The 57,671-nt window shown below is 41.7% G+C and carries 57 protein-coding genes, 1 tRNA gene and 2 pseudogenes (1 of these 60 only partly in view); 32 read left to right on the top strand and 28 right to left on the bottom strand.

The genetic code is table 11. The features are described 5' to 3' along the window. The 3 genes from EO132_RS15240 to rlmB form a co-directional block, all read left to right on the top strand. Positions 1-62, top strand: partial view of a SusD/RagB family nutrient-binding outer membrane lipoprotein gene (locus tag EO132_RS15240; protein ID WP_205780375.1) — the final stretch only. Its footprint begins 1,384 nt before the window's first position; 62 of the gene's 1,446 nt are visible here — the last part of the coding sequence; its start codon lies off the left edge, out of view; the stop codon is at positions 60-62. A 93-nt stretch (positions 63-155) separates the two neighbouring features. Then, positions 156-878, top strand: a complete 723-nt coding sequence (locus EO132_RS15235; protein WP_127138682.1) for a hypothetical protein — start codon at positions 156-158, stop codon at positions 876-878. 24 nt (positions 879-902) lie between these two features. Beyond that, on the top strand, positions 903-1,640 hold the full coding sequence (rlmB, locus tag EO132_RS15230; RefSeq protein WP_127138681.1) for a 23S rRNA (guanosine(2251)-2'-O)-methyltransferase RlmB: 738 nt from the start codon (positions 903-905) through the stop codon (positions 1,638-1,640). A gap of 3 nt (positions 1,641-1,643) precedes the next feature. Here the strand turns inward: rlmB and EO132_RS15225 are convergent, their stop codons facing one another. Continuing rightward, positions 1,644-2,366, bottom strand: a complete 723-nt coding sequence (locus EO132_RS15225; RefSeq protein WP_127138680.1) for a rhomboid family intramembrane serine protease — start codon at positions 2,364-2,366, stop codon at positions 1,644-1,646. 119 nt (positions 2,367-2,485) lie between these two features. Between EO132_RS15225 and EO132_RS15220 the strand changes: the two genes are divergently transcribed. Further along, positions 2,486-3,763 carry a replication-associated recombination protein A gene (locus tag EO132_RS15220; RefSeq protein WP_127138679.1) on the top strand — a complete coding sequence of 426 codons (1,278 nt, stop codon included), beginning with the start codon at positions 2,486-2,488 and terminating at the stop codon, positions 3,761-3,763. Here EO132_RS15220 and EO132_RS15215 read toward each other — a convergent pair. Genes EO132_RS15215 through radC form a run of 6 tightly spaced genes read right to left on the bottom strand, consistent with a single transcriptional unit; the run spans position 3,760 to position 9,363 of the window. Continuing rightward, positions 3,760-4,608: a hypothetical protein gene (locus EO132_RS15215; protein ID WP_127138678.1), complete on the bottom strand. Its 849-nt coding sequence runs from the start codon at positions 4,606-4,608 to the stop codon at positions 3,760-3,762. The genes EO132_RS15220 and EO132_RS15215 overlap by 4 nt on opposite strands. A gap of 12 nt (positions 4,609-4,620) precedes the next feature. Further along, positions 4,621-6,075, bottom strand: a complete 1,455-nt coding sequence (locus EO132_RS15210) for a DUF5723 family protein (RefSeq protein ID WP_313781235.1) — start codon at positions 6,073-6,075, stop codon at positions 4,621-4,623. A 2-nt stretch (positions 6,076-6,077) separates the two neighbouring features. Continuing rightward, on the bottom strand, positions 6,078-6,629 hold the full coding sequence (locus EO132_RS15205; protein WP_127138676.1) for a hypothetical protein: 552 nt from the start codon (positions 6,627-6,629) through the stop codon (positions 6,078-6,080). Positions 6,630-6,683: 54 nt separating this feature from the next. Continuing rightward, positions 6,684-7,373 carry a YjjG family noncanonical pyrimidine nucleotidase gene (locus tag EO132_RS15200; RefSeq protein ID WP_127138675.1) on the bottom strand — a complete coding sequence of 230 codons (690 nt, stop codon included), beginning with the start codon at positions 7,371-7,373 and terminating at the stop codon, positions 6,684-6,686. Beyond that, complete coding sequence (locus EO132_RS15195) at positions 7,366-8,661, bottom strand: polysaccharide deacetylase family protein (RefSeq protein ID WP_127138674.1); 1,296 nt, start codon at positions 8,659-8,661, stop codon at positions 7,366-7,368. The genes EO132_RS15200 and EO132_RS15195 overlap by 8 nt, the downstream gene beginning before the upstream one ends. A 3-nt stretch (positions 8,662-8,664) precedes the next feature. Further along, a complete protein-coding gene (gene radC / locus EO132_RS15190) occupies positions 8,665-9,363 on the bottom strand; it encodes a RadC family protein (protein WP_127138673.1) in 699 nt (232 codons plus the stop codon). A 53-nt stretch (positions 9,364-9,416) separates the two neighbouring features. Here radC and EO132_RS15185 point away from each other — a divergent pair, with 53 nt between their 5' ends. After that, on the top strand, positions 9,417-9,866 hold the full coding sequence (locus EO132_RS15185; protein ID WP_127138672.1) for a DUF1569 domain-containing protein: 450 nt from the start codon (positions 9,417-9,419) through the stop codon (positions 9,864-9,866). Positions 9,867-10,138: 272 nt separating this feature from the next. Here the strand turns inward: EO132_RS15185 and EO132_RS15180 are convergent, their stop codons facing one another. After that, the gene (locus EO132_RS15180; protein WP_127138671.1) at positions 10,139-11,032 is read right to left on the bottom strand and encodes a Mur ligase domain-containing protein; all 894 of its coding nucleotides are present in this window, start codon (positions 11,030-11,032) and stop codon (positions 10,139-10,141) included. Between the two features lie 96 nt (positions 11,033-11,128). Here EO132_RS15180 and EO132_RS15175 point away from each other — a divergent pair, with 96 nt between their 5' ends. After that, the gene (locus EO132_RS15175; RefSeq protein ID WP_127138670.1) at positions 11,129-11,440 is read left to right on the top strand and encodes a cupin domain-containing protein; all 312 of its coding nucleotides are present in this window, start codon (positions 11,129-11,131) and stop codon (positions 11,438-11,440) included. A 2-nt stretch (positions 11,441-11,442) separates the two neighbouring features. Next, the gene (locus EO132_RS15170; protein WP_127138669.1) at positions 11,443-12,228 is read left to right on the top strand and encodes an SDR family oxidoreductase; all 786 of its coding nucleotides are present in this window, start codon (positions 11,443-11,445) and stop codon (positions 12,226-12,228) included. A 1-nt stretch (position 12,229) separates the two neighbouring features. Here the strand turns inward: EO132_RS15170 and EO132_RS15165 are convergent, their stop codons facing one another. The 6 genes from EO132_RS15165 to EO132_RS15140 form a co-directional block, all read right to left on the bottom strand. Further along, entirely contained in the window at positions 12,230-12,955 is a 726-nt protein-coding gene (locus EO132_RS15165) for a LytR/AlgR family response regulator transcription factor (RefSeq protein WP_127138668.1), read from the bottom strand. Further along, positions 12,952-13,899 carry a sensor histidine kinase gene (locus tag EO132_RS15160; RefSeq protein WP_235856483.1) on the bottom strand — a complete coding sequence of 316 codons (948 nt, stop codon included), beginning with the start codon at positions 13,897-13,899 and terminating at the stop codon, positions 12,952-12,954. The genes EO132_RS15165 and EO132_RS15160 overlap by 4 nt, the downstream gene beginning before the upstream one ends. Positions 13,900-14,065: 166 nt before the next feature. Then, entirely contained in the window at positions 14,066-14,275 is a 210-nt protein-coding gene (locus EO132_RS15155; RefSeq protein ID WP_127138667.1) for a hypothetical protein, read from the bottom strand. Positions 14,276-14,513: 238 nt separating this feature from the next. Further along, entirely contained in the window at positions 14,514-15,038 is a 525-nt protein-coding gene (locus EO132_RS15150) for a DUF4136 domain-containing protein (protein ID WP_127138666.1), read from the bottom strand. A gap of 64 nt (positions 15,039-15,102) precedes the next feature. Next, positions 15,103-16,104, bottom strand: coding sequence for a GTPase ObgE (gene obgE / locus EO132_RS15145; RefSeq protein WP_127138665.1), 1,002 nt, complete (start codon positions 16,102-16,104; stop codon positions 15,103-15,105). A gap of 33 nt (positions 16,105-16,137) precedes the next feature. Beyond that, the gene (locus EO132_RS15140) at positions 16,138-17,244 is read right to left on the bottom strand and encodes an adenylate kinase (protein WP_127138664.1); all 1,107 of its coding nucleotides are present in this window, start codon (positions 17,242-17,244) and stop codon (positions 16,138-16,140) included. Between the two features lie 118 nt (positions 17,245-17,362). Here EO132_RS15140 and EO132_RS15135 point away from each other — a divergent pair, with 118 nt between their 5' ends. The 8 genes from EO132_RS15135 (at position 17,363) to EO132_RS15100 (ending at position 24,847) form a co-directional block, all read left to right on the top strand. After that, positions 17,363-18,517, top strand: a complete 1,155-nt coding sequence (locus EO132_RS15135) for a 5-(carboxyamino)imidazole ribonucleotide synthase (RefSeq protein ID WP_127138663.1) — start codon at positions 17,363-17,365, stop codon at positions 18,515-18,517. Positions 18,518-18,520: 3 nt separating this feature from the next. Further along, positions 18,521-19,012, top strand: a complete 492-nt coding sequence (gene purE, locus EO132_RS15130; protein WP_127138662.1) for a 5-(carboxyamino)imidazole ribonucleotide mutase — start codon at positions 18,521-18,523, stop codon at positions 19,010-19,012. Between the two features lie 17 nt (positions 19,013-19,029). Then, the gene (locus tag EO132_RS15125) at positions 19,030-19,431 is read left to right on the top strand and encodes a hypothetical protein (RefSeq protein ID WP_127138661.1); all 402 of its coding nucleotides are present in this window, start codon (positions 19,030-19,032) and stop codon (positions 19,429-19,431) included. Further along, the gene (locus tag EO132_RS15120) at positions 19,428-21,443 is read left to right on the top strand and encodes a M3 family metallopeptidase (protein WP_127138660.1); all 2,016 of its coding nucleotides are present in this window, start codon (positions 19,428-19,430) and stop codon (positions 21,441-21,443) included. The genes EO132_RS15125 and EO132_RS15120 overlap by 4 nt, the downstream gene beginning before the upstream one ends. Before the next feature lie 140 nt (positions 21,444-21,583). Next, a complete protein-coding gene (locus EO132_RS15115; RefSeq protein ID WP_127138659.1) occupies positions 21,584-23,443 on the top strand; it encodes a PAS domain-containing sensor histidine kinase in 1,860 nt (619 codons plus the stop codon). A gap of 12 nt (positions 23,444-23,455) precedes the next feature. Next, on the top strand, positions 23,456-23,851 hold the full coding sequence (locus EO132_RS15110) for a response regulator (protein ID WP_127138658.1): 396 nt from the start codon (positions 23,456-23,458) through the stop codon (positions 23,849-23,851). A gap of 209 nt (positions 23,852-24,060) precedes the next feature. After that, positions 24,061-24,615: a sigma-70 family RNA polymerase sigma factor gene (locus EO132_RS15105; protein ID WP_127138657.1), complete on the top strand. Its 555-nt coding sequence runs from the start codon at positions 24,061-24,063 to the stop codon at positions 24,613-24,615. Position 24,616: 1 nt separating this feature from the next. Beyond that, the gene (locus tag EO132_RS15100; protein ID WP_127138656.1) at positions 24,617-24,847 is read left to right on the top strand and encodes a hypothetical protein; all 231 of its coding nucleotides are present in this window, start codon (positions 24,617-24,619) and stop codon (positions 24,845-24,847) included. Here the strand turns inward: EO132_RS15100 and EO132_RS15095 are convergent. Next, complete coding sequence (locus tag EO132_RS15095) at positions 24,844-25,668, bottom strand: UbiA prenyltransferase family protein (RefSeq protein WP_127138655.1); 825 nt, start codon at positions 25,666-25,668, stop codon at positions 24,844-24,846. The two genes, EO132_RS15100 and EO132_RS15095, sit on opposite strands and share 4 nt — an antisense overlap. 125 nt (positions 25,669-25,793) lie before the next feature. On the opposite strand from EO132_RS15095, the gene gcvP reads away from it, so the two are divergent. The 9 genes and pseudogenes from gcvP to EO132_RS19785 all read left to right on the top strand — a co-directional run bounded on the left by gcvP (position 25,794) and on the right by EO132_RS19785 (position 33,679). After that, complete coding sequence (gene gcvP / locus EO132_RS15090) at positions 25,794-28,646, top strand: aminomethyl-transferring glycine dehydrogenase (RefSeq protein ID WP_127138654.1); 2,853 nt, start codon at positions 25,794-25,796, stop codon at positions 28,644-28,646. Positions 28,647-28,815: 169 nt separating this feature from the next. Continuing rightward, positions 28,816-29,874 (top strand): 3-oxoacyl-ACP synthase III family protein, encoded by a 1,059-nt coding sequence (locus EO132_RS15085; protein WP_127138653.1) that lies wholly within the window; start codon positions 28,816-28,818, stop codon positions 29,872-29,874. Between the two features lie 366 nt (positions 29,875-30,240). Continuing rightward, a complete protein-coding gene (locus EO132_RS15080) occupies positions 30,241-30,765 on the top strand; it encodes a class I SAM-dependent methyltransferase (RefSeq protein ID WP_127138652.1) in 525 nt (174 codons plus the stop codon). A gap of 326 nt (positions 30,766-31,091) precedes the next feature. Further along, positions 31,092-31,934 carry a glycosyltransferase family 2 protein gene (locus EO132_RS15075; RefSeq protein WP_127138651.1) on the top strand — a complete coding sequence of 281 codons (843 nt, stop codon included), beginning with the start codon at positions 31,092-31,094 and terminating at the stop codon, positions 31,932-31,934. Between the two features lie 260 nt (positions 31,935-32,194). Then, a complete protein-coding gene (locus EO132_RS15070) occupies positions 32,195-32,410 on the top strand; it encodes a hypothetical protein (protein WP_127138650.1) in 216 nt (71 codons plus the stop codon). Between the two features lie 234 nt (positions 32,411-32,644). Next, positions 32,645-32,968, top strand: a complete 324-nt coding sequence (locus tag EO132_RS15065; protein WP_127138649.1) for a hypothetical protein — start codon at positions 32,645-32,647, stop codon at positions 32,966-32,968. 51 nt (positions 32,969-33,019) lie between these two features. After that, complete coding sequence (locus EO132_RS15060) at positions 33,020-33,223, top strand: MopE-related protein (protein WP_127138648.1); 204 nt, start codon at positions 33,020-33,022, stop codon at positions 33,221-33,223. A gap of 51 nt (positions 33,224-33,274) precedes the next feature. Then, positions 33,275-33,337: pseudogene (locus tag EO132_RS19790) on the top strand (hypothetical protein); the annotation flags it as partial. Next, positions 33,323-33,679, top strand: a complete 357-nt coding sequence (locus EO132_RS19785; RefSeq protein ID WP_205780374.1) for a T9SS type A sorting domain-containing protein — start codon at positions 33,323-33,325, stop codon at positions 33,677-33,679. The pseudogene EO132_RS19790 and the gene EO132_RS19785, both read left to right, overlap by 15 nt. Positions 33,680-33,683: 4 nt before the next feature. Here EO132_RS19785 and pafA read toward each other — a convergent pair whose 3' ends face one another. Further along, entirely contained in the window at positions 33,684-35,360 is a 1,677-nt protein-coding gene (pafA, locus tag EO132_RS15050; protein ID WP_127138647.1) for an alkaline phosphatase PafA, read from the bottom strand. A gap of 116 nt (positions 35,361-35,476) precedes the next feature. Between pafA and EO132_RS15045 the strand changes: the two genes are divergently transcribed. The 3 genes from EO132_RS15045 to EO132_RS15035 all read left to right on the top strand — a co-directional run bounded on the left by EO132_RS15045 (position 35,477) and on the right by EO132_RS15035 (position 38,908). Beyond that, positions 35,477-36,214, top strand: a complete 738-nt coding sequence (locus EO132_RS15045; RefSeq protein WP_127138646.1) for an MlaE family ABC transporter permease — start codon at positions 35,477-35,479, stop codon at positions 36,212-36,214. Continuing rightward, positions 36,214-36,981: an ABC transporter ATP-binding protein gene (locus EO132_RS15040; protein WP_127138645.1), complete on the top strand. Its 768-nt coding sequence runs from the start codon at positions 36,214-36,216 to the stop codon at positions 36,979-36,981. The genes EO132_RS15045 and EO132_RS15040 overlap by 1 nt, the downstream gene beginning before the upstream one ends. A gap of 97 nt (positions 36,982-37,078) precedes the next feature. After that, the gene (locus EO132_RS15035) at positions 37,079-38,908 is read left to right on the top strand and encodes a sugar-binding protein (RefSeq protein WP_127138644.1); all 1,830 of its coding nucleotides are present in this window, start codon (positions 37,079-37,081) and stop codon (positions 38,906-38,908) included. Between the two features lie 9 nt (positions 38,909-38,917). Here EO132_RS15035 and EO132_RS15030 read toward each other — a convergent pair whose 3' ends face one another. The 9 genes from EO132_RS15030 to porV all read right to left on the bottom strand — a co-directional run bounded on the left by EO132_RS15030 (position 38,918) and on the right by porV (position 48,490). Beyond that, on the bottom strand, positions 38,918-40,378 hold the full coding sequence (locus tag EO132_RS15030) for a DUF389 domain-containing protein (RefSeq protein ID WP_127138643.1): 1,461 nt from the start codon (positions 40,376-40,378) through the stop codon (positions 38,918-38,920). A gap of 3 nt (positions 40,379-40,381) precedes the next feature. Then, positions 40,382-41,461, bottom strand: a complete 1,080-nt coding sequence (locus tag EO132_RS15025) for a mannose-1-phosphate guanylyltransferase (protein WP_127138642.1) — start codon at positions 41,459-41,461, stop codon at positions 40,382-40,384. Between the two features lie 93 nt (positions 41,462-41,554). Beyond that, a complete protein-coding gene (locus EO132_RS15020; RefSeq protein WP_127138641.1) occupies positions 41,555-42,154 on the bottom strand; it encodes a SprT-like domain-containing protein in 600 nt (199 codons plus the stop codon). A 46-nt stretch (positions 42,155-42,200) separates the two neighbouring features. Then, the gene (locus EO132_RS15015; protein WP_127138640.1) at positions 42,201-42,878 is read right to left on the bottom strand and encodes an SDR family NAD(P)-dependent oxidoreductase; all 678 of its coding nucleotides are present in this window, start codon (positions 42,876-42,878) and stop codon (positions 42,201-42,203) included. A gap of 86 nt (positions 42,879-42,964) precedes the next feature. Next, a complete protein-coding gene (locus EO132_RS15010) occupies positions 42,965-43,951 on the bottom strand; it encodes a M28 family metallopeptidase (RefSeq protein WP_127138639.1) in 987 nt (328 codons plus the stop codon). Between the two features lie 95 nt (positions 43,952-44,046). After that, positions 44,047-45,687, bottom strand: a complete 1,641-nt coding sequence (locus EO132_RS15005) for a pyruvate dehydrogenase complex dihydrolipoamide acetyltransferase (RefSeq protein ID WP_127138638.1) — start codon at positions 45,685-45,687, stop codon at positions 44,047-44,049. 4 nt (positions 45,688-45,691) lie between these two features. Beyond that, the gene (pdhA, locus tag EO132_RS15000) at positions 45,692-46,690 is read right to left on the bottom strand and encodes a pyruvate dehydrogenase (acetyl-transferring) E1 component subunit alpha (RefSeq protein WP_127138637.1); all 999 of its coding nucleotides are present in this window, start codon (positions 46,688-46,690) and stop codon (positions 45,692-45,694) included. Positions 46,691-46,770: 80 nt separating this feature from the next. Further along, positions 46,771-47,262, bottom strand: a complete 492-nt coding sequence (cdd, locus tag EO132_RS14995; RefSeq protein WP_127138636.1) for a cytidine deaminase — start codon at positions 47,260-47,262, stop codon at positions 46,771-46,773. Between the two features lie 79 nt (positions 47,263-47,341). After that, a complete protein-coding gene (porV, locus tag EO132_RS14990) occupies positions 47,342-48,490 on the bottom strand; it encodes a type IX secretion system outer membrane channel protein PorV (protein ID WP_127138635.1) in 1,149 nt (382 codons plus the stop codon). A 399-nt stretch (positions 48,491-48,889) separates the two neighbouring features. Here porV and gldJ point away from each other — a divergent pair, with 399 nt between their 5' ends. Both gldJ and EO132_RS14980 read left to right on the top strand, forming a co-directional pair. After that, positions 48,890-50,539, top strand: a complete 1,650-nt coding sequence (gene gldJ, locus EO132_RS14985; protein WP_127138634.1) for a gliding motility lipoprotein GldJ — start codon at positions 48,890-48,892, stop codon at positions 50,537-50,539. A 66-nt stretch (positions 50,540-50,605) separates the two neighbouring features. Then, complete coding sequence (locus tag EO132_RS14980; RefSeq protein ID WP_164732359.1) at positions 50,606-51,880, top strand: UDP-N-acetylmuramoyl-tripeptide--D-alanyl-D-alanine ligase; 1,275 nt, start codon at positions 50,606-50,608, stop codon at positions 51,878-51,880. Between the two features lie 15 nt (positions 51,881-51,895). Here the strand turns inward: EO132_RS14980 and EO132_RS14975 are convergent. After that, positions 51,896-51,970: transfer RNA gene (locus tag EO132_RS14975), tRNA-Val, on the bottom strand. A gap of 28 nt (positions 51,971-51,998) precedes the next feature. Beyond that, the gene (locus tag EO132_RS14970) at positions 51,999-52,412 is read right to left on the bottom strand and encodes a 6-carboxytetrahydropterin synthase (protein ID WP_127138632.1); all 414 of its coding nucleotides are present in this window, start codon (positions 52,410-52,412) and stop codon (positions 51,999-52,001) included. Between the two features lie 204 nt (positions 52,413-52,616). Between EO132_RS14970 and EO132_RS14965 the strand changes: the two genes are divergently transcribed. From EO132_RS14965 to EO132_RS14955, 3 genes are all read left to right on the top strand, one after another. Beyond that, positions 52,617-53,300, top strand: coding sequence for a metal-dependent hydrolase (locus EO132_RS14965; RefSeq protein WP_127138631.1), 684 nt, complete (start codon positions 52,617-52,619; stop codon positions 53,298-53,300). Positions 53,301-54,369: 1,069 nt separating this feature from the next. Continuing rightward, entirely contained in the window at positions 54,370-54,780 is a 411-nt protein-coding gene (locus EO132_RS14960) for a hypothetical protein (RefSeq protein ID WP_067034506.1), read from the top strand. A 54-nt stretch (positions 54,781-54,834) separates the two neighbouring features. Further along, the gene (locus EO132_RS14955; protein WP_127138630.1) at positions 54,835-56,364 is read left to right on the top strand and encodes a trypsin-like serine protease; all 1,530 of its coding nucleotides are present in this window, start codon (positions 54,835-54,837) and stop codon (positions 56,362-56,364) included. Positions 56,365-56,939: 575 nt separating this feature from the next. On the opposite strand, the pseudogene mobB reads toward EO132_RS14955, so the two are convergent. After that, positions 56,940-57,662: pseudogene (gene mobB / locus EO132_RS14950) on the bottom strand (MobB family relaxase). Between the last annotated feature and the right edge of the window lie 9 nt (positions 57,663-57,671).

The raw sequence follows: 57,671 nt of genomic DNA, 5'->3' as shown, positions 1-57,671 counted from the left end.
ATGCCGCTGTATCCCAGCAAGGACCGGATAATTTAGACACTGTACTTTGGTGGGCTCAATAGGAACCCATTCAATACAAAAAATTAAATTCAAAAGGGAGGGCAATTGTCCTCCCTTTTTTCTTATCTTTTAATAAACCCAATATTAAATTGATTATGAATTCCAAATATCTGTTATTGTTCATTTCCATTCTTGTGAGCCAAGCTTGTATTGGACAAATTATAAACATCGATGGAGGGCACCAAGGCAAGTATGGCTTCATGGGCACAGATAATTCCATTCGAGGGACAAAGTTTTATTTTGATAACTGGGGATTGGGAAAAATCACCTTCTCTGACAAGAACATATCCAACCCTATGCTTTTACAAGTAGATCTGGAATCAAACACCTTACTCGTAAAAGATAAAAATGATGATACCAAGGGTATAACTATAAAAATCGACGAAGTCGAGAAGTTTACCATCGCAAAAATCGATGACAAGGAAAAAGGGGTTGCTTACGACACCTTTTTGAAAAAAACACCTGCCGACTTTGAATCTTCAATGAGCAATCCAAAATATTACAAACAGCATACAAAAGAGTCCGATTATGTCATTGAGGAAATTACCAAAAGTATTTTTGACAATTCCTCTGACAATACCAACAACTTCAATACAAAATCATATAAAGAATACAGGACAAAAAACACATTCTATATTAAAAATGGCAATGGCTCATACATTAAGTCTAGTAAATTAAACGAACGAGCATTCATAAAGGCGTTCCCGGGTCTCAAAAAAGAGATAAAAAATTATTCAAAAACACAGAATTTGAATTTCGACAATCCAATACAACTTGATGCACTCATCTCCTTCTGTCTTTCCCATACTAAAGAATAAGTAATTTTACATACTTTTGCGGCCATGGAGAACGAGCAAAAAATCTATGGAATACGGGCAGTGATGGAAGCCATCAATGCTGAACAACCCATCAATAAAATATTTGTCCAAAAAGGGCTTAAAGGAGAGCTTTTCAAGGAACTGGAATCCACGGTTAGAAAAAGTGGAATCAGCTTGTCCTATGTTCCCGTAGAAAAACTGAACCGCCTTACGCGAAACAACCATCAAGGTGTGGTTGCCCAAATATCCCCAGTACAGTTCCATAATTTTGAAGAATTGGTTGAGCAAGTCCTGGCTAAAGAGGAAGTCCCCTTTTTCTTGATGCTCGATGGGGTTTCCGACGTTCGAAACTTTGGCGCCATTATCCGAACTGCGGAATGTTGCGGAGTGCATGGAATCATAATACCAAAAAACGGAGCTGCTCCCATTACGGATGATACTGTCAAAACTTCTGCAGGCGCAGCTTTTAACGTGCCTATTGCCAAGGTAGACCATTTGAAAGATGCCATTTTTTATCTGCAATCATCTGGGATCGTAGTTACCGGAGCTACCGAAAAAGCTGAAAATGATATTTACGGGATTGATTTTAATCAGCCTACGGCCATCATCATGGGGTCGGAGGAAAAAGGTATCTCCCCCTCTACCCTGAACATCATTGACCATCAAGCAAAACTGCCCCTGATGGGAAAAATCGGTTCGTTGAATGTTTCCGTGGCCTGTGGCGTTTTCCTTTACGAAGTGGTCCGGCAAAGAAATAAATAACCCTCAATCCTCCTCGGATTTTTTGTAGTGGTATTTGATTTCAATTTTTTCTTCGATTTCCTCAGTGGAAGTTTCAATAAAATTACCGTCCTCATCGAAATGTTGTAAAAAAGGGTCATCCGCCTCATTATAATCATCATGCTCCCAGTCATACTTTCGCACCTCGGGAACTTTTACCTTGGTAACCAATGACATGATGAGTCCCGTGGCGAAGCCTGCTAGATGCCCTTCCCATGAAATACCATCTTTTACGGGGAAAATGTACCAAATCATACTGCCGTAAATAAAAACAACAATCAGTGAGAGGGCTACGAGTCTGTAATGTTTAGCTAAAATGCCTTTGAAGAATATAAAACTGGCCAACAAATAAATCACTCCACTGGCACCGATATGATACGATGGCCGGGCAATAGCCCAGGTGAGTAGACCAGAGGCAAGTGTTCCCAAAAGCAACACCCGAAGTGCCGCACCCCGATAAAAATAAAACAGAAAGGCGGTCAATACTGCCAAAGGAATGGTATTGTTGTACAAATGCTCAATAGAACCGTGAATGAATGGACTGAAAAACACTCCTTGCAAACCGGACAACCTTCTTGGGTACACTCCGTATTCATTCAGGTTGATGCTTAGCTGCACCTCGACCCAGAACACAATCCAAATGGACAATATCGCCAGCAAGGGCGCTATGACCACAGCATTCGAAAATTTAAATGAATCCGAATTCATACGTAAACAAAATCAAACATCCCGCCACAACCCTGATTTGACACAAATTGTCAGGTTGGTCGTAAAATCCTTTCCAAAACAAGAACAATAGACCATCAAATTTATTTTATTTTTGACGCATGAACGAACCCTTGGCAGAACGCATACGTCCAAAAACTTTAGAGGATTACATCAGTCAACAACATTTGGTGGGAAAGCAGGGTGCCTTGACCAATCAGATTAAAAGCGGTGTTATTCCTTCCTTGATTTTTTGGGGACCTCCCGGAACCGGGAAAACCACCTTGGCGAATATCATTGCCACGGAAAGCCAGCGACCTTTTTACACCTTAAGCGCTATCAGTAGTGGCGTAAAGGATGTGCGTGAGGTAATCGACAAGGCCAAGCAAAGCGGAGGGTTGTTCACTTCCAAAAACCCCATCCTTTTTATTGATGAAATTCACCGTTTCAGCAAATCGCAACAGGACTCCCTTCTCGGCGCAGTTGAGAAAGGCTGGGTAACGCTCGTTGGGGCCACTACGGAAAACCCAAGTTTTGAGGTAATTCCCGCACTTTTGTCCAGATGCCAGGTTTACACCCTCAATCCTTTTGGGAAGGATGACCTTGTAGCACTTTTGGAACGTGCCATTAAAACGGACAGTGTTCTCTCCAAAAAGCAAATCGAACTCAAAGAAACCGATGCGTTGTTGCGTTTATCGGGGGGAGACGGACGAAAATTGCTCAACATATTTGAGCTTATCGTGAACTCCGAACCTGGCGATAAAATCTCCATTACCAATGATTTGGTCCTCAACAAGGTTCAAAAAAATACGGTACGGTACGACAAAACAGGGGAGCAACACTACGATATTATTTCAGCATTCATAAAAAGTGTCCGTGGAAGCGACCCCAATGCCGCGGTGTATTGGTTGGCCCGTATGATAGAAGGTGGTGAGGATGTAAAGTTCATTGCTCGAAGAATGATCATATTGGCATCGGAGGATATTGGGAATGCCAATCCGACGGCCTTGGTCTTGGCCAACACCACTTTTCAGTCGGTTACAACGATAGGATATCCCGAAGCGAGGATAATCCTGAGTCAATGCGCCACCTATTTGGCAAGCTCGCCCAAGAGCAATGCAAGTTACATGGCCATTAACGAAGCACAGCAAAAAGTTCGTCAAACAGGAGATTTGTCCATACCCATTCCATTACGAAACGCTCCTACCAAATTAATGAAGGACCTAGGATATGGCAAGGGCTATGCTTATGCCCATGACTATCCAAATAATTTTGTGGACTTCGAATTTCTTCCAGATGAAATTACCGGAACAACTTTTTACAAACCGGGAAACAATCCCAGGGAAAATTCCATGAAGGACTTTCTAAAGAAAAGATGGAAAAACAAGTATGATTTCTAGAACTTGATATTGAGTTCTTTTTGCACTTTTTCACCATTATCGGAATACTCCAACAACCATGTATCCCCTTTTTTGAAGACCACTGCATTATTGCCCTCAAAATTGGTCATGAACACATTCTCCATGGAGGTTTCCTCCAGTTTAAGCACCACCTTTGGTGTACTGTCCACTAATTGAAACCCATTGCCTATAGGTTGGGCATATAGAAGGCCTGTTGTCGACGCAGCCACGTTCGCTGTCGTAGTATTAGTAGACTTCATAACAGTACTGGGTCTGGGCTCAACAGTTTTATAAACCTGCTCTTCCATTGTTGCCTTTTGCTCCACTACATTGGTCTTTGGTTCCTCGTCAACAGTTTTCACATCATCCTTAAAACTTACGGTTATCGGTGCCGTTTCTTCTGGTTGCCCTTGTTGGGGTTCATACACATAGTCCAATCCCATATAGGAAAGAAACGCTTGTTGAATGACATCCTTATAGGCTTCCTCAAAGGATTTTATTTTACTCTTTACCTCTTCAGACCGGAACACCTCGGCATTATTACAATCTTTTAGAGCAATTATCGCTTTGGTCGTAAACATATTGGAATTGTCTATAAAATCCACCGTCAATCCCAAACATCTGTTTGCAGCCAAGTCAAATGGCAAATCGTCATTGTAAACCGCGTTGAATCCATTTTGCTCAAAATAATATTTTATCAAAGTACTGCTCTGGTACTGATTGACAGATTTAAAAGCATCAAATTTTTTGGGTACAATGATGTACTTGTAGTCGTTCAACTGTGCATTAACAACCCCATTCAACCCCATTGCAAAAAGCAATATGTACACTATTTTCAATCTCATAATAATGAATAATCAATTACCGTTCCAAGATATGATATTAAATCCGAACTGTAAAGAAGCATAATGGCTATCTGCCAAATTTGAGTAGCTCAAAAGATTATCCGCCAAGACATAGAAATTAACCGGTCCCAATTGAAAATTCGCCCCCAATCCGATATTAGACAGAGAATATTTATCAACCGTATACGTACCTTTTAAGGAAAGAACCCTACCAAATCTTCGCTGATAAAAACCAGTCAAGGCGGCCTGCACCCCTCTTGGCCTTTTTATCATGAACAACTGTCCACCCACACTATTCCGATAATAATCCAGCGCACTTCCTCCACCCCCTCCATTGACGGCGCATCCACAATTATCCAAAACGGCCCCTCCACCTTGGCCAAAATCATATGTTAGGGAACCATAAACCTTTAAGGGTCGCCAGGAAATATAGCTGGATTGATTTTCTCCATGGGGCAATGCCGCATCAATTTCATCCACTAGTTCTTCCCAAAGATCATTGTTTACATTATTGATTTCATCCGGCAGAAAAACTGAAATTCCGTCGGTAGTTGTGCTTCCGGCAAATGTATAGTTCCACACATCTTTGGAATTATTGATAAAACCCAAGTCCAGAATACTCCCTGTGATGGTGGTTTGTGGATTTAAATTATAACTGAAACCAAAATCAAGGCCAAAACCCAGATTGCCTCCCAGCAGGACCCGTTCCGTAAATAAGCTCGTAACATCCTTTCTGGTTGAACCTGTGTCTTCCTCCACAATATCATAAAAACCTCTGACTCCTGCGGTTTGAAGCTGCATATCCGCAGTAATGGTGCTCTCGTAAACATTGTTTAGCCCTGGTATCGTAGTGAAAGAACCCGAATTTTTTATGGATTGAAATTGAAAAATACTCGAGTAAAGCTTCGCCCTGGCTCCGAGTGTCAGTGTATTGCTCACCTTTCTATTGATGCCAAAATGAAAAACATTGATCATTTCTCCCCGGAGATTTAAATCCCCTAAATCAAAGCTCCTCCCCAAGTTGCCCCCTCCATTACCTTCAAAAGCCAAAATGGCCAAATCCTTGGGCCAATAGGTTATAATGTCCATTTCCCCATAAATCCCGAAGGAATAGTAATCATCAGGTCTGTTTTTTCCTCGAAACCCGACTGTAATCCCTTCAATCTGACTGGCGGTACTGAAATCGTCCTTGGTTCCCATCACATCCAAGAGTCTTTCCTGGACTTTTGTTGTAAAATCTATTCCGTCGTTCGCAAAAAGGTCATTGACGGTAACCCCACTGGTGGCCCCTTGGAAAGCCAAGCCTGAAACAACGGGAATGCCCACATGCCACTTTTGTGATGTCTTTACCCCCGGGTTGACCATCAAAGACTGTGGGATTTCATTGAAATTGTACAACAGTTCCTTGTTTTGTGCAAAAATGGAAGTGCTGCCCAGTAAGGCAATCCATAGTATCTTAAAGGTCATTCTCATTTCAGTCGAAATACAAATTGCGCTCCTGAGCGTAAAATAATTTTGGGGTCGTCTGTGGAAGACACACTGGTTCCGTCACCTAAATTGATGGCGGACACCCGAAGGCTTGAGGTGTTTGCAACAATATCGATTGATTTACCTCCCGGACCATAGAGCACGTCCCGAATCACAGTTTCCGAAGGGTCTGCTTCAACGGTAAATATTTCGGCGTCCAATGGTTGTCCAGCTTCGTCCAAAAACTCAATGATCAATCGGAGTTCCTTGCTCGTGGTATTATCAATCTCGTAAGTAATGACCCCCTCTATGAGACGCTCTGCTACATATTGTTCGTTAAAAGCATCGAAATTGACTTCTTCAGAATAAAAAGAACCAAATGCTCCCGCGGAATTAATAGTGGCTTCGTCGGATTCCATATAAAAGAGTCCCGAAGCCAATGTCGGGGTCACTCGTAAGTCATCAACCTGACTAAAATCCTGTTCCTCGGTACATGCTGTCATCATAAACAGAAATCCTAGGAGCAAGAATGTACAGTGGTGCAATCTTTTCATAGTCGAAAGCATTTTCTAGTGTCAAAAAATGGGATTAGCCACTTTAATATAACTCTATAAAATGCTTTTTATTTCAATAAGATCATTGATCATGATGCATTCCCCGTGGTCGGAATCTTTATGGAAATTATAGTGCAGCACTTGCATGCCCATGGCTTTGGCCCCTAAAATATCGGCCTCTACGCTATCCCCTATCATCAAGGAGTTCTTGGGATCCACACGAGCCTGTTCCAAGGCCATTTCAAAAATATAAGGATGTGGTTTTTTGACGCCCGCCATCTCGGAATCAATTATTTTTTGAAAATAGTGATGAATTCCGCTTCCCCTCAACTTCTTGGTCTGTACCTCCTGAAATCCATTGGTAATAATGTGAAGCCTGTATTTTGGGTAGAGGTACTCCAAAGCCTCCAAGGCATTGGGAAGCAAATGGGTAAAGGAAGACAGGTGCAGAATATAGTCGTGTGCCAATTTATCGATGACCTCATCCGAAACCAACACTTTCAGCCTATCAAAAGTTTGCTTTAAACGTTGGTAACGCAGTTCCGATTTGCTTATTCCATTCTCACGGTACAGGGCCCACATTTGCATGTTAACAGGAGCATAAACCTCTAAAAATCCATCGAGGTCCACACCTACTTTGTTATCCGCTAAAATTTTGGCGAACGTGAGCGCTGAGTTTTTTTCAAAATCCCATAGCGTATGGTCCAAATCAAAAAAAACATCGGTCACTTGATGGTCAAACATAGTATCTCTTTAATAATGATCGATATAGATCCATCCAATCCAATCGCTGTTTTCCTCCCAGCAGTTCATTGGAAAACACTAAAATGAAGTCGCCCTTAACCTGTTTTACCAATCGATACACCCTATCCATTGCCTCATACACTTCTTCCTTGCTCTTATATTTGATCAAAGCATAATCGTGCATGGCAAATGGATGTATTTTTATCGGTTGCCTTACTTCTGTATTGATGTCATAAAAATAAAAAGGGGTGCAAGTACCCGCCCTGAAACCGATTTCGTGGGTGTAGCCCATGGAAAAATCATCGGTAAATTCGGTTTCCACCAAATTTCTGTAGGTAGCCGGTACATTGACTTTATTGTACCGAAGCCTTGCGTAACTAATGGACCGATGAATTAAGTTGCCCAATTGTTTTTTCTCCTCACGAAGCACTTCTTTGTCCATGGTGGATACGAAGGATGTGCTCAGGGAAACCTCACTGTAATCGGCTACGGATTTTATCAGGTATCGGAACTTATTGTTATTGGTGGATACGTTCTTATCGTGAGCGGAATGCTTGGCAAACTGAAAAAAGAACATGGTTTTGATGGGAAACTTTTTGTGGATATCCACTAGCTTGAAAAAATTATCATACGGGTCTTTTTTGAGCCTCAAGATTACGGACAATCTTTCCCAAACATCCCTGAACCTCAGGTTTCCCAAATCCAATAGAAACCCTCCTAAAGTACGTGAAATTCCGCGCATGGCATAGGCATGCGAAGCGCCTACATTAATGATTGAGGTAAACCGATAATTCTTTTCCTTTTTCTCCAGATCAGGAAAGCGTTCTTTTAAAGCCTCCAAAAGCTTAGAGGCCCAAAGGTCGACCACAGGAAGTTCCAAAAAGTTATTTTGATAAGCTATGCTTTCCTTTACGGGAAACCTTCCAACACTATCCTTAACATGTGGCAAATACTCTTCGTAGCGACTCAACAGAAAAAAACTGGCTGAAAAAATATCAAAGGGGATGCTGCTCTTCTCCCCTGAGGAAAAAAAACAGGGAATGCCATCCCAATCAGACACCTTGATCTCCAAATCGTTGATGCCCTGCTCAAACAACAGGTCATTGCTTCGAATAAAAAATTCGTTTTGCAGCGGTTGCTTCGAATAGGTCATTTTTGGCCCGTTATGTTTGATGAAGTCCTCAACCTTTGTGGTAAACCCCATCTCCACCCCCAAGATTTTCTCAAAAATCTGCTTGGCCGTATAGGTCAACCGATTGGTTACTTTATGGGTAAAAATCAACAACATGGGCTATAGTATTCCTTTATCCGCAAAACTCAAATATTCGTGCTGTGCCAAAATCAAACGGTCCAGAATCTTGATGTCCAAAGCCTCAGATGCCTCCTTTGATTTTTGCGTAATTTGTTTGTCCGCTTCGATGGGCTTCAGTGTTCGCGATGGATGATTATGTGCAAGGATTATCCCAACTGCACCCAATTCCAAGGCCTGCTTCAATACCAGTCCCACATCGACCAAAGTTCCTGTGATACCTCCATTGCTCAACTGTGCTTTATGGACAACTTTGTTGGAATTGTTCAGATAGACAATCCAGAATTCCTCGTGCGGTAGTTCCCCAATCAATGGGTACAGCAGCTCAATGACATCGTGACTGCTTTTAATTTTGGTAATTTTTGAAGTATCCTCCAAGCGCCTTCTTCCACCTACTTCCAATGCAGCGGCGATGGTTACCGCCTTAGCCTCTCCTATCCCTTTGAAACGCATCAGTTGGTTTACGGAAAGTTTGCCCAACTCGTTCAAATTGTGGTCCACTGAGGCCAGTATTCGTTTGGAAAGCTCCACCGCACTCTCCTCACGACTTCCCGATCCAAATAAAATAGCAATCAACTCGGCATCGGACAGCACAAAACTGCCCTTTTGTACCAATTTCTCCCTAGGCTTGTCATCATCGGCCCAGTTTTTAATGGAAAAGGAAGCTAGTTTTTCTTGCATGGGCTAAAGATAGGAGAATAATTTTATGTAATTTTCAATATAAATCCTTCATTATGAAATCCCTTTTCAACAGCGAGGCACACGAAGAAATTTTAGAACGGATCAATCAACTTTCGGAATCTTCGGAAAGACAATGGGGCAAAATGGAGGTCGGTCAAATGCTACACCATTGCCAATACCCTCTCAAAATTTCTTTAGGAAGGCATCGTCTGGACAAAACGAGCCCCATGTTGAAATTTGTGGGCAAGTTCTTCAAAAAAAGTCTCTACAATGACAAACCTTGGCGCCAAGGCCTACCCACGGCCAAAGGTTTAAAAGTGGTGGATGATAAGAATGTGGATGAAGAAAAGAAGGTGTTGATTGGCTTAATCAACGATTTCCATCAAAAGAAAGATAAAAAAGAATGGGATCCACACCCGGTATTTGGAAAGTTCTCTCCCGAACAATGGGGACAGATGCAATACAAGCATCTGGACCATCATTTAAGGCAATTCAGTGTATGATGTTATTAAAATGACAAATGTGGATCTTCTTCATCTTGAACCTCATGTTGCTCCACTTTTTTCCTTGAATCATTTATCATTCTTTCTTCCTGTAAAAAAACATTGGAAACACCCAACATAAATGCAAGAAATGAAACCGAAATAAACCGTTTAATGTAAAAGAGGATTTCATGGACTGCACCTTTCATTCACAATATCAGACAATTACCGTTCCACCAATCGTTGACTGACAAAATTACAATTGTCCAAATACTTGTGTGCCAGACTTTCAGCTATATGAATGTTGCCATCGCTTCGTAAAACTCCACTTCGTCAACTCCCATTTGTTGACAAACCCATTTGGCGCCTGCCAAATTGCTCAGTGCAGTTTTGCTCGATATTTCCAATGGCAATTCCCCATCCGGCGTATCCAAAAATACTTGTCCATACGCTTCTTGATACTCTGGGATTGCATAAGGAAACTTTCTAATCGGGTTTTCGGATGATTCCACTCGCTTTTTCACCTCGGCATCCTCTTTATTATAGGTAATGCTGCCCCCTTTTACAATACTGTCCACAAAAACACCATACTGTTCCGCATAGGTCTCGAAATTGGAATGAAATCCATCTTCTTTCAACTCAATATCACTCAACGAAGCAATATTGGGTTGATATTTATGAAATTGTGGAACGGTATCGATTACAGATGAGGGGCCATCGCCACCTTCAATAACGATAAAATCATTTTCTTCGGTTAGATGAACGCCATGGGTCGATGTCACTGCATAATCCACCTCAACATCATTGTAGTTGAGTACATGAAGAATCATTGAGGCCAGCTCCAACTTTCTTCGGCTACCAGCAATTACCACACGTGTTTTGAATTTGGCCAACTCGTACAAGAATTCAGGATAGGAAACCAATTTGAGCCCCAGTTCTTTGGCCTTCGACAACTCTGGATTGTCATTCTTAACGGCAGTTCCCACGACAACTGCATCCAATTGGTCATTGATTCTATCGGAAAACCAACCTGCCTCACTGGAAACCAGTCCCTGTTCTTGCATAACGGACTTAAGGGATTCATCAAACTCTTCATCACTACCTGTGACCGTTTCCCCCTTTTTGTGCAAGGCAATGGCCAAATTGAACATGTTGATCTCGCCCAAACCTATAAAATGTACCTGCATCACTTCAAATTAGAGCCCAAAAATAGCCAAAGCCAATACCAATACAAACACGGAAGCTCTATATTAATGTCTATCTTGCTGCTAAATTTGAGAGCAATGAATCTATCTGAAATCAAACCAAAAGAAATTATGCCAGGGTACCACGGCAAATTGGTGCACGGAGAACGTATGAGCTGGGTATTCTGGGATGTGGAACAAAACGCCGAAGTTCCAGAACACCGGCATGACCACGAACAAATCATGCATGTGGTGGAAGGTACTTTTGAGTTCTCGCTCAATGGAGAAAAAGGAACCTACACTAGTGGAGATATCGTGGTCATCCCATCCAATGCGCCACATAGTGGAAAAGCGTTGACTCCTTGTAAATTAATGGACATTTTTAGTCCCGTTCGAGAAGAGTACCGATAGCCATGAATATTTCATTAAAAGGAAAAAAAGCCCTCGTAGGAGGCAGTAGCAAGGGAATCGGGGAAGCTATTGCGCGTCAACTGGCCGATAGCGGGGCAAGCGTGACCCTAATGGCACGTAGTGAAGGACGCATGCAAGAAATAATTGATGAAATGGACAGTTCCCAAGGACAAAAGCACCAATACCTCTCCGTGGATTTTACCCATTTTGAAGCCTACAAAGCAAAAATATCAGCCTATTTTCAAACCAATACCGTGGATATTTTGGTAAACAACACCCAAGGCCCCGAAGGTGGTGGAGCCCTGGAAAAAAATGTTGAGGATTACCAAAATGCCTTTAACCTGCTTTTTAAGTCCGTGTTGTACACTACGGAACTTGCGCTAAAGCAAATGCAGATAAACAAATGGGGGCGCATTATCAATATTGCATCCATATCGGTAAAGGAACCTTTGAATTATTTGGCGCTCTCCAACACCATTCGGGCGGCGGTGGTCACTTGGGCCAAAAGTTTGGCCTACGATGTGGCTAAAGATGGTATTACCGTAAACAGTACCCTAACAGGTTATTTTGACACGGACCGAATTGCCCAGTTGAATTCCAAAAAAGCGGAAAAACTTGGGATTTCTCCTGATGAGGTCCGCTCTAACATGGAAGAACAAGTGCCCGTTAAACGTATTGGCGACCCTAAAGAATATGGATACTTGGTGACATTTTTGGCTTCGGACAAAGCAGCTTTTATCACGGGGACCAACATCCCAATTGATGGCGGGCTCTTAAAATCAATGTAGATCAAAGACTCATACGGTCTTTAAAAATATAGGATTGTCTACGGGAGACCTCTACCTCTTCCCCATTTTTCATCGTAAGCTTTAGCTTACCATTGAACCAAGGCACAACATTTTCAATGTAGTTGGTATTGACAATTTGTTGGCGGTTGGCCCTAAAAAATGAGTCTTCAGGTAACTTTTCTTCCACTTGGTTGAGTGATTTGTAGAGCATGGGTTTCTTGTCCTCAAAAAATACCCGCGTGTAGTTCCCCACAATTTCAAACAGGGAAATGTCGCCTATTTTCACTAACCAACAGGCCTCCCCATCCTTAATGAAAATCTGACTGTTCTCGGTCAATTTTTTGGCTGCTGATGGATTTTCCTCTTTGGAGGCCATGTTTGCACGCACTTTTTCCAACGCCATATCAAAGCGCTTGTTGCTAACAGGTTTCAGCAAATAATCCAACGCATTGTACTCAAAAGATTTTATGGCATATTCATCATAGGCGGTGGTAAAAATGGTAATAGGTACCTCTTCCAGCATTTCCAACAGATCAAAACCATCTTTTTCGGGCATATTGATGTCAAGGAACAACAAATCCGGCGATTCGGACTCAATCAATTCGACACCATCGTCCACATTGCTGGCTTCGCCAATGAGTTCCAAATCATCATGGAGTTTGATAAGCTCTTTGAGCTCGTTCCTCGCCAACCTGGAGTCTTCAACTATGACCGCTCTAATCTTCATGTTAATGGTATTTTGATTTCAGCCACGACCTCATCCGAAGCTTCGTACAACCTAAAGGATGCCTTATCAGCATATAATAATTTCAAACGCTGTTGAATGTTTTTCAATCCAAGTTTCGTGGAATCCTTGGAAATATTCAGCTTACCCGTATTACGCACCTCTATAAATAAGTCATCATCCTTCTTGAAAATGGCCAACAGGATTCGCCCTCCGTTTTTAAGATTGGAAATACCGTGCTTGGCGGCATTTTCGATAAGTAATTGAATGACCATGGGCGGGATTCTGAGATCCAAGGTATCCGCTTCAATTTGCTTTTCAAACTCCAAACGATCTTCGAATTGAATCTTCGATAGATCAATATAATTATCGACTACCTCCAGTTCCTCACGGACAGGAATATCGTTGATGTTGTTCTTGGTCAAGGAGTATCGAATAATTTCGGAGAGTTTAGTGAGCATTTCCCTCGATTTTTCCACATCCTCCAACATTAATCCTCGAATATTATTGAGGCTATTGAACATAAAATGCGGATTAATTTGCCCTTTTAAGGTGTTTAATTGGGCCTGTTTCAAGGTAGTGTTCAGTTCCAGCCTTTCTATCCTGTCCTGATTTAGTTTCAAAAGCAGTTTGATGACCAAATAGGTAATTGCCCAAGCTCCGACCAAAAAGACCGAATTTAGGACTTGTACCATGATTTTGTCATAGCCTTCGAACATATGCAGTTCCGTCTCTGTCAATTCTGGACCAAACTTTATGTAGATATACCCAAAAAAAACATTTAAAAGACCGAAAATCCCCGAGGCCACCAAAATGGAAACAATGATTTTAACGACTTCCCTTCCCCCAAAAGAATCGAAATGTACATTTCTCTTAAGGTACCAACGTAGTATGGAGGTTGAAAACACCCCAATAAAAGTCCCAACAATAATCGAAAATACGATCATCTCGAAACTTATGTTTTGTGGGACTAACGCTCCTATGGAGTTGATAAAAATCCACCCTAGCAATTGAAGCACCCAAAATGCTATATTCCTTTTCCTTGTACTTAACTCCATTCGATTGAGCATCAACTGCCCAAATTTACATTAATCTTGCTCAGTATGTGATACACTAAGATTTTTGTGCAGCTTTTCTTTTGAAAGGGTTACAGCATGATTTTCTTTGTGGTAAAAAGGCAATCCACATCATAGTAGTACCCGAGTAGAAAAAGGGAAAGTACCCCATGTATTCCCAATCATTGAATCTCCCAAAGATTCCCACCAGTACGCCAAGGACACCCATGGCAAATACAACTTTTTGTCTTGTGTTCAATTTTTTCATGTCGATGAATTTTGTGACCGCTTCGAGCAGATTATAAAATGATACTTACTACAATTGAAATAATGAATTTGGCTAGTGCTATCATGTCTTTTCGGTTTTAGAATTTATTTCTGAAGCTAAAGTACAGGACAGCACTCGTCTAATGAAGTGATTTATGACAAGTGGTCATTTTGCCCAACCGAACGGTAAAACCATTAAGTTTTAGCCCATAAAATTCGTAACAAACTGATTGTAAGGGCTATTTTACTTTCGGAGGGAATTTTGAAAATACCTTTTTCACTACTGCTTGGAGTTGTTCTTCCCGAACGCTTGGCGATGCATTGTCTCGAAGCCCACTTTCGGCCGTTGCTTGCCAAACTAGGGCGTCGCGCTGGGCATCCACCAAATCAAACTGAATGCTCCGTTTCCAATTGGACCCGCCCAAAGGCAATCCTACGGAGATACCTCCGCCCACATTTCGGCCCGTGCCCCCAATACCAACACCTACATTATTGTTGGGAGCACCGCGGTATTCATCGCTCATAATATTTATGAAAAGTTCCGGTTCTTCTGCCAATCGGTACCCGCGAGCTTTTAAAGTAGAATCTAGTGCACGTAACAAGCGCCTTTCGTCCAACTGGCTCAGGCCAGTCTTCATATCAGCATAATAATTATAGGTAGAGTAGTTTGAGAAGTCAACAGCTTTATCATAATCATGATTTACCCTAACAGCACTGCAGGATAAAAAAACAAATATCAATGGTATGAAAAATAAATATCGCATGATGAACATTTGGGTTCCTCTAAATTTAATCAATAAATTGATTAGAAGTAAAGAAGAAGAGGCACTATTCGTTCAACAGCTTCCAAAGCCTATCCTTTAACTGCTGGATGCCCAATCCACTTACGGACGATATAAACATATAGGGAACATCCTTGAAATCCTCTTTCATATCCGCATCCATTTCATCAATGAGTTCCTGGTCCAGCATATCACATTTGGAAATGGCCACCAAACGTCCCTTGTCCAACAATTCAGGGTTGTATCGTCTTAACTCATCCAAAAGGATCTGATATTCCTGACTGATGTCCTTGCTGTCGGCGGGAATCAAAAACAGCAATGTGGCGTTTCGTTCAATATGACGTAGAAAATAATGCCCCAGTCCCTTACCTTCGGCCGCACCTTCGATAATTCCGGGGATATCGGCCATTACAAAGCTTTGAAAGTCCCGGTATTCCACAATCCCCAAGTTGGGCTTTAGGGTGGTAAATTCGTAATTGGCGATTTTGGGCTTGGCCGAGGTCATTACCGAAAGTAATGTTGACTTTCCTGCATTGGGAAAGCCGACCAATCCCACATCCGCTAAAACCTTAAGCTCGAGAGTCAAATGTCCTTCTTGCCCTTTTATACCTGGCTGGGCATACCGTGGCGTCTGATTGGTGGCACTTTTAAAATGCCAGTTGCCCAATCCACCCATACCGCCTTCGAGAACTATTTTCTCCTCGCCGTCTTCTGTAATTTCAAAAAGTACTTCGTTGGTCTCCGTATCCCTAACTACAGTGCCCAAAGGTACTTCCAAATACACATCTTCACCATCGGCACCGGTACTGCGACTTTTAGCACCATGTTCCCCATGGCCTGCCTTAAAATGTTTTTTGAACTTGTAATGGACCAATGTCCACAAGTTCTTGTTCCCTTTGACTATAACATGACCTCCCCGACCACCATCACCACCATCGGGCCCACCTTTGGCCACATATTTTTCGCGACGTAAATGCGCAGAACCTTTACCTCCGTTTCCAGAAGAAATGTGCACCTTTACATAATCGACAAAATTTCCTTCGGTCATATTCTAATATAAAAAAGTCTTTGTGGAAACCAATTATAGGGAGTCTATTACCTTGCTCAAACGCTGGGTAATCTCATCGATTCCACCTATTCCGTTTACGGAGTGGAATTTTCCTTGCTCCTCGTAGTAAGCCTTCAACGGAGCGGTTTTTTGATTGTATTCATCAAAACGGTTACGAATCTTGCTCTCGTCCTGATCATCAGAACGTCCGCTACTTTTGCCCCGTTCCAAAAGGCGCTCCACCAGAATATCATCTTCGGCTTCCAAGGCGATGGTTGCATTTACCTTCATATCCTTGGATTCCAAGAAATTGTCCAATGCCTCTGCCTGTGCCGCCGTACGCGGAAATCCATCAAAAATAAAACCTGCTGCATCCGGATTTTTCTCCACTTCGGATTTCAGCATATCAATGGTTACCTCATCAGGAACCAAATCCCCTTTATCGATATAGGACTTGGCCAACTTACCAAGATCGGTTCCATTTTTAATATTGTACCGGAAAACATCCCCTGTGGAAATGTGTTTCAAGTTATACTTTTCCTTTAGGAACCCCGCTTGGGTACCTTTTCCTGCTCCTGGCTTTCCAAAAAGCACTAGGTTGATCATATCTGTTTGATTTAATTGGTAAACTTCTCTAAGATTTCGGCCCAGCTCGTTATAATCCAGCCCATATCCGACGATGAAATGATCGGGAATCTCCAGGCCCACATAGTCGATGGCGTATTCACCATTGTAAATATCGGACTTGTAAAACAACGTTCCGATCTTAAACTCTTTTACATTGGTATTGGAAAACAAATGCACCAATTGTTTCAAAGTACGCCCGGTATCCACAACATCCTCCAAAATAATAACGCTCTTTCCCTCTATATCCTCCGGAACGTCCAAAAGGGTCTCCACAATGCCTGTTGAGGTCAATCCTTGATATGAACTCAGCCTTACAAAAGACACCTCGCAAGGGTGCTGGTATGCCTTCAAAAAATCGGCCACGAACATAAACGCACCATTGAGCACTCCAACAAAAATCGGTGTTTCGTCCTTATAATCCGCGGCAATCTCCTTCGCCATTTTATCAATGGCAGCAAGGATTTGTTCTTCCTTTAAATACGGCTTAAAAAATTTGTCGTGAAGCTTGATCAATGTGTTCGAGTTATGGTCAGGTTGGCAAAGATAATATTTTTAAAGCTGCTAAGCCGTTACATCTTTTATACCCTCGTGGATTTCATGTATTTTTGCTGACATTCAATTTACAAATCAAATGCAATTTTTCTCTTCCGACTTTAAACTGGGAATTTTAGGTGGTGGACAACTGGGCAAAATGATGCTCTACGAAACCCGAAAATGGGACATACAGACCAAAGTGATGGATGCTTCGGCCGAAGCCCCATGCAAAATAGCCTGCGACGAGTTTGTGCAAGGCAGTTTGATGGATTTTGACACCGTTTATGCTTTTGGAAAAGATGTGGATGTACTTACCATCGAGATTGAAAACGTAAACGTGGATGCCCTCGAAAAACTGGAACACGAAGGAATAACGGTATATCCTCCGACCAAAACCTTGAGGACCATTCAGAACAAAGCCGTTCAAAAATTGTTCTATACCGACCACGGTATTCCCACAGCTCCGTTTACGCGATTTGCCTACACCTCGGAAATTGAGGACAGCATAAACAATGGTGGTCTTTCCTTACCATTTGTTTGGAAAAGTGCCCAGTTCGGGTATGATGGTCAAGGCGTAAAAGTCGTCCGTAAAATGGATGACCTTAAAGACTTACCCAATGTGGAGTGCATTGCCGAAAAAATGATCGATTTTAAAAATGAACTGGCCGTTGTGGTAGCAAGGAACGACAAGGGCGAGGTAAAAACATACCCCGTGGTGGAAATGGAGTTTCATCCTGAGGCCAATCAGGTGGAATATGTTATCTGTCCCGCACGAATTGATGATGCCGTAGCCAAAAAGGCCCAAGAAGTGGCCTTAAAGGTTTCCGAACACATGAAACACGTTGGATTATTGGCCGTGGAAATGTTTCAGACCAAGGACGACCAAATTTTGGTCAATGAATCCGCGCCAAGGCCACACAATAGCGGACATTATAGCATTGAAGCAGCATACACCAACCAATTTGAGCAACATATCCGAGCCATTTTAGGCTTGCCGCTTGGAAAAACGGACAGCAAAGTAGCTGGAATTATGGTTAACTTGGTAGGTGCCGAAGGGCATACGGGCGATGTGGTGTATGAAAACATCGGGAAAATATTGGAGATGGATGGGGTCACTCCGCACATTTATGGCAAAAAACAGACCCGTCCGTTTCGTAAAATGGGCCATGTGACCATTGTGGACGAAAATATGGCCAGGGCCAGAGAGGTGGCCCAGCAGGTAAAAGAAACCATTAAAGTGATAAGCAAATAAGATATGAGCAAAGTAGCCGTGATTATGGGAAGCACCAGTGATCTTCCCGTTATGCAAGACGCCATCGATATATTAAAGGAATTGGGAGTGGATGTGGATGTGGACATTGTGTCCGCCCATAGAACACCCGAAAAATTGTTCAGCTTTAGCAAGAGTGCGCACACCAATGGTTATTCCGCCATTATCGCAGGAGCGGGAGGAGCAGCACATTTACCAGGGATGGTGGCATCCCTATCTCCGTTGCCTGTAATTGGCGTTCCCGTAAAAAGCAGCAATTCCATTGATGGTTGGGACTCGGTACTTTCCATTTTGCAAATGCCCGGAGGGGTTCCTGTGGCCACAGTAGCTCTGAACGGGGCCAAAAATGCAGGAATTCTTGCAGCACAGATCATTGGAAGTTCCAACAAAGAAATTATGGACAATATTATTTCTTATAAAGAAGGCCTCAAGGAAAAAGTAATCAAAGGCGCTGAAGAGGTCAAGAAATCCTTTTAAAAAATCATTTTTTGATTATGAACTATAATCAAATCGGCATTTTGTTAGGCATTTGTGGCATTGCCTTTTTAGGGTTCACGCTGAAAAAAGTAGGCAACCCCTATGTAAAAGGACTCTGGAAGAGTGGCCTTTTAGTTTTTACCCTTTATGCCGCCCTTCTAATTTATATTGAAATACAATGGCAATTCATTTCGGATTATGCCAGTAAATATGATTTAAACGGAAACGGTTTTGTGGACCTCAATGAATATTCGGAAGAGGCCATTGCCGCCATGAACAAAAAAACCTACGGTTCGACTGTTCGGGCATATGCCCCATTGACAATGGCCGCGATTTCATCCATTATAGGTTTTGCTTATTTATTGAGTGATTGGGCCGTGATACGTTTAAAAAACAAAGAACAGAAGCAACAACTATGAACAACCCATTATCGGAGCCCTTTAATCAAGTTCCATTTTCAAAAATAAAGAACGAACATTTTAAGCCTGCTTTTCTTCAGGCCATCGAGGATACCAAAAAGGAAATCGATGATATTGTGAACAATCCAGCACCGCCCACCTTTGAAAATACCTTGGAGGCCTTGGATTTTTCCGGACAACAATTGGACCGTATATCCAGTGTCTTTTTCAATCTGAATTCGGCAGAGACCAATGAGGAAATCCAAAAAATAGCCCAGGAAGTTTCGCCGCTATTATCGGAGTTCAGCAATGACATCACGTTAAACGAAGGGCTCTTTGCCCGCGTTAAAACAGTTTATGAGCAACGCGATTCGTTAGACCTCACAAAAGAACAGCAAACCCTTCTCGAAAAGAAATATAAAAACTTCAGTAGAAACGGGGCCAACTTAAAGGAAGAGAACAAAAAACGTCTCCGGGAAATTGATGCCGAGCTATCCAAGTTGAAGCTCACATTTGGAGAAAATGTGTTGGCCGAGACCAATAAGTACGAAATGCTGCTCACAGATGAAAAAGATGTGGAAGGTCTTCCGGAAGGCACTAAAGAAGCAGCTGCCCAACTGGCGGAATCCAAAGGCAAGGAAGGCTGGTTGATCACTTTGGACTACCCGAGCTACATCCCTTTTATGAAATATGCCCAGAACAGGGAATTGCGCAAAGAACTTTCCTTGGCTTTTGGCAGCAAAGGGTTTCACAATGATGAACTGGACAACCAAGAAAACGTAAAACGGATTGTGAACCTACGTCACGAAAGAGCCAATCTTTTGGGATATAAAACCCATGCCGATTTTGTTCTGGAAGAGCGTATGGCAGAGACCCCTGAAAAAGTACTTGACTTCCTGAACGAACTTTTAGAGAAAGCCAAACCAGCTGCCGAACGTGAATTTGCCGAGCTGGAAGCCTATGCCAAGGAACTGGACAACATTGACCGTTTGGAAAAATGGGACAGTGCCTATTATTCTGAAAAGTTGAAGCAAAAGCTGTTCAATTTGGATGATGAAAAACTGAAGCCCTATTTTAAACTGGAAAATGTGATAAACGGGGTGTTCCAAGTTGCGGAAAAACTCTTTGGACTCACATTTAAAGAAGTGGACAACATTGACAAATACAACGAAGAAGTCAAAACCTTTGAAGTTTATGAAAATGACAACTTCATATCACTCTTTTATGCCGACTTCCACCCGAGACCCGGAAAACGTGGCGGTGCTTGGATGACCTCCTACAAACCACAATATACGTTGGGCGATAAAAACAGCAGGCCACATATTTCCAATGTGTGCAATTTTACCAGACCAACGAGCTCAAAACCATCTTTGCTCACTTTCAACGAAGTGACCACACTTTTTCATGAATTCGGGCATGCTTTGCATGGGATGCTGGCCAACACCACCTATCCTAGCCTATCAGGAACTTCGGTATATTGGGATTTTGTTGAACTGCCCAGCCAAGTGATGGAAAACTGGTGTTATGAGAAAGAGGCCTTGGAACTTTTTGCACATCATTACGAAACAGGGGAGTTGATTCCCATGGAATTAGTGGAAAGAATAAAGGAATCCGCCACTTTTCAAGAGGGCATGGCCACGGTTCGACAACTTAGCTTTGGATTATTGGACATGGCCTGGCACGGGAAAGACCCATCGGCCATCAAAGATGTAAAAGCTTACGAAACAGAAGCTTTTGAAAGCACCAATCTGTTCCCAGAAACACCGGAAACTTGTATGAGCACCTCTTTCGCCCACATTTTTCAGGGTGGATATGCATCCGGCTACTACAGTTACAAATGGGCCGAAGTATTGGATGCGGATGCCTTTGCCTATTTCAAGGAAAATGGGATTTTCAGTAAAATGGTTGCAGACAAATTCAAGGAAAATGTACTTTCCAAAGGAGGTACGGAAAACCCAATGGACCTATATAAAAAATTCAGGGGAGCCGAACCGAATATTGATGCCTTATTGAAACGTGCAGGGCTGATTTGAAATACTTTTGTGAAAATAAAATTTAACATTGGCTGAAAAAACATACTGATTTTCACTATCTTTTTGAATTCAAATCAACCTTTACCGTGCTCATAAATGATCCAGAACCCCTCTTTTTTGTATAACCCATCCGAAAGCACATGAAAAATTGGGACAATCAGGACTTCAAGTCCGTGAGTTTGTTTAAGGAAACCATCAAGCTTGCCAAAATCGGCCTTTATGAACTTGATGTTCCATCCAATAAAATCTATTGGAGCGATGTTACCAAACAAATTGTCCAAGTGGCCGACGACTTTGTCCCGACAATGGAAAGCATCAGCCCTTTTTTCAACGAAGGATATTATAAGGATCTGGCCAAAGATGCAATGCAAAATGCATTGGAAAATGGGGATACCTATGATCTAGATCTCGAGGTTCTAACAGCTAAAGGCAATGTCCGGTACGTCCGTAATGTGGGATACCCACAAATGGTAAATGGAAGTTGTGTTAAGATAGTTGGGTTTCTTCAAGACATTACAGAAAGAAAGCTGACCAAAATTGAGCTCACCAAAAAAATTCAGCAATTAAGCCTTGCAGAACAGTTATCCCAAATTGGATATTGGGAGTGGGACATCCTAAAGGATGAAATCATGTGGTCCGATAACCTATATCGGATTTTTGATATGGAGGTTGGCACACCGATTAATTTCGAACGCGTCATTTCGGCAATTCATCCCGATGATCGACAAATGTTCCGTGAAAATGCCGAAGAAATCATTGCGGAAAAAAGATTTCGGAAATTCATGCACCGCATCATATACAAAGACGACAGCATCCATACCGTTGAGTTGATGGGCGAACTCATTACCAACAAAAAGGGTGAGGTGGTAAAAATAATCGGGACCACACAGGACATTACAGAGCATCGCATGTCTGAGATCAAATTCAGGGGATTATTGGATTCCGCTCCGGACACCATGGTTATCGTTGACCAAAACGGTATCATTCAATTAATCAACAAGCAAGCGGAAAAAATGTTTGGATACAAATCAGCGGAATTAATCGACCAACACGTGACCAAGCTTGTTCCCAATCGGCTTTGGGATACCATGGAGTATTATGCCAATGCTTTTTTCAAAGCTCCAAAACACACAGGGCTTCCTTCGGACCTCGACTTTTTTGTACATAACAAATCTGGTTTCCAAATACCCGTTCAAGTAACGCTAAGCCCCCTTAAAACTTCCGAAGGCCTTCTTGTTTCCATTGCACTTAGGGACATGACGATTCAAAAACAGGCGGCCCACAGGATAATGGAAACCAATAAAAGCCTAAAAGAATCCGCAACACGACTCAAGGCCCAAAACCGTCAACTGGAGGAGTTCAATCAAATCACCTCACATAATCTTAGGTCTCCTGTCAGTAATCTCAAGGCACTTCTCGACATCTACAAAACGGAAAGTGATGCCGGAACAAAAGAAATGATCATTGACAAGATGGAATCGGTAACCAACCACCTTACTTGGACTTTGGACACGTTGGTGGAATCTTTGCTCATCAAAAAAAATTCACAGCATTCTCTGGAAAAAAGCTATTTTGAGGAAATTTTGAAAAAGACCGAAGAAATGCTAGCAGCAGAAATCTCAAAAACCAATGCAACCATAGCTTATGATTTTTCTGAAGCACCAAGTGCCATGTACAACAAAGTCTATTTAGAAAGTATTTTTCTTAATTTGATAAGCAATTCCCTAAAGTACAAGGCGGAAAACAGGGACCCGGAAATTTTTGTGCAGTCCACAATCAATGAAGGCATTGTACAACTGGAGTTTCGGGACAATGGGTTGGGAATCGACTTAAAAAAGAATGGCCACAAACTGTTTGGGTTCAGTAAAGTTTTCCATAGGAACAAAGATGCCAAAGGCGTTGGTTTATTTTTGACCAAAGCTCAAGTGGATGCCATGGGAGGTAAAATTTGGGCCACTAGTGAAGAAGGCAAGGGAACTTCATTTTTTATAAACTTATAATCAAAGATAATTATGAAACCAATCAATGTCTTTGTTGTTGATGATGATGATATCTATCAATTTACCATTGGAGTAACCCTTAAAAGTATTCCTCAGGTAGGTTCCATAATTACATTTTGTAATGGTGCCGAGGCCTTGGAGCATATTTTAGCCCATCAAAATGAAGAGGATGAACTTCCAGATATTATATTTTTGGATATCAACATGCCCGTAATGGATGGTTTTCAATTTATGGAAGAATTCAATGAGATCCTTCCCAAATTGAACAAAAACATCAAAGTATACATGGTTTCCTCTTCCATGGACCCCAAGGACATGAAAAAGGCGAAGAGAATCGATGAAATATCGGACTATCTCGTAAAGCCCTTAAACTCTAAAGATATCAAGGAAATCCTGACAAAAATGTAATAGGAGAACCCTTTGGGGCAGCAAAAAGACCTTAGAACAGCAACAGAATTATTGGTGTTGTTAGAGACTCTTTTTGACTTAAAAATTCAAAAATCCATGTTAAACCATTGCCACGGTGTTAGGTTAGCATCTTTTGAGCGTCCAATCCATTTTCAACTATGGGTTTAGATGTTCAAAAAACCATTACATTTGGTAATTCGAAAGGAATAATGGCCAAACACAAACTTCAACCAGACAATTGGGTAGACCTATACGCTGATTACCTGTTCAACTACGCAGTTTCTCGTGTGAGCGATGCTGAAATTGCAAAAGATTTGGTGCAGGAAACCTTTTTCGCAGGTCTCAACTCAGCCAAAAATTTTAAAGGAGATGCCGCCGAGCGTACTTGGCTGGTATCCATACTCAAGAGAAAGGTAATCGATCATTACCGGAAAATAAACTCCAAAAAGGGAAAAGCAGAGGTTCGGATGAACTACAGCTTGGATTCCGATGCTGAAGGAGATTGGATGGAACAACAAGTGGCCGACCCGTACAGCAAAGATGGCGACAACGTCCTTGAAAACGAAGAATTGGGTTCCGCCATACAGGATTGCATCACAAAGTTACCGCAAAAACAAGCTTTGGTTTTTAAGTTGAAAACCATTCAGGGAATGAGCACTGAGGATGTTTGTAATGAACTGGACATAAATCCGTCCAACCTGTGGGTAATGATCCATAGGGCAAGAACGGCACTCATGGGTTGTTTAAATGAAAATTGGTTTTAGTATGAAGATTTCATGTAAAGAGGCATCGGGCATTTGCGATAAATCCCAATACAAGGAAGCAAGTTGGTGGGAAATACTAAAGCTTCGCATCCATTTGACGTATTGTAAAGTATGTCAAGGGTATTCCAAGAAGAATAGTGAACTTACCTCATTGTGCGACAGAGCTGGATTGACCATGCTATCTGAAGAGGACAAGAAAAAAATGAAACGCGATCTCGAAGAAAAACGCTAAATGTAGTTTTCTGCAATCCAGAATAGACAAAACCAAAAAATAGGGATTGCCTCCACCCAAAACATCACGAAATATTTAGATTGCAGCTTTTTATTGGAAAGCAAAACGAAAATTAGGGCCATACACAATATAGCTCTCAGTAGCGTTTCCAGTTGATTCAATTCATCCTTCAAAAAGGTCAACAGAAAAAAAACAAGGGCCAAACCTATACCCAATCGCTTGGTATTTTTGGCTCCCAATACCTGTGGCAAAGTCCTTAAACTTTTATCATCCCACTCCATATCCCTTATTTCAAAAGGAAGAATCAGTATCAAAACCAACAACATGCGCTGGATAAAGGTTACGGCAAAATCCCAATCCAAGGTCATTTTTGCATCCAGCACGGGCAACAAAACCGAAAAACCAGCCCAAACAAAAGCCACTATATAAATTTTGAGCCCTGCCAAGTTCCTTAGGTTTTTGGCCCGAGGCAACAATGGAACAGCATATAAAGCGGACAACACACCTAAAACAAGGGTTGCCACCCAGATTTCTTCATCCAACCGCAGCAAAAAATAAATAGCAAAAGCAAAGGAAACAAAGCTGAATATTTGAATGATTTTGTGATAGGCATTGGATACAATCAGGTATTTATAGGCCTCTACCCCATATTTGATGAAATTGTAGCAAACAATCACACTAAAAAAGATAAAACCCAACAAGTCGATATCAGACGAACTCCCCAACAAATGAAACGTGACACCAGCCATGGAAATAACCGCAACGGCCACGTGAATACTGGCATCCAAATAAAAATCAAAAATAGCTTTCAGGGTTCGCATAGGGTAAAATCCAATCGCTTCAACCAAAGGTTAACTTGTGGTTAACAACTTTGGTTCAGAGACCTTCAAAATTGACCATTTTCATTGAATTAATCCCTAATTTTGTGCACTTTATTGGATTGAACATGAACACAGAGGTTTTTGCTGCCAGACACATTGGCATCACAGAGAGAGACTTGCCCCATATGCTCCAAACCATTGGGGTGGAAAACATCGAACAACTCATTTATGAGACCATTCCCGATGACATCAAATTGAAAAAACCATTGGACCTTCCCGAAGGCATCAGCGAACATGAGTTCCTGAGCCACCTGAACGAACTGGCCAAGAAAAATAAGGTTTTCAAAACCTACATCGGATTGGGATACCATGAATCCCTAACACCATCGGTCATCAAAAGGAACATTTTGGAAAACCCGGGATGGTATACCGCCTACACCCCCTACCAAGCAGAGATTGCCCAAGGTAGATTAGAGGCCCTTTTGAATTTCCAAACGATGCTAAGTGACCTTACCGGGATGGAAATCGCCAATGCGTCACTTTTGGATGAAAGTACCGCTGCAGCCGAGGCCATGAGCATGTTATTTGAGCTGCGCAGCCGAGAGCAAAAAAAGGATAATGTTGTAAAGTTCTTCGCATCAGAAGAAATACTTCCCCAAACCTTGAGCTTGCTAAAAACACGTGCTATACCTTTAGGTATAGAATTGGTTGTGGGGAATCACGAAGATTTTGGCTTCTCCAGTGAATTTTATGGTGCACTGTTGCAATACCCTGGGAAGTACGGTCAAGTCAATGACTACGAATCCTTTGTGGAAAAAGCCAAGGAAAACGATATAAAAGTGGCAGTTGCCGCTGATATTTTAAGCTTGGTTATGCTTACCCCTCCTGGAGAATGGGGCGTGGATGCCGTGGTGGGAACCACACAACGTTTTGGGATTCCCTTAGGTTATGGTGGACCACACGCCGCATATTTTGCTACAAAAGAAGCATACAAAAGAAATATTCCAGGTCGTATTATCGGAATCACTAAAGATACCGATGGCAACCCTGCTTTACGTATGGCGCTTCAAACTAGGGAGCAACACATAAAAAGAGCCAAAGCAACTTCCAATATATGTACCGCCCAAGTGCTCTTGGCGGTCATGGCTGGAATGTACGCCGTTTACCATGGCCCTGAAGGTTTGAAGTATATCGCCAATAAAGTGCACAACAACACCAAAAAGTTGGCTAAAGCATTGGAAGCTCACGGATTTGAACAATTGAACAGTGCTTACTTCGACACCGTTCAGGTTAAGGTTAAAAATAGGAAGCAACTTAAAAAAGTAGCTGAAAGTAAAAGCATCAATCTGTTCTATATTGATGATACCACCGTATCCATTTCATTGAACGAAGCTGTTTCCGAAGCAGATTTGAACACGTTGGTTTCTTGCTTTGTGGAGTCACATGATCTGGATGAAAAATCCATCGAAGGAATGGATTTGGATCCAGTGATTCCGACTTCACTCCAGCGACAATCTCCATTTATGGAACACCCCGTGTTCAATTCCTATCATTCCGAGACCGAACTGATGCGTTACATCAAAAAATTGGAGCGCAAGGATTTGGCATTGAACCAATCGATGATCTCTTTGGGAAGTTGTACCATGAAGCTGAACGCAGCTTCCGAAATGTTGCCATTGAGCTGGGGCGAATGGGGCAACATCCATCCATTTGTACCATTGAACCAAGCCGAAGGCTATCAAGAGGTCTTAAAAGCATTGGAAGAACAATTGAACGTGATAACCGGATTTTCCGCCACTTCCCTTCAGCCTAACTCAGGTGCTCAAGGAGAATATGCCGGTTTGATGGTCATCCGAGCCTACCATGAATCCAGAGGCGAAGAACACCGGGACATTTGTTTGATTCCAGCTTCGGCACACGGTACCAATCCAGCCTCGGCAGTGATGGCAGGCATGAAAGTCGTTGTGACCAAAACCGACGAAAAAGGAAATATTGATTTGGATGACCTGCAAGAAAAGGCAGAAAAGCATGCCGATAATCTTGCTGCATTGATGGTCACTTACCCTTCCACGCACGGTGTTTTTGAATCATCCATCAAGCAAATCACAAAATTGATTCACGATAATGGCGGGCAAGTCTACATGGACGGTGCCAATATGAATGCCCAGGTAGGATTGACCAATCCCGCGACCATTGGGGCCGATGTTTGCCACTTGAACCTGCACAAGACCTTTGCCATCCCACACGGAGGCGGAGGCCCGGGCGTAGGACCTATTTGTGTTGCAGAGCAATTAAAGCCATTTCTGCCCACCAACCCAGTAATTCCAACCGGAGGAGAAAATGCGATTACCGCTATTTCATCCGCACCTTGGGGAAGCTCTTTGGTATGTTTGATTTCCTATGGATATATTAAAATGCTGGGAGCTGAAGGGCTTACCAATGCGACCAAAGGTGCCATTCTGAACGCGAATTACATCAAAGACCGCTTAAAAGGTAAGTTTGATGTACTCTACGCGGGTGAGCGAGGACGTGCAGCCCACGAAATGATCGTTGACTGTAGACCTTTCAAAGCAAATGGCATAGAAGTTACCGATATTGCGAAGCGCCTTATCGACTACGGATTCCACGCACCTACGGTATCCTTCCCTGTTGCTGGAACCTTGATGATAGAGCCCACGGAAAGCGAGAGCCGAGCGGAACTTGATCGTTTTTGCGATGCATTATTGTCCATTCGAGAGGAAATTGACGAAGCTTCAGCGGATGAAACGGACAATGTGCTGAAAAATGCACCACACACCTTGGCGATGCTCACCAGCGACTCATGGGAGCATCCCTATAGCAGGGAAAAAGCAGCTTTCCCATTACCGTATGTTGCAGAAAACAAATTTTGGCCAAGTATCCGAAGAACAGACGAAGCGTTTGGGGATCGTAATTTAATGTGCTCCTGCGCTCCAATTGAAGATTACGTAGAGGCCTAAAAACCATTATAAACATTGATAAAAAGCCTTGATTCTATAATAAGATCAAGGCTTTTTTCGTATCCTGCATTATATAGGTTACCTTTTGGACATTGTATAATTTATTATGCATGCATAATATCAACGGTTCAATATCTTAACTTGTATTGATTAATAACCTCTGCGCAACATGAAAATCGGTATAACAGGCACAGGAAGTCACATCCCTTCCATAATTACCAAAAACGAAGATTTTTTAAATCATGAGTTTATGGAAACCGATGGGTCGTCCTTTGAACAACAGAACAATGTGATCATTGAAAAATTCGAGGCCATAACGGGCATTGCCAATCGAAGGTACGCCAAACCCGATCTTAAAACATCGGACATTGGATTTTTAGCTGCTGAAGAAGCGATTGCAAGTGCCAAAGTGGATAAGGAGGAACTCGACTACATCATATTTGCCCATAATTTTGGCGATCTTACCCCTGGGAAAATCCAAGGGGATACTTTGCCCAGTCTCGCCACACGTGTCAAGCATTTATTGCGCATCAAAAATCCAAAATGTGTGGCCTACGATCTTATTTTTGGTTGTCCAGGTTGGATTGAAGGTATGATCCAAGCTACCGCTTTCATCAAAAGTGGTATGGCCAAAAAATGTTTGGTCATCGGAGGAGAAACACTCTCCAGAGTTGTAGACCCCCATGATCGGGACAGCATGATTTTTTCCGATGGTGCGGGAGCAGCCATACTAGAAGCCGACGCACCCAATGGTGAAATCTTATCCCATGCTTCGGTAACCTACGCTAATGAGGAAGCGTACTATCTGTATTTTGATAAATCAAACTGTCCTTCGGAACCCAAGGATACCCGATACATAAAAATGCAAGGGCGAAAAATCTACGAGTTCGCCTGTATCAATGTCCCCAAAGCCATGGCGAGCTGCCTTGATGACAGCGGTGTTGCCATAGAGAACGTTAAAAAGATATTCATCCATCAGGCCAACGAAAAAATGGACGAGGCCATTATCAAAAGGTTTTATAAGATTTACGGTAAACCTGTACCTGAAAATATCATGCCGATGAGCATACAGGATTTGGGGAATAGTTCCGTCGCCACCGTGCCCACCCTTTATGACATGGTCCTAAAAGGAAAACTACCCAATCATGAAGTAAAAAAAGGAGATGTGGTTATATTTGCCAGTGTTGGTGCGGGAATGAACGTTAATGCGATTGTTTACAGATGTTGAAATGCTTGAAAAAACAAGGTTAAGTATTAGGTTAAAGTGCAAAAACAAAGAGAAGAGAAACAAAAGCCAAGACTGAAGTCATGAGTTAAGAATTCAACGTTATTGGGTCATTGAGTACTGTACACCGATACTACCAACTAACTTCCCACGTTTCGACTTAAGTTTATCCTGGGCGTGGTTGAAGAGCCCGACATGACAAATCAAAACGGCATTCAACAAGAGTTTCGAGCAATTGGTGCAATTCGTGTCAAAAGTGAGAAGAAAAACATAGGCAGAGATCCAAAAATCAATACTCCAATAACTGAACAACCCAACAACATAAAAACTTATTTGGGATTTGTGGTTTGTTTTTTGGAATTTTAGCCCATGTACGAAAACAACTTTCCCAATAAGCGCTATAAACATACCTTAGCGTTCTTGAAAAAACATATTGACCCTTCGGAATCCATCTTGGACCTTGGGGTTGAAAATCCCTTTTCCGACATCATGAAGTCCAATGGTTATAACGTAACCAATACCACAGGAGAAGATTTGGACTTGGATTTTCAAAGTGTTACCCAGTCGGATGCCGATGTGGTGACCGCATTTGAGATTTTTGAGCATTTAGTCGCTCCATTGAACGTACTAAAGGAGGTAAAAGCGAATAAATTGGTAGCAAGCATCCCCATGCGATTGTGGTTTTCCCCAGCTTACCAAAGCAAAACCGACCCATGGGACCGCCATTATCACGAGTTCGAGGATTGGCAGTTTGATTGGCTTTTGGAAAAGGCAGGCTGGACCATCAAAGATTCCGCTAAATGGACCAACCCCACAAAAAAAATTGGAATACGCCCCATTCTCCGATATTTTACCAATCGCTATTATATCGTTTATGCTGAACGCGTGCCATAGAAAGGCGGTGGGGTAAAAGTTAAATGAAGTATAAGTTCAAGTATCAAGTACAAAAAAATAGAGAAGAGAAGCAAGAGCTAAGAATCAAGACCTCGGGCATCTGACTTCTGACAAGTTCAAATTCAAGTGCATCCGACTATGTTATTGGATTAATGAGCTATTCAGCTATTTCTGACATCGAGTATCTGACATCAAACCCAGGTTCAAGTTCAAACTCAAGTGTCAAGTTTTTAAAATCAAAGACTGGAATTTCTGCGAATCAAATACTAACTCCTAAACACAAAACTAATTTGGGATAAGTGCCCAGATTTTTGGAATTTTAGCCAATGCGCATCAGTATCGTTATCCCAGCTCACAATGAGGCTCCTTTTTTAAAGGATTGCTTGGATTCTTTTGTGGCCCAAACCTATTTGCCCAACGAGCTTATTGTGGTGGATGACAATTCTTCTGATAATACCTTCGACATTGCATCCAGCTATTCGAAAAAGTACGACTGGATAAAAGTTTTTCAGCGTAACTCCGCAGATGAGCATATCCCCGGGAAAAAAGTGGTGGATACTTTTAATTTTGGTTTGGCACACACTTCGGAATATGATCTCATAGGAAAGTTTGATGCGGATATCATTCTCCCAAACATTTATTTTGAACTCATTGTAAATCAATTTCAGGCCAATTGGAAACTAGGAATGTGCTCAGGACTCCTCTTCATCAAAAAGGAGGGCGAATGGATTTATGAGAACATTGCTGATAAAAACCACATTCGAGGTCCAATTAAGCTGTATCATAAAGCTTGCTTTAACAAAATAGGTGGTTTACGGCCCGGGGTTGGCTGGGACACGGTAGACACTCTTTTAGCCCAATACCATGATTTTGACATCTTGACCATTCCCGAACTCCAAGTGAAACATCTCCGTCCAACTGGACATGGGTACAGCTCCAAAAACTATCAATCCAAGGGTGTGGCGATGTACAAAATGGGTTACGGACTTGTACTCACTAAAATTGGTGTACTCAAAATGGCTTGGCAAGCCAAAAGTCCACGCTTATACTTTCAAGCCGTGTTGGGTTTCCTGAAAGCTTTATTCCAACAACAACCCAAATATGTTTCCAAAAAAGAGGGCAAATTCATCCGAAAATATCGCTGGAAAGGAATCAAATCCAAAATTTAAACACACAACAACTGTTCGACCATCAAACATTTTACACGTTATTTTCTATTAACGACAAAGAATGGACCTACATCCATTCCTCCATAGGGCTACACGCAAAGCAGCAAAGCAAATTCCGTCAATTCAAATGGGGCATTCATCAATTTTCATCATTGTATTACCCAACCTTTAGCCAACTTTATAAGTAGCAGCGTACCCAAAATTTTTTGTCCTAGATTAAACCTCAACATCAAAATAGGGTTCATAAAATGATTAAACCTATGAAACCTGACCTACAATTCTGGAAAAAGCTACTCATTTCCTTGGCTTTTGTGTCTTGTATACATATCGCTACAGCACAAATTCCAGGGCAAAGCTATTTTGATGATACCGGGTATGTGGAATACATCCATGGCAACTCCCCTGTTATCATTTCAGTTCCCCATGGCGGTCTTTTGCCACCAGATATCATACCTGACAGGAATTTCAATGGCTGAATTATTAAAAATGATACCTATACCCAAGAAACGGGAAGAGTCATAGCCGATGCCTATCATCAACAAAGAGGCTACTATCCTTTTGTAATCATCAACCTTTTAGAGCGGGCAAAGTTTGATGCCAATCGCCCAATCGATGAAGCTGCTGACGGAAACCCTACCATTGAAACAGCCTGGATCAATTACGAATCCGCAGCATCAATAATTGTTCAAGACTTTGGGAGAGGACTTTTCTTGGGCCTCCATGGACATGTTCATGAGGTGGAACCCGTGGTACTGGGTTACACTTTTACAGGTGCCGAACTTAGATTATCGGATGCCACATTGAACACCAACACCTACATCGGAAGAATTAGTATAAAGACATTGATAAATGATAACCAGAATTCATTAGCACATGTAGAACTTCTGATAGGCGAACTAAGTTTTGGGGCTTTACTACATGAAAAAGGCTATCCAACGGTGCCCAGTCCTACTGACCCTGCTCCAGATGAAAATGAGGATTATTTTAATGGAGGGTACAATACTTGGGTACATGGTTCAAGGTTAAACGCATAAGAAATAGATGGCATTCAAATTGAGGTCAATCATGACGTTAGATTTGATGAGATGGACAGAATTCTTTTTGCCGAAGCAAGCGCAACCAGTCTAGGACAATATTTGAGTTTACATTACGGAGTTGTTATTATCGACTTTGATGAAGATGGAACCATGTCAGATGTGGATTGTGACGACTTCGACCCAGATATCAAACCCAATGCGGAGGAGGTTCCCTATAAAGGTATCGATGATGACTGCGCCCCAAGCACTTAGGACGATGACCTAGATCAAAACGGATTTGACAATGCGGATGATTGTGATGACTCCAACTCTGACATCAATCCCGATGCGGAGGAGGTATTAGATAATCAAGTGGATGAAAATTGCGATGGCATCATTGAGGTCACATCGTCATCTGAGTCTGAGCCTGAGCCTGAGCCTGAGCCTGAGCCTGAGCCTGAGCCTGAGCCTGAGCCTGAGCCTGAGCAAAAGAACACAAACGAATTCATTATATACCCTAATCCAGCCAGCGAAAACCTATACATTGTAAAACCCCACAGTCATGATTTCAAAATTGAAATCTTTGATGTCAACCAACGTCAAGTTTTGAGTGAACGAAACCGGTCCACCTTTGACATTGCACGTCTATCTAACGGGATTTACTTTTTAGTATACAGTGATTTAGTAACTGGCAAGAGAACCGTTAAAAAGTGGGTTGTCTCCAAATGACGACTTAATCAAACTCCAACACTTCCCCAATCGGCTGTCCTGTTGCTCCATTTGGGAATGCAATGCCCAGCAAAGCTGCAATGGTTGGTGCGATATCAGGAATTTCAGTTCGGTTTACCGTGCTTCCCTGCTTGATTCCCTTTCCGTAGAGCAACAACGGAACATGGGTGTCATAAATCTGCGCGGAACCATGGGTAGACCCTGTTCTGCTGTACGATATATAACCTGTGCTTGGCACCAAAAGTATGTCTCCCGAACGCTTTTGATTATAGCCATTCTGCAAAATGTACGGAATACCCTCGGTATATTCATTTTGCCACATTTGGTCTGCGGTGTAGACTTGACTTATACCTTCATAGGACAATAATTCCCGTGCAATATCCTCTTGGGCATCGTCCAAATCAATATCCAGATTGGCCAAAATCTTGTGGTCCAAAAACAATTGATAGTTGGAAAGATCTCGTACCACATCCGTAGTTCCATATTTATATTGAAGAAATTCAGCAAACTTTGTTTTCATACCTCCCATATCCAAATAACCGGCAGGGATTTTAGAATCCATCAAGTATGAAGGCACATTTACCGCGGCGTGATCCGCAGTCAAGAAAACTGTGTATTCCCCTTTACCCACTTTTTCATCCAAAGCAGAAAAAATACGGGCCAAGTCTTGGTCTAACCGAAGGTAGGTATCCTCAACCTCTTTGGAGTTTACCCCAAAAAAATGCCCTACGTAATCGGTACTGGAAAAACTAATGGCCAAGAAATCGGTAATGGTATCTGCACCCAATTTCTCAGCTTCCAAAGCGGCCAGTGCAAAATCCGCGGTGATGCTATTTCCGTAAGGACTTCTTCGTATCAAATCGAAACGACCATTTTGATCCCAGATGGCAGGTAGGTCATGCGGGAATGTATTGGTGGTTTCCCCTTTTTGCAGCCCCTCATAATTATTGGCATCCAAACCACTTTCAGCATAGGTTTCGATTGGTTTTAGGGTATTCCAAGGCTTTTTATAGGCTTCAACCTTATCCGAGGCATTAAAATCCGCCACCCATTGGGGCAATTCATCCATATAATAGGAACTGGTTATCCAATTTCCTGTTTCTCCACCTTCAAACCAATATGCCGCATTGGCAGCGTGACCTGCAGGCAAAATAGCTCCTCTATCCTTTAATGCTACACCGATGACCTTTCCTCTCTTTTGGGTATGCAAGCGCAACTGATCGGTAATCGTGGTCACTAACATTCGGTGGGGGGACATTTGCCCAGCATCCGAAGTTGTTCCCACAGAAGTGTAGCTATCATCCCCTGCGCAGTACACATCCTCTCCTGATTCTTTATCGAACCAATCGTTCCCAATAATCCCGTGCATGGAAGGTGTTGTACCCGTATAAACGGAAGTATGTCCAGGTCCCGTGCTTGTTGGGGCGTAGTTAAAATGGTTGTTCTTGCAATTGAAACCCTCATTGACCAATCTTTTGAAGCCCCCTTCGCCATACTGATTCCAAAAACGGGTCAAATAATCGTATCGCATTTGATCCACAACAATACCCACGACTAATTTCGGGGTTTGGGCAATAGGTGCCGGTTGAGGTGCTGCATCGTTCTTTTTTCTGCGTTGACCATACGTGATACCGATCATGCACAATGCTAAAATGGATACTAAAAGATTGGTTGTTTTCATGCTAAAGTTTTAATCAAATAAGAGCAAAACTATTGAATTCTCTTGTTTAAAAATTTAAATGAAGGTTAAATGCTGCACAATATTCTTATTTTTATGACCTCAAGTCCAAAAAACGCATGAAATACCTAGAAGCGATTGGAAAATACTTCATCATGGTTTGGGAAGTATTTAAAAAACCTACCAAGTGGCGCATTATGAAAACCTTGATTTTCAAGGAAATCGATGAGCTTATTTATGGAGCCATGGGCATTATCATATTCATCTCCTTTTTTATCGGGGGAGTTGTAACCATTCAAACCGCATTGAACCTGACAAATCCCCTATTACCAAAAAGTCTCATTGGTTTTGCAGCAAGGCAATCGGTTATTCTTGAGTTTGCACCGACCTTTACCTCCATCATTATGGCAGGAAAGGTAGGATCGTATATTACTTCGAGTATAGGCACCATGAGGGTTACCGAACAGATTGATGCCCTTGAAGTCATGGGGATCAACTCACTGAATTACTTGGTGTTCCCTAAAATTGTATCCGTAATGTTGTATCCCTTCGCTGTCGCGATTTCCATGTTTGTAGGCATATTGGGAGGCTGGGTAGCGGCCGTCTTTGGCGGCTTTGCTCCTAGTGGTGATTTTATCCAAGGGCTTCAGATGGATTTTAATGCCTATCACGTAACCTACGCCCTCATTAAATCGGTGGTTTTTGCCTTTGTGATTGCCACGGTTCCTTCATATCACGGTTATTATATGACAGGAGGAGCTTTGGAGGTTGGAAAAGCAAGTACAACTTCGTTTGTTTGGACGAGTGTCGTGATTATTATTTTGAACTACATATTAACGCAATTGTTGTTGGGCTGATGATAGAAGTGGAAAACATACATAAATCGTTTGGGGACAACCATGTGCTCAAAGGTATCAGTACGCAGTTTGAAAAAGGAAAAACCAACCTGATCATTGGGCAAAGTGGATCTGGAAAAACAGTTTTCCTAAAATGCCTGTTAGGACTTTTCGAGCCTGATGAAGGCAACATATACTACAATGGCGAGTGCTATTCCGAACTTTCCGTAAAACAAAGAAGGAACCTACGTCAAGAAATGGGCATGGTATTCCAGGGAAGTGCGCTTTTTGATTCCATGACGGTAGAGGGCAACGTCATGTTCCCTTTGGATATGTTCACGAACCAGTCCCAATCCGAAAAGCAAGACCGCGTGGACTTTGTTTTGAAACGTGTCAACTTGGTAGACGCACACAAAAGATATCCCGCCGAGATTTCCGGGGGTATGCAAAAAAGGGTGGCCATTGCAAGGGCCATTGTAATGAATCCAAAATACTTGTTTTGTGACGAACCCAACTCTGGACTTGATCCCAAAACGGCCATGTTGATAGACAATCTGATTCATGAGATCACCCAAGAATACGACATTACCACAGTAATCAACACCCACGATATGAACTCCGTTATGGAAATAGGGGAAAAGATTATTTTCCTGAAAAATGGATTCAAAGAATGGCAAGGCTCCAACAAAGAAATCTTTAAAACGGACAATAAGGCTGTTACCGACTTTGTATACTCTTCTGAGCTCTTCAAGAAAGTGCGACAAATGTATATCGAGGAAAGAAATTAAGCCCCACTGGCCTTACCCCTGGAAATATTAACCCAACCTTAATTTGAACGTGCCGTTTATTTAACGAAAAATCCAGAATTTTCGGAAAAAATCAACCATGCCACGTTTTTATTTCCTCCTTCTTACCTTTTTGTCCCTTTCAACGGTCTTTGCCCAAGATAAACCTACCATCTACATCGACATACCCACCCAACAAAAACCTTGGAACCATATCGATTGGAACGCTTCCCCTGAACAATTCCAATTCGCCATCGTTACCGACCGAACTGGCGGACACCGACCCGGAGTCTTTCCCACAGGGATTAAAAAATTGAATTTGTTACAACCCGAATTTGTAATGAGTGTCGGGGATTTTATCGAAGGCTATACCCGCGACACGGTCCGGTTGAACCAAGAATGGAAGGAATTCAATGGCTTTATATCCCAACTTGAGGCCCCCTTTTTCTATGTTCCCGGAAACCATGACATCACCAATGAGGTCATGGAAGAAAAATGGGAAGAAATGTTCGGCGTATCCTATTATCATTTCGTTTATAAAGATGTGCTTTTCCTTTGTTTGAATTCCGAAGACAACCTACGAGGCGCTGGAAAAGGAACCATTGATGATGAACAGTACGAATACATCAAAAAAGTATTGGAAGAAAACCAAGACGTGAAATGGACATTGGCCTTTTTGCACCAGCCGCTTTGGGTCCAAGACGACACCAAACGATGGGACGATGTGGAAAAATTGCTTCAGGACAGACCGCACAATGTTTTTGCCGGACACTATCACAGATACTGGAAATCACAAAGGAACAATGGCAAATATATTGCCTTGGCAACGACGGGTGGCGGAAGTCAGCTCAGAGGGAAGGCATATGGCGAATTTGACCATGTGGTTTGGGTCACTATGACAGAGGAAGGTCCCATTTTGGCCAATTTGTTCCTGGATGGAATATGGGACGAAGATGTAGTGACCGAGGAAATTGTTGACTTGGTTCGGAACAGTCCATTTCCAGTAAAAATAGAACCGGTGTATGAGAATGACCCTAACGCCAAAACCAGCACCACACAAGTAAGGGCAACCAACAATTCGGATACCAAAATGAGGGTACAACTGAAAGGTATCGCTAACGAAGAATTATTTTATCAGTTTAAAGAGACCGATTTTATTGTGGAACCCAATGATGTGACCGTTTTTGATTTGACCATTGAAAACGCACATGGCAAAGCTTTAAAAGACCTTTCATCCATGAAAGTGGAAGCCGATATTACTTATCTGTTTGAAAATCAACCAAACGTTGAATTCTCATCAACCTTGAATTTTCTGCCCTTCTTTAAATATGAAACGAAAGAAATATCCAAAGTAAAGTTGGATGGAAAACTGAAGGAATGGAATAATTCCAAATGGATTACAGTAGAACATATGGATGGCTCCCCTTTTGATTTTGATGGCAAAGAAGATTTTGAGATGAAGTTTGCCACAGCTTATGACGATACATATTTTTACGTGGCAGTGGATGTCAAGGACAACGATTTTCATACCAATGAAGAAGGATCATATTGGGGACAGGATGCCATTATTGTTGGCCTTGATGCCCGACCCCAACGAACCAGTGCTTTTAGTGCAGGAGCAGGAAGAGGTCGAGATTGGCTGGCTTTTTTAAGAACCTTCAAAGAAGAAAACCCTATATACCAAGAAGATACCTTGCCCGTTAAGGTAAAGTCTGCATTGAAGAAAACTGAAACAGGGGCGCAAATGGAAATGGCCATACCTGTTGAATATCTCAACAAAATGCATGAAGGTCCATGGACCTCCTTACGTTTGGATATTGGCTATTATGATTTTGATGCAGATGACGAAGGTTCCACAACCCATTTTTGGGTGCCCGCTTGGAATGAAAGCAGTGACATCCCGGGCTCCGGAATGATCTTTAAAAAGTAAAGCAAAAGTTTATTCGGCCTCTTTAATGACCAAAGTTGAATCTTGCAGCCTTAGTTTTAACCAAGCCAGCATTTTTTTGGTATCCGTTTCCTTTTGAGTGGAACTCACACCAGTTTTCCAATTTACCTCAAAAACGGGGACGGTATCCATTTTTTTAAAATCGGTACGTATTTGATAGGAGAAGCCCAAGGCATCGATATTTTCATAATTGGCTTTTGCCTCTGCGCTTATGTTTTGAAAAGGAATCTGTTTGCCCACATTTTTGGTCAACGTGGCCAATTCCTCTTCAAGGAGTCTGATTTGCTCGTCCTTGTTTAAGAGTTCAGCTTTGTTCTTCTCGTAGAGCTCGCTCACGTAGTTGAACTTTTCTTCGGAATCGTCTCTTCCTCCCTGAATAATATGTAGTTCGGCATCTTTGAGCCTATTGTACTCGTTCTTTTGGGTCCTCCAAGTATTGATGACGTTTTCGGGAACCAATTCATCCCCCATAAAAACCACTTCAATCATGGATGTGCCGTCATCCACATATTCCAGTTTGGTAAGATTGTCCACATACCTTCCAGCGCCATCAAATTGGTATATCTCCACGGTGTCCTGCAAAAACTCTTGGGCCTGCTTCATAAAAAGTGATTCCTGAAACACATTGTAAAAAGTGAATCCAGCAGGAATCATCACCAAAATTCCAGTAATGGATGCCAAACGGGCAATCAATCTTCTCCGTTGTGAGTTGGCATAGCGAACCATGGGAAACCTCAAAAACTTGATGACCAAGAAGGTTGCCAAGCCAATAAAAATGGTGTTTATGATAAAAAGGTACATCGCCCCAGCTGCATATAGCGGTTTGCCTATCGCGAGACCAAAACCTACGGTACATAATGGCGGCATAAGTGCTGTTGCAATGGCCACACCAAAAATAACACTGGCAATGGTCCCTTTTTTGGCCCGGGCAATCACTAAAGCCAGTCCACCAAAAAATGCAATCAGCACATCCCGTATATCGGGTTTGGTGCGTGCCAACAATTCGGACGATTCATCCCGTAAAGGAAAGAAATAGAAAAACAGGAACGCGGTTATCACACTCAGCACCACCATTACGGTAAAGTTTTTGAGCGATCTCCGTAATGTGTCGATATCGTTAATGGCCAAGGACATGCCCATCCCCAAAATGGGACCCATCAAGGGAGAAATAAGCATGGCACCGATTACCACCGCGGTTGAGTTCGCATTCAAACCGATGGATGCAATAAATATGGAGCACACCAAAATCCAAGTGGTGTGGTTTTTAAAGGGAATATCCGCAATTATCGACTCTTTTGTGGCCGCAGCATCCGTATTTGAACGGATTTCCAACAAATCCGACAGAAACTTTCGCACACTGCCCAAAAGCCCCTTAAAATCCTTTTTTACCTCATCCCCACTATCTTGATTGGGAGCTGTGGTTTCCGCATCCTTTTTTTGTTCTTCGCTCATCTATTATGCAAACTGATCCCCAAATTTTTCCTTTACTTGGTTCAATACTTTTTTAATATCCTGTTGTTTGTCTTTTGGATAAATCAATAGCACTTCTTCCTTATCCACGATAATATAGTCTTCCAGGCCATCCACTACAACGACTTTCCCCTTTGGGGAACGAATCATGTTTCCTTTGGCATCTTCCAACAACACTTGGGCATTCACAACTGCATTATCCGCTTCATCTTTATCCAATTTATCGTACAGAGCGCCCCAAGTTCCTAAGTCGTTCCAATCAAAAGTAGCTGGCAGGGTATAAATGGATTTGGATTGCTCCAAGATAGCATAATCGATGGATATGTTTTCTGCCTTGGCATAATTTTCTTGGATAAATGCTCTTTCTTCCTCCGTGTTATAGCTCGAAATTCCTTTGTCAAACAATTCATATTGACTTGGCTGGTATTTTTTGAACGCTTCCACTATGGTTTCCACGCTCCACATAAAAATACCTGCATTCCATAAAAAGTTGCCCTGCGCCAAAAATTCCTTTGCGGTTTCATAATCCGGTTTTTCCCTGAACTGAGACACCTTTTTCAAGTTTTCGTCACTTCCCTTTTCAAATTCGATGTAACCAAAACCGGTGTTCGGGAATGTGGGTTGAATGCCCAGGGTACATAGTGCATTTTCCTTTTCACATTTATCAAAACATGCCGTCACATCCTTTTCAAATGCAGCTTCGTCCTCTATCCAATGATCACTGGGAGCAACGATCATTACCGCATTCGGGTTCATCTTTTGAATCTTTAGGGAGGCATACAAAATGCAGGGTGCCGTATTACGCATCGCAGGTTCCAGAACCACTTGGTCTTGCTTTACCATTGGCAATTGCTCCAAAACCAAATCGTTGTAACGCTCATTGGTCAATATCAAAATGTTTTCGGTGGGAATAAACCTATTTAAACGTTCAAAGGTTTTTTGAATCAACGTTTTGCCCGTTCCCAACATATCGTGGAACTGCTTTGGGTTGGATGATGTACTCACAGGCCAAAACCGGGAACCAACTCCCCCTGCCATCAAAACTGCATAATAATTCCTGTTCATTTCTTTATTTTATGTCATTCCTGCGAAGGCAGGAATCTATTTTGATTTTTTTACTAATACCTGCCACCTCTCGACTGCGCTCGAGATGACACGCTATTTAACCAACTCAACCTCTGCGTTGGGCTGGAACAAATATAATCTGCCAGTTGATAACTCCACACATTCGTACCGTTTTACTTTTTTATTTCCTTTTTTGAACAACTTGCCATTGTAAAGTCTAAAAACACTGCCCGTTGGCAATTCGTATACATAACTGTGCTGTCGTTCTTCCTCATCAAAAGCTTTAAGCGCAATGGATAATCTTGCATCGGTGCTACTGCTTGCTTTTGGGTTTTTAAAATGATTCGCAATGATGGGCAAGAGTTGTCCCGGGAACACCTCGGGCCTAATAAAGGGAACCATTAAGTGCTGAAAGGTACGCTTCCATTCCACACCGTGTGGTTTTATTCGACGACCATACGTTTCAAAGGCCACCAAATGCGCGATTTCGTGGACGAGTGTAATCAGGAATCGGTATTTATTAAGTGAAGCATTTATAGTAATCATATGGAGCCCATTGGGCAATCTTCGGTAATCCCCATGCCGGGTTACCCTATGATTCACAATCTTTAAATTCACCCCATGGGTTTTGATGAGTTCAAAACATGGCGCTACAGCAAGCTCGGGAAGGTATTTTTGAAGGGTATCGTTCACTGGGATAAAGTTACAAGTTTATCCAGAGAATATTTAATGATAAAGCTTAAGGCGTACTATTGCTTACCTGCAACAATTTTCCATTGTACAGTTTTTGACCTGTCAATGCAAACTCTTTGATATAGGTCGCCATCTCCAAGGCTGTGACAGGAGCCTTATATCCAGGAAACGCTTCTTCCAACATTTCTGTTTGTACGGCACCTAAGGCCAACACGTTGAAACTTGGCCCTGTTTCTTTGTACTCCTCTGCCAACAACTCTGTCAAGGTGATCACAGCACCTTTGCTTGAACTGTATGCGGAAAGTCCGGGAAACTTCATACTGCCTTGAACTCCGCCCATGGAACTTACCGTTAGCACATGCCCTTCCTGACCCATCATAGGCAATACGGTCTTTGTCATTTCGGCCACACCGAACACATTTACTTTGTAAACACTTTCAAATTCTTCTGTTGTGGTTTCCGAAAATGGTTTGTTCAGCAATCGCCCTGCGTTATTGATGAGCACATCCACCACATGCCATTGCTCCAAAAAATCATTCAATTTTTTAAAGTCGGCTGGGTTTCCCAAGTCAAAAGAAAAAGAATGGACATTAGGCAAGTTCAGTGCTTTTACGGGTTCATCATTACGAGACAGAGCCAAAACTTGATGCCCTTCCCTCGCAAAAAGTTTTACCAGTTCAAAACCTATTCCCCTACTTGTGCCTGTTATGATAATGTTTGCCATAATTGAATTGATTTTTCATTCCCGAGAAATCGAGAATCTATAAAAACATGTACATCTCGACTACGCTCGATGTGACCTTTTTAAACTTAGTTTAACTTGATTTCTTGGGCAGGAGCATTGGTAATATTCTCAATCACTGGAATAGTTTTGTTCACCAAAGTAGCCATGTGCTCAAAATCCATCAAGCTGTTTTCATCCCCTACCTTATGATAGTGATTGAAATTGGTAAAATCAAACGTGCAAAATGTGTGGGATGGCACACCAAACTCTTCATGAAATGGGTAGTTGTCCGAACGTTGATACAAGTTGAATTCCTTGGCAGTGGGCAAAAAACCAACCAAGTTCTCCTTAGCATACCCATTACTGACCTCTGCCAGATTCGACATATCGTACCCAGTAATGTACATGATGTAATCCTTGTCTTGTAAAGGAACACCTGTCATTTCAAAATTGAGCATGGTATAAAGGTTCAGATCCCACTCCTTTAACTTCTTTGCCAAATGCTTGGAGCCCAACAGTCCTTTTTCCTCTGCACTGAACAAGGCAAAAATCAAGCTGCGCTTATTGGTTTTTTGGGTCCCGAAATAACGGGCCATTTCTAAAACAGACGTAGTACCCGAAGCATTATCGTTGGCTCCATTCGCTATGGCATCACCGTTTTCGGGTTTTATGGTGCCAATATGATCGTAATGTGCTCCTATCAGAATAAATTCATCCTTCAATTCTGGGTCATTGCCCTCAACCACACCAACTATATTGTAGGCAGGTTTTTTAAAATTTGACAAGGTGTCTCGATAGGATTCAAAATAGGGTTGTACCCCGTACGATTTGAAATAGTTTTCTATATAGGTTGCTGCCATCTCAATGCCTTCGCTTCCTGCTTCTCGTCCTTTCATATCGTTGGACGCTAAATAATTCATTATTTCCCCAATTCGTTCGGCTTCCGTGAACGTGTTGTTCGATTTAGTGCTCTTCGGGGACTCCGTGGTTTCAACGGCTGCAGTTTGGCCTACCTGGGTAGCCCCACAATTCATTGCAAAAAGCGTAAGCAGTAAATAAGACAGTAATTTCATTCGTGTTGTTTTTTGAATTTTTTAAAGATAAAAAAAAGCATCCCGAAAAAGGATGCTTTTTAATTTATGTATTCTTAATAATAATCATTAACAATCTACGCCAACATGGTAACCGGGTTTTCCAAATAAGCCCTCAAGGTTTGAAGGAACTGGGCACCTGTGGCACCATCTACCGTTCTGTGATCACAGGCCAAGGTAACTTTCATCGTACTTCCTGGCACAATCTCACCATTTTTCACCACCGGTTTCTCAACAATGGCACCTACCGACAAAATTGCGGAATTGGGTTGGTTGATAATGGAAGTAAATTCTTGAATACCGAACATACCCAAGTTGGATACGGTAAAGGTACTTCCTTCCATTTCATCTGGCTTGATTTTCTTGTTTCTTGCCCTTCCTGCCAAATCTTTCACTGCGCTTCCCAATTGTGTCAAACTCAACTGATCGGCAAATTTAACTACAGGAACCACAAGACCTTCATCAACAGCTACGGCCACTCCCATGTGTACATGATGTTTGTACAACATGGAATCCCCGTTCCAAGTGGTATTGACCTGCGGGTGCTTTTTAAGCGCCATGGCACAGGCTTTCAACACCATATCGTTGAAAGACACTTTTGTATCCGGCAAGTTGTTGATCTGCGCTCGAGATGCTTTGGCATTGTCCATATCCACCTCAATGGTCAAATAATAATGAGGTGCTGTGAATTTGGACTCGCCCAAACGCTTGGCAATTACTTTACGCATGGTTGAGTTTTTTACCTCTTCCACGCTTTCCTCACCAACTGGAAGTGCAACCGGTGCTACTGCTGGAGCGGCTTCGGCTTTTTCTGTTGATGGCGCTGCAGCTTTTTCAGCTGGCGTAAAGTTCTCGATGTCTTTTTTAACGATTCTACCGTTATCTCCTGTTCCTTTTACATCGGCCAAGTTGATGCCTTTTTCCTCAGCAATCTTTTTGGCCAATGGCGAAGCAAAAATACGTTGTCCATCTTGTGTCGCGGGTGCAGATTCTTCTTTGGATGATTCTTCAGATGCTTTAGGAGCAGCCTCTTTAGAAGCTTCTTTTTTGGATGCTTTTTTGGAAGAACCACCTCCAGCTTGTGCTTTCAACACAGCATCCACATCGGTTCCTTCTGGACCGATAATGGCCAAAAGTGAATCAACCGGGGCACCTTCGCCTTCTTGAATACCGATATGCAACAAAGTCCCGGAATAGAATGATTCAAACTCCATGGTAGCCTTGTCCGTTTCGATTTCGGCCAAAATATCGCCTTCCTCTACTTCATCACCGACACTCTTTAACCAGCTGGCAACGGTTCCTTCTTCCATGGTGTCACTCAATCGGGGCATGGATATGACTTCCACACCTTCGGGAATTTCAGCAGGCTCATCTTCTGAAGCTGAGCTTTCCTCGGCGTCAGGTTCAGAAGCATCTTCTTCTTTCGCAGAATCGGAAGAACTCTCGCCCCCACCATTCAACAATCCAGAAATATCCTCTCCTTCTTCACCGATTATGGCCAAAAGTGAATCAACCGGGGCACCATCACCTTCCTCTATTCCGATGTGGAGCAAAGTCCCTTCATGAAAAGATTCAAATTCCATGGTGGCTTTGTCCGTTTCGATTTCAGCCAAAATATCTCCTTCTTCGACTTTGTCCCCTACGTTCTTGAGCCATTTCGCCACGGTTCCTTCTTCCATGGTATCGCTCAATCTAGGCATGTTGATTACTTCTGCCATCTAATTATAATTTATGTTGTAAAAATGGATAGTCCTCTTGTTCGTACACGGTATCGTACAACTGTTCTTTTGGCGGGAAATCTGATTCCTCAGCGAATTTCTCACACTCTTTTACCAGATCCTTTACCTTTTTATCGATTTTCTTAAGGTCGTCTTCGGATGCATATCCTTTCTCTAGAATCACATCTTTGACCTGAGTAATCGGATCTATCTTTTTATACTCTTCTACTTCTTCTTTTGTTCTGTAATGCTGCGCATCGGACATGGAGTGACCACGATATCTGTACGTTTTCATCTCCAAGAAGGTTGGACCTCCTCCTGTACGTGCCCGTTCAATGGCCTTATCCATTTCCTTCGCCACATTTGCAGGATCCATTGCATCTACTGGGCTACATGGCATTTCGTAACCAAGACCCAATTTCCAGATATCCGTGGAGTGCGATGTACGGGCCACGGATGTACCCATGGCATAACCATTGTTCTCACATATGAAAACCACTGGCAGTTGCCAAAGCATAGCCAAGTTGAAGGCCTCATGTAGTGAACCTTGCCTGACAGCACCATCACCCATGTAACAAAGCGTTACCGAATCCCTTTTGAAATATTTATCTGCAAATGCCAATCCAGCACCCAAAGGAATTTGTCCACCTACAATTCCGTGTCCTCCATAAAAACGGTGCTCTTTGGAGAAAATGTGCATGGAACCTCCCATACCCTTGGAGGTACCCGTAACTTTTCCATAGAGTTCCGCCATTACCTTTCGCGGGTCCACACCCATTCCGATTGGCTGAACATGGTTACGATAAGCAGTGATCATACGATCCTTATCCAAATCCATGGCGTGCAATGCACCTGCCAAAACTGCTTCTTGACCATTGTACAGGTGCAAGAAACCTCTAACTTTTTGTTGAATATATACGGCGGCTAGTTTATCCTCGAACTTTCTCCAGAAAAACATGTCCTCGTACCATTTAAGGTAAACTTCTTTGGTAATTTTTTTCATCTACGGTTGTATTAAATGAATTTCCCCTGTGTAGGGAAAAGCAAAAATACATATATATCTGTTTTGGAAAAAGAATTGAATTAAGAATCGCCCAAAAATGAGCTATTGAATGCCAATGGTAAAATATCGGCCATGGAACGACATTTATAAATTGGCCCTTTTTCCGACTGCATCAGCAATGTAATTGGTGTGTTTTGTTTTTGTTCGTACTCCATAATGGATTGCCGACAATTGCCACATGGCGCTGCGGGCACCTCCACTTCATGATTAGATGAAGAAGCACATATGGCAATGGCCTTTACGGCCACTCCCGGATATTTTGCACCAGCATGAAAAATAGCCACGCGCTCTGCACAAAGTCCAGATGGATAGGATGCATTTTCCTGATTGTTCCCTATGACCACTTCGCCATTCTCCAACAATACGGCGGCTCCGACCCTGAATTTGGAATAGGGAGCATAGGCATTCTCCCTAGCAACTGCTGCATCCCGTAACAATTTTTGCTCGTTTTGTGACAACTCCTTTTCATCTTGAAAAATGAGTAATTCAAAACCTATTTTCTTTTTTTCCATCTAAATCAGGTGTATCTCAAAAATAAAAAAACCTGCCACAAGGGACAGGTTTTTCATTTATATATTTAATGTCTTCTTCTTAATCATTGTAGAATTCTTCCCCTAAATTAAAGGTAAGTGAGAACCGCAAGGTGTTTTCCAATGGGTTTCTAACCTGAGAGGTCGAGAACAGATAGGAAAGATCAATCTGCGTTGAGTTGAATTTGAAACCAGCTCCCAGTGTAAAGAATTTTCTGGAACCTTTTTCCTCACTTTCATTAAAATAGCCACTGCGCAGCATGAAAGCTTCCCTAAACTTATATTCGGCACCAAGGGCCCAAGTGACTTCTTTCAGTTCTTCACTGAATCCATCCGGTGCATCTCCAAAGGATTCAAAAACTCCTTGAAAAAAACCAATGTTCTGATACTCATCATTATCCTCCGTAGTGATTTGTCCATCCCCATTGAAATCCCTAGGGGTGGGCACCAATAATTTATTGAACTCGGTAGTTACTGCCAAAACGTTGTCTTGATCAAAAATAAAATCAAACCCTCCACCGAACTTTAAATTGGTCGGTAAAAAGTTTTCTTGCCCCCCTTCGTCATATTGTATGGAGCCTCCCAAGTTTGAAATGTTGAAGCCTGCCCTCCAGCGACCATCAAAATTGCTATAAGCGATTTCCGGAGATCTATAAAATCCAGCGATATCCACTGCAAAGGCATTGGCCGCTTGTGAATCTTGGGCTCCATCTTGAAATCTTAGATTCGAACTGATGAACCTACCACCAACGGCCATCGAAAATGTTTGGCTCAATTTTAAAGAGTAAGAACCATCCAAGGAGAATTCATTGGGTTTTACAATTCGGGGATCAATTTCCGTGAAATCCCTTCTGAACTCAATCTCTCCCAAACCAAAATAACGAATACTGAAGGCAAAGGCACTTCTATCGTTCAGCTTATTGTAAAAATTGGCATTCAACAAGGACACATCGTTCACAATGCTTTCCAAATATGGAGTGTAGCTTACCCCTATTCCCATTTTTTGGGTGGCAAACGCATATTTAGCTGGGTTCCATTGTTGGGAGTATGCATCAAAAGAAGTTGCAACACCCAAGTCCCCCATACCAGAAGCTCTTGCATCCGCTGCTATATTCAAAAAGGGAACGGCTGTTGTGATGGCTCTTTCCTGCTGGGCTACCAGTTGTGGTGCCACAATCAAGAAAACGACCACTGTCAATAACTTTTTCATTCTAAAATTTTAGCATTTAGCGTAGTTCAAGCTTCGAAAAATCGTCTTGGAAGCAATACAGACTAAACGGTGTTTTGACAAAAATCTTATATCCCAATGCATATTTTTGCATGTTAATCGTCAAAAACACCATTATTGGTTGGTCAATAAGGTAATGTCGAGCTGAAAAGGTATTTGTCCAAACCGTTAAAAACCAATCTCTCTATACTAATTCAATCCCTTCTCCGTTACAGAAGTGTAGCGTGGGCCAATTGCCACATCGCCAGAAATATTTGATGAGCACAAAATATAATGGTAAAAAGACCGTTTTAATGCCATTGAAGGATTTAAAAAAATCAAAACAAGTCGAAGATACTGAGGGTAAAACACCCTGAGTTTTAAAGTACTCAAGCCCAAATTATGAAAAAACACTTAATCAAAGTTGTACTTTCTTGCGCCGTAGTGATGGGAAGTTTTTCCAGTTGTAAAAACTCTTCCTCATCAAAGAATGTCTCCAGAGCCACCGGTTGGAAAATCAATGCCAAAGAAGGAGGATTTCAATATAATTCGGATTTCAAGGAGCAGGAAACTCCTCCGGGAACCGTATTTGTAGAGGGGGGAACATTTACCAAGGGTAAAGTCCAGGATGATATCATGCATGATTGGAACAACACCCCTACCCAACAACACGTACAGTCCTTTTATATGGATGAGACCGAGGTAACCAATGTCATGTACCTTGAGTACTTGGATTACCTTAAAGAGGTTTATCCTCCGGACAACCCCAATTACACCAATATATACACAGGTGCCCTACCGGATACCTTGGTATGGAGAAATCGATTGGGCTTTAACGAAACCATGACCAACAACTACCTAAGACACCCTGCTTATGCCGAGTATCCCGTAGTAGGTGTAAATTGGGTGCAAGCCACTCAATATGCCGAATGGAGAACCGACAGGGTCAATGAAGTAATGTTGGAAAGAGAAGGGTATTTGGCTGAAGATTCCAAATACAAAGTACTGAACGGCGATATTGACGGTACTTTCAGTACTGAAGCATATTTGAACAATCCAGAATCCGTTTACGGGGGTGAGATCGATTCCCTTCAAGGAAAACAAAAAAAGGATTCCATCAATGCCTTTGCAAAAAGAAGTAGCGGTGTCATTATGCCCGCTTACAGATTGCCCACCGAGACCGAATGGGAATATGCAGCGCAAGCATTGGTCGGAACCAGAGAATACAATAACTATAGAGGTAGAAAAAAATACCCATGGGAAGGCGATTACACTCGTAACGGACAACGTGTAGGACGAGGAGACCAATTGGCCAACTTTAAACAAGGTAAAGGTGATTACGGCGGTATTGCCGGATGGTCTGATGACGGTGCCGATATTACCGGAGAGGTCAAATCCTACAAACCCAATGACTTCGGTCTCTATGATATGGCCGGAAACGTAAACGAGTGGGTAGCTGATGTATACCGTCCCATAGTTGATGACGAAATCAGTGATTTCAATTACTACCGTGGAAACGTTTTCATGAAAAAAGCCATAGGCGAAGATGGAAAAGTAGAAGTGCTTGAAGATAAAATTGTCTACGACACCTTACCCAATGGTAAAATCGTGGCCATCAACCTTCCAGGCGAAATCAAAGAGGTTCCAGTCACAGAAAAAGAAACATACCTAAGAACCAATTTTGACAAGAGTGATAACAGAGGTTACAGAGATGGTGACCCTGGTTCATCAAGATTCTTTAGCCGTTTCAGTGATGAAGAAGACAACCAAAGAATGTATGATGCTCCAAAGCACAAAGTAGAACGCAACGACGAAGGCGAACTGGTTCGTCAGTATGATGAATCCAATTACAGAACCTCGCTTATCAACAACGAAGTTCGTGTGTACAAAGGTGGTTCTTGGAGAGACCGTGCTTACTGGTTAGATCCTGCACAACGTAGATATTTGCCACAATACATGGCAACAGATGATATCGGCTTTAGATGTGCCATGTCCAGAGTTGGTTCCAAATCAAGAACCAAGAAAACGGTACGACACAAAAAAGCGAGATAATATAATTTCTTGAGTATTTTAAAAAGCCCCGGCCAAAAGGTCGGGGCTTTTTTTTATCTTCGATTTATGACAATGGAAGAGTTGCACGCTCTGTTTTTGGAGCACCCCACAATATGTACGGACACTCGGAAAATTACCGAAAACTGTCTGTTCTTTGCCCTTAAGGGGCCCAATTTCAATGGTAATGCATTTGCGCAACAAGCCCTGGACAAAGGCGCCTCTTTTGCCATAATAGATGAAGAAGAATTCAAAACCTCTGAAAGATCCATTCTATGCAACGATGTTTTGGGAACACTTCAAGAGTTGGCCTCCCACCACAGGAGCCATTGCAAAGCAAAGATTATTTCGCTTACAGGAAGTAATGGCAAAACCACCACCAAGGAACTCATCAATGCGGTCATCTCCAAAAAATACAGGACGATAGCCACCCAAGGCAATCTCAACAATCATATTGGTGTTCCTTTGACTTTGCTTTCCATAAAAGAGGATACTGAAATCGCCATTGTGGAAATGGGTGCCAACCACAAAAAGGAAATTGAATCCCTTTGCGATATTGCCCAGCCAGATTTTGGGTACATTACCAATTTTGGCAAAGCCCATCTGGAAGGTTTTGGAAGCGTGGAAGGTGTCATTCAAGGAAAAAGCGAACTCTACGATTACCTTACCTCACATAACAAGTATGTTTTTTTAAATGCAGATGATGAGATTCAAAAAGAAAAATTAGCAGGGTACACCAAAAAGATGGGTTTCAGCACTAGAGACCATCACTTTTACAATATCAAATTTCTTGGGGTTGCCCCCTATGTTTCCCTTGAAGTTGAAGGAACACGAATCAATACACACTTAGTTGGCAAGTACAACTTTCCCAATTGTTGTGCAGCCATTTTGATGGGGAAGTATTTCAATGTTCCCTTGGAAGACATCAAATCAGCCATCGAAGGCTATCAACCACAGAACAATCGTTCGCAAATCCTGACCAAAAACGGGTTTGACATTGTATTGGATGCTTACAACGCGAATCCCACCAGTATGAAAGCTGCGTTGGAAAACTTTAGCTTAATGGACGCCCAAAGGAAAACCTTGATCATCGGCGATATGTTCGAATTGGGCAACACTGCCTCCGAAGAGCATCAAGCTATTGCGGATTTTGCAAAGCAATTGAATTTTGACGAAGGATATTTGGTGGGCGAAAATTTCTTCAGTACCAATACTTCATTCCATAAGTTTCCATCTTTTGATGATTTACAGGAACATCTCTCAAATCATCCCTTGAAAAAAGGAACCTTGCTTATCAAAGGATCACGTGGAATGGCTTTGGAAAGGGTTTTGGATATTCTGTAATTGAAAGGAAAAGAGTGGGATATACTGGATTCGAACCAGTGACCTCTGCCCTGTCAAGGCAGCGCTCTAAACCAACTGAGCTAATATCCCGTTGTAAATTGGGCTGCAATATCGGAAATTAATCCCAATCTCCATACTCTGCAGAGTTCTTTGATGTCTCGTGCAAGGTAATATGTAATAATTGCCCTTTTTTCAGCTTGGGTTTCAAGATATCGTAAATCACTTTTACAAAGTACTCCGTGGTAGGCAATAGGTCTGCAAACTCTGGACAATCCTCATTCAAGTTTTTATGATCGAACCGCTCCTCTACCTCATCCTTGATCAAGGCGCCCAAATCGGCTAGATCCATCACAAAACCTGTATCCGGGTCGACCTCGCCTTTTATCCGAACCTCAAGATCAAAATTATGGCCATGGAAACTTGGGCTGTTGCATTTACCGAACACCTCTATATTCTTCTCCTTGCTCCAGTTGGGATTATGGAGCCTGTGGGCTGCATTAAAATGGGCTTTTCTGCAAATTGTAGCAATCATGTTGCAAAGGTAATTCCTTTTTCATCAAACCATATTTTTCTACTATAAAAAATCCCGTTTATCAGCTATCAATTCCATTCCGTTTTAAATTGAAAATCCCATTGGTTCTTTTTAAATTTAGAAAACCAAAAAAAGCCTTTCGTCCCTTGGACATTACTATTATTAAATATCAATAAAACATTAATCCAAAAAAATAAAACTACTATGAAGATTACCTATTTAGGCCATGCCACATTGCTAGTAGAGATGAATGGGAAGAAGATATTGTTCGACCCCTTCATTTCAGGCAACGAAATGGCATCGGATGTAGATATCGACAGTCTTAAAGTGGACTACATTTTTGTGACCCATGGACACCAAGACCATGTACTCGATGTGGAAGCCATTGCAAAAAACAATCCAGAGGCACTTTTAGTCTCCAATTTTGAGGTTGCCACCTGGTTTGGGAACAAAGGCATTGAAGGACACGGTATGAACCATGGCGGGAAATACACCTTTGATTTTGGAACTGCCAAATATGTGACCGCTATCCATTCCAGTATGCTGCCCGATGGCAGTAACGGAGGAAACCCTGGTGGTTTTGTGCTATGGGATGATTCAAAATGCATTTACATAGCAGGGGATACCGCATTGACCAAGGACATGGAACTTATTCCAAAAACCTGCCCAAAGCTGGATATTGCCGTTCTCCCAATCGGGGACAATTTCACTATGGGTTACGAAGATGCGACCATTGCCAGTGACTTTATCGAATGTAACACCGTAATCGGTTGTCATTATGACACCTTCCCTCCTATTAAAATAGATAAAACCAAAGCGGTTGAGTATTTTGAAAAAAAGGGAAAGAAATTGATTTTGCCTGATATTGGGGAGTCCATCACTGTATAAAAAACCAAAAAAGCCTTCGATTTTTCGAAGGCTTTTTCTGTGGGCGCTGAGGGATTCGAACCTAATTCGCCAACCCTTATGTTTATTACGTTTTTCCTTGCCTATGCTTTTGCTGCTAACCGAATTACAGACCACTTTTGGTAACCTTACTTCGTAGATGTCAAATCTAACTATAAAATATTAAACAAACATATACACCAGCTAAACACTAAAATGAGTCGGGATGACTGAATCATCGACGAAATCTTATATTGCCGAAAATCATAGTTTTACCCTGTAACCTTGAAGGAGTTCCCGTTAAAAACACGGAAAGCAAAAAACAACTTTTGAACACAAATTTTATGTATATATGATAACCTAAACATACAAAAATTCTGTTTGAAAAAATTTTTAGGGAAGGCTACAAAAAGGGTGAGGCTAAATTTTAACAAAGATTAGCTCACACAAAAAGATTGATGATAAAAACTGATAAAACTAAATCATATTGATCAGTTAAACGATTTAAGTATCAATATGAAAAATAAAGAACCAAAACTATTGTATTATTTCTAAGTAAGATATATATTTTAAATATGTAGGTTTTTAATTATTAATTTTTTTGTGTAAATTCAAATGTTTCAATTCTAATATTCTTTTTTAATGTAAGATATTCTAGATTAAGAGCTTGCTCAAAAGAAGATGATATTTGCTGCAAAAATTAGCATTTTAAAAGATATTACAAGGAAACTAACTGTATGAAACGGAGATGAAATTGTGGATATATCAAACCGTATTATCAAACATTTTAATACATGGAACGTGCTAATATAGAAGACGGATACTGTAAATTACGCAAGTGAAAGACTTTACAGAAGTCGATTAAACGCTATCTAGTTTTACAGATAAACGCTATCTAGTTTTACAGAAGAACCAATTAAATATAAGCCCTCAAATAATACTCAATAAAGTCAGTCTCAAAACTGCAATTTAGATTCAATACGCAACTAATTAGATTTTTTTACATCCTTTCTAAGGATCTAAACAACTAATTTTATGAAAGTTAGTATTTAATTAATTTAATATTAATGCTATGAAAAACAACACTATAATTATAATCATCCTAATTCCCCTTTTATTATTCGCTGCCTGTTCCAATGGACAAGAAAACAATGATCCTCTGTCAAGTTTAGAGTCATTGTGCATTGAATCTGCAATGGAAACAGAATTAACGGAAGGTGTTCCGGCGATAGTAAAAGTTGTAGAAGAGGGACAGCCATTTTTTAATGGTAATAAAAAGTATTATGAAGTTGACATAGAAACTAATATCCCTGAACTCTTCGAGCTGTATAAAGAAAAAATAATACGAGTTTTTCCAACAAGAAAAATGAATTCGGATGTTGGTGAAGAAGTTTTTATCAAAGGAAAAATATTCTCATGTCTTTCTGGAAATCATGGCCTATTGACCAATGATTTCAAAGGTTTTACTCTTATAAGTGATTAAACCAATTCTTCAAAAAACCAAACATTATGAAAAACTCAAAAAAAAAACCTACTTATCCTATTATTTTTTGCATTCTCCTTAGCATTTGGTCAAAACCGAATCATAGGTGGTAACGATACGACAATCGACCAAAATCCTTGGCAAGTTTCTATGCGGGCAACCAACAACCATCATATTGTAGGAGCTAGAAATAATCATATCTGCGGAGGTTCCATCCTAACATCAGAATGGATTTTAACAGCAGCACATTGTGTGACCAATACAATTAACGGAAACGTTATTGGCGTTAATGAAATAACGATTTCAGCAGGCATAACGCAACGGAATGATTTAACCACAGGGCAGTACAGAAATGTCGCTCAAATTGTCAGGCACCCAAATTACAATAGCATAACTTTTGAAAATGACCTAGCTTTAATCAGACTTACAGCTCCATTGAATTTTAATAGTGATGTACAACCTATTCAATTAACGGATGAAGCATTTGATTCATCACCAAGTAATACTGCAAGAGTAACGGGATGGGGACTTACTACTGATAACGGTTTCCCATCAAACAATCTTCAGACATTGGATATGCCAATCATTTCCAGCAGTAGTGCAAATAGCCAAAATACGGGCTCCGTACAAGTCACATATAATATGATAGCACTTAGATTGGCTAATGCAGGAGTGGCCCCAGGTGACAGTGGCGGTCCTGCAACCGTGTTGAAAAGTGGCCAACGCTTTTTAATTGGCTGTTCAAGTTGGGGAGAGGCACCCAAGGATAACAAGCCCACAATTTATACTCGACTTTACAACTATAGAAATTGGATTGACAACTTCGTGGCTTTTCCATATATTTCTGGAAATAGTTTATTGTGTAATACGAATACCTCTTATACTTTACATAATGGCACTGGAAACATTACATGGTCGTCATCCAGTAATATTCAGGTCGTTTCCGGTAGCAATTCACAAGTTACAGTAAAAGCTTCGAGCTCAACATCTTCCGGTAATGGATGGATACGTGCAACCTCTTCTCATGGCTATACGATTACCGAACGCTTGAATGTGAACCAAAATGCTGGTCAATCCCCAATGACCGTAACTATTTATAATGTCAACAGCAACTATATTGACATTACCGCTAATGGAGGCAGTGGGGAAACCCCATATTCTTGGTATATTAACAATTCCTTTTATACAAACACCACCGGAAGAACATTGACCAAGTACTATACTGAAAGCTCCATAAGGGTAGAAGTAAGAAATGACAATGTTTGTAATACGGGTACCCATAGTGCATATTATACAGGACAAATCCCTGGACGCTATTATTTTAGAGTGAGTCCAAATCCAGTAAAAGACTACTTAACAATAAGTGAAATTTCTCCACTTGAAGAAAGGAAGCTGGGATTAAGCAACCAAAAGACATTCGAATATATACTTTCTGATTTCCAAAGTAACATATTTCTTCAAGGCAAAGGTGAAATTGGAACTTCTGGTTTTGATTTAGACTTGAATGGACTTAAAAAAGGATTGTACATTCTTGAAATTATATCGGAAAGAGAAAGGGAGACCCATAAAATCATTAAAGAATAGAAAGGTTCTCATAGATAATAAGTAAGAGCAAAGCCAAGCATCCGATTTGAAAATCGGATGTTTTTGATGTAATACAAATCGTTCATTCCATTTTATCCATTTAAAAAACATAAAGAAATATAAATAAAATAGGAATCAAGCTTATTTGGACTCCACTTAAACAATAAGTTAATTCGAGTTAAGTGATTTTATCTAGTGCTGAAATTCAGCAATTCGCTCAACAACTGAGACTACATATTTTTCAAAAACGTATAATCAAAATACCAGTTACTGTTCACATTTTTTTTATCCAATCTATCGTGCTTAAAAAATCAAAAGTTATTTGTCATAGCCTAGTATTGCTAATCCAAGGTGTAAATCTTCAACTAAAAGTGGACTGAACTTGGTCTAAAGTTAAGTGATGGCTTTGTAGCCTTCCCTAAAAATGCAACCTTCCCTTAAAACCGAACTGTTTACAAAAAGAACCCCAAATCTTACCTCCAACTTTTGCGCATGGATCCTATCGGGGTTTTGTAGCGTTCCGATAGATAAGCGTGAAGCAAAAACTCGGTAGGGCGCAACCTACTTTTTGGATTTCAGTAGCCCATATCCTCACCTGTGCCCCTCGCCTTATCGATTCCCCTACCTAGAGCTTTGATGATCTTTGCCGCCATTTGTACTTTATTGGTCGGCATACTGGGAGCTTTGACACCCATGGTTTTAAGAAGTTTAAAGGCCATGTCCTTTTCCTTGGTGGGCAGCCCCATGACTTTGGCAAAGAACTTCCCCGGTTCCTTGGCATGGGCCTTACTCCCAACGTAGGATTCCACATAGTTCCTTTTAAATCCCGTTGTTTTATCAAAAGTCTTCTCCGCTGATTGGTAAAAACTATCCCTGTCAAATCCTCTCTTGACCGTCTTTCCATTCAGTTCCACTTCCGATGCCTTGTGCTTGGCCATCGGGGAAAGCGTATAGGTGTTCGTAACATCCCTTCTGCTGACTATGATATGGATATGAGTCTGTGGCCCCTCTTTCTGCATCCCAGCGGCCACAAGCTGTCCGTTCTGTTTGTGAGGGGCCAATCTTGTTTGCTCTGCTATCCTTTTTTCAAGCTCTTTGACATTCCCAACGGACTCGCCCCGTTCCACTTTCCGTACCTCGTTCCTTAGCCTTGCTATTTCACCTCTGTAAGGTGCATTCTCCTAAACCTGCTTATCGAAGCCCCTGTAGGTGCGTTCGCGCTCTATCTTGGCATAATATTTCAAGTTCTCGGCCTTGACCTCTTGGTTCCTATGGAAACTCTTGGCATAGTCCTCCATGAGCTTCCT

Origin of the sequence: Flagellimonas oceanensis (assembly GCF_003992595.1) — a bacterium.
Lineage (GTDB): Bacteria > Bacteroidota > Bacteroidia > Flavobacteriales > Flavobacteriaceae > Flagellimonas > Flagellimonas oceanensis.
This window is presented reverse-complemented; position numbering and strand designations above follow the sequence as displayed.

What these genes read in the sequence shown, in the direction of transcription:
- obgE (WP_127138665.1), bottom strand. Translation starts at nt 16,104, where the DNA reads ATGACCGAAGGAAATTTTGTCGATTATGTAAAGGTGCACATTTCTTCT.
- EO132_RS14960 (WP_067034506.1), top strand. Translation starts at nt 54,370, where the DNA reads ATGAAAAACAACACTATAATTATAATCATCCTAATTCCCCTTTTATTA.
- EO132_RS15060 (WP_127138648.1), top strand. Translation starts at nt 33,020, where the DNA reads ATGGACAGAATTCTTTTTGCCGAAGCAAGCGCAACCAGTCTAGGACAA.
- EO132_RS15100 (WP_127138656.1), top strand. Translation starts at nt 24,617, where the DNA reads ATGAAGATTTCATGTAAAGAGGCATCGGGCATTTGCGATAAATCCCAA.
- EO132_RS15195 (WP_127138674.1), bottom strand. Translation starts at nt 8,661, where the DNA reads ATGTTGTTGATTTTTACCCATAAAGTAACCAATCGGTTGACCTATACG.
- EO132_RS15105 (WP_127138657.1), top strand. Translation starts at nt 24,061, where the DNA reads ATGGCCAAACACAAACTTCAACCAGACAATTGGGTAGACCTATACGCT.
- EO132_RS15030 (WP_127138643.1), bottom strand. Translation starts at nt 40,378, where the DNA reads ATGAGCGAAGAACAAAAAAAGGATGCGGAAACCACAGCTCCCAATCAA.
- EO132_RS15160 (WP_235856483.1), bottom strand. Translation starts at nt 13,899, where the DNA reads ATGATCGTATTTTCGATTATTGTTGGGACTTTTATTGGGGTGTTTTCA.
- EO132_RS15075 (WP_127138651.1), top strand. Translation starts at nt 31,092, where the DNA reads ATGCGCATCAGTATCGTTATCCCAGCTCACAATGAGGCTCCTTTTTTA.
- EO132_RS15010 (WP_127138639.1), bottom strand. Translation starts at nt 43,951, where the DNA reads ATGAAATTACTGTCTTATTTACTGCTTACGCTTTTTGCAATGAATTGT.
- EO132_RS15205 (WP_127138676.1), bottom strand. Translation starts at nt 6,629, where the DNA reads ATGAAAAGATTGCACCACTGTACATTCTTGCTCCTAGGATTTCTGTTT.
- EO132_RS15125 (WP_127138661.1), top strand. Translation starts at nt 19,030, where the DNA reads ATGAACTATAATCAAATCGGCATTTTGTTAGGCATTTGTGGCATTGCC.
- EO132_RS15185 (WP_127138672.1), top strand. Translation starts at nt 9,417, where the DNA reads ATGAAATCCCTTTTCAACAGCGAGGCACACGAAGAAATTTTAGAACGG.
- EO132_RS15225 (WP_127138680.1), bottom strand. Translation starts at nt 2,366, where the DNA reads ATGAATTCGGATTCATTTAAATTTTCGAATGCTGTGGTCATAGCGCCC.
- EO132_RS15235 (WP_127138682.1), top strand. Translation starts at nt 156, where the DNA reads ATGAATTCCAAATATCTGTTATTGTTCATTTCCATTCTTGTGAGCCAA.
- gldJ (WP_127138634.1), top strand. Translation starts at nt 48,890, where the DNA reads ATGAAAAAACACTTAATCAAAGTTGTACTTTCTTGCGCCGTAGTGATG.
- EO132_RS15165 (WP_127138668.1), bottom strand. Translation starts at nt 12,955, where the DNA reads ATGAAGATTAGAGCGGTCATAGTTGAAGACTCCAGGTTGGCGAGGAAC.
- EO132_RS15040 (WP_127138645.1), top strand. Translation starts at nt 36,214, where the DNA reads ATGATAGAAGTGGAAAACATACATAAATCGTTTGGGGACAACCATGTG.
- EO132_RS14965 (WP_127138631.1), top strand. Translation starts at nt 52,617, where the DNA reads ATGAAGATTACCTATTTAGGCCATGCCACATTGCTAGTAGAGATGAAT.
- EO132_RS15015 (WP_127138640.1), bottom strand. Translation starts at nt 42,878, where the DNA reads ATGGCAAACATTATCATAACAGGCACAAGTAGGGGAATAGGTTTTGAA.
- EO132_RS15045 (WP_127138646.1), top strand. Translation starts at nt 35,477, where the DNA reads ATGAAATACCTAGAAGCGATTGGAAAATACTTCATCATGGTTTGGGAA.
- EO132_RS15155 (WP_127138667.1), bottom strand. Translation starts at nt 14,275, where the DNA reads ATGAAAAAATTGAACACAAGACAAAAAGTTGTATTTGCCATGGGTGTC.
- EO132_RS15115 (WP_127138659.1), top strand. Translation starts at nt 21,584, where the DNA reads ATGAAAAATTGGGACAATCAGGACTTCAAGTCCGTGAGTTTGTTTAAG.
- pafA (WP_127138647.1), bottom strand. Translation starts at nt 35,360, where the DNA reads ATGAAAACAACCAATCTTTTAGTATCCATTTTAGCATTGTGCATGATC.
- radC (WP_127138673.1), bottom strand. Translation starts at nt 9,363, where the DNA reads ATGCAAGAAAAACTAGCTTCCTTTTCCATTAAAAACTGGGCCGATGAT.
- EO132_RS15200 (WP_127138675.1), bottom strand. Translation starts at nt 7,373, where the DNA reads ATGTTTGACCATCAAGTGACCGATGTTTTTTTTGATTTGGACCATACG.
- EO132_RS14980 (WP_164732359.1), top strand. Translation starts at nt 50,606, where the DNA reads ATGACAATGGAAGAGTTGCACGCTCTGTTTTTGGAGCACCCCACAATA.
- EO132_RS15070 (WP_127138650.1), top strand. Translation starts at nt 32,195, where the DNA reads ATGAAACCTGACCTACAATTCTGGAAAAAGCTACTCATTTCCTTGGCT.
- EO132_RS15180 (WP_127138671.1), bottom strand. Translation starts at nt 11,032, where the DNA reads ATGCAGGTACATTTTATAGGTTTGGGCGAGATCAACATGTTCAATTTG.
- EO132_RS15150 (WP_127138666.1), bottom strand. Translation starts at nt 15,038, where the DNA reads ATGCGATATTTATTTTTCATACCATTGATATTTGTTTTTTTATCCTGC.
- EO132_RS15005 (WP_127138638.1), bottom strand. Translation starts at nt 45,687, where the DNA reads ATGGCAGAAGTAATCAACATGCCTAGATTGAGCGATACCATGGAAGAA.
- purE (WP_127138662.1), top strand. Translation starts at nt 18,521, where the DNA reads ATGAGCAAAGTAGCCGTGATTATGGGAAGCACCAGTGATCTTCCCGTT.
- EO132_RS15215 (WP_127138678.1), bottom strand. Translation starts at nt 4,608, where the DNA reads ATGAGATTGAAAATAGTGTACATATTGCTTTTTGCAATGGGGTTGAAT.
- EO132_RS15120 (WP_127138660.1), top strand. Translation starts at nt 19,428, where the DNA reads ATGAACAACCCATTATCGGAGCCCTTTAATCAAGTTCCATTTTCAAAA.
- EO132_RS15095 (WP_127138655.1), bottom strand. Translation starts at nt 25,668, where the DNA reads ATGCGAACCCTGAAAGCTATTTTTGATTTTTATTTGGATGCCAGTATT.
- EO132_RS15035 (WP_127138644.1), top strand. Translation starts at nt 37,079, where the DNA reads ATGCCACGTTTTTATTTCCTCCTTCTTACCTTTTTGTCCCTTTCAACG.
- EO132_RS15085 (WP_127138653.1), top strand. Translation starts at nt 28,816, where the DNA reads ATGAAAATCGGTATAACAGGCACAGGAAGTCACATCCCTTCCATAATT.
- EO132_RS15110 (WP_127138658.1), top strand. Translation starts at nt 23,456, where the DNA reads ATGAAACCAATCAATGTCTTTGTTGTTGATGATGATGATATCTATCAA.
- EO132_RS15135 (WP_127138663.1), top strand. Translation starts at nt 17,363, where the DNA reads ATGCAATTTTTCTCTTCCGACTTTAAACTGGGAATTTTAGGTGGTGGA.
- gcvP (WP_127138654.1), top strand. Translation starts at nt 25,794, where the DNA reads ATGAACACAGAGGTTTTTGCTGCCAGACACATTGGCATCACAGAGAGA.
- EO132_RS15210 (WP_313781235.1), bottom strand. Translation starts at nt 6,075, where the DNA reads ATGACCTTTAAGATACTATGGATTGCCTTACTGGGCAGCACTTCCATT.
- EO132_RS14970 (WP_127138632.1), bottom strand. Translation starts at nt 52,412, where the DNA reads ATGATTGCTACAATTTGCAGAAAAGCCCATTTTAATGCAGCCCACAGG.
- pdhA (WP_127138637.1), bottom strand. Translation starts at nt 46,690, where the DNA reads ATGAAAAAAATTACCAAAGAAGTTTACCTTAAATGGTACGAGGACATG.
- EO132_RS15220 (WP_127138679.1), top strand. Translation starts at nt 2,486, where the DNA reads ATGAACGAACCCTTGGCAGAACGCATACGTCCAAAAACTTTAGAGGAT.
- EO132_RS15170 (WP_127138669.1), top strand. Translation starts at nt 11,443, where the DNA reads ATGAATATTTCATTAAAAGGAAAAAAAGCCCTCGTAGGAGGCAGTAGC.
- EO132_RS15175 (WP_127138670.1), top strand. Translation starts at nt 11,129, where the DNA reads ATGAATCTATCTGAAATCAAACCAAAAGAAATTATGCCAGGGTACCAC.
- porV (WP_127138635.1), bottom strand. Translation starts at nt 48,490, where the DNA reads ATGAAAAAGTTATTGACAGTGGTCGTTTTCTTGATTGTGGCACCACAA.
- rlmB (WP_127138681.1), top strand. Translation starts at nt 903, where the DNA reads ATGGAGAACGAGCAAAAAATCTATGGAATACGGGCAGTGATGGAAGCC.
- EO132_RS15025 (WP_127138642.1), bottom strand. Translation starts at nt 41,461, where the DNA reads ATGAACAGGAATTATTATGCAGTTTTGATGGCAGGGGGAGTTGGTTCC.
- cdd (WP_127138636.1), bottom strand. Translation starts at nt 47,262, where the DNA reads ATGGAAAAAAAGAAAATAGGTTTTGAATTACTCATTTTTCAAGATGAA.
- EO132_RS15080 (WP_127138652.1), top strand. Translation starts at nt 30,241, where the DNA reads ATGTACGAAAACAACTTTCCCAATAAGCGCTATAAACATACCTTAGCG.